General features: G+C 40.4%; 64 protein-coding genes and 2 pseudogenes (1 of these 66 only partly in view). 24 read left to right on the top strand and 42 right to left on the bottom strand.

What is annotated here, in order from left to right:
- The 3 genes in view from ACIRUQ_RS05420 to ACIRUQ_RS05410 are tightly spaced (at most 19 nt apart) and all read right to left on the bottom strand, a layout consistent with a single transcriptional unit that may run on beyond the window.
- Positions 1-75, bottom strand: partial view of a DUF6120 family protein gene (locus ACIRUQ_RS05420; protein WP_055290114.1) — the 5' end (the start) only. It extends 321 nt beyond the left edge of the window; only the first 75 of its 396 coding nucleotides appear in the window; it begins with the start codon at positions 73-75; the stop codon falls past the left edge of the window.
- Entirely contained in the window at positions 56-478 is a 423-nt protein-coding gene (locus tag ACIRUQ_RS05415) for a DUF6120 family protein (protein WP_055290115.1), read from the bottom strand. Before ACIRUQ_RS05415 ends, ACIRUQ_RS05420 begins: the two co-directional genes overlap by 20 nt.
- A gap of 19 nt (positions 479-497) precedes the next feature.
- A complete protein-coding gene (locus ACIRUQ_RS05410) occupies positions 498-830 on the bottom strand; it encodes a PadR family transcriptional regulator (RefSeq protein ID WP_055290116.1) in 333 nt (110 codons plus the stop codon).
- Between the two features lie 447 nt (positions 831-1,277).
- Between ACIRUQ_RS05410 and ACIRUQ_RS05405 the strand changes: the two genes are divergently transcribed.
- The 6 genes from ACIRUQ_RS05405 to thrS all read left to right on the top strand — a co-directional run bounded on the left by ACIRUQ_RS05405 (position 1,278) and on the right by thrS (position 7,667).
- Complete coding sequence (locus ACIRUQ_RS05405; protein WP_055290117.1) at positions 1,278-2,375, top strand: hypothetical protein; 1,098 nt, start codon at positions 1,278-1,280, stop codon at positions 2,373-2,375.
- Between the two features lie 593 nt (positions 2,376-2,968).
- The gene (locus ACIRUQ_RS05400; protein WP_055290119.1) at positions 2,969-3,184 is read left to right on the top strand and encodes a hypothetical protein; all 216 of its coding nucleotides are present in this window, start codon (positions 2,969-2,971) and stop codon (positions 3,182-3,184) included.
- A gap of 38 nt (positions 3,185-3,222) precedes the next feature.
- Positions 3,223-3,414: a hypothetical protein gene (locus tag ACIRUQ_RS05395; RefSeq protein WP_082432771.1), complete on the top strand. Its 192-nt coding sequence runs from the start codon at positions 3,223-3,225 to the stop codon at positions 3,412-3,414.
- Positions 3,415-3,609: 195 nt separating this feature from the next.
- A complete protein-coding gene (locus ACIRUQ_RS05390) occupies positions 3,610-4,335 on the top strand; it encodes an ATP-binding protein (RefSeq protein WP_055290120.1) in 726 nt (241 codons plus the stop codon).
- Between the two features lie 65 nt (positions 4,336-4,400).
- Positions 4,401-5,492: a tyrosine-type recombinase/integrase gene (locus ACIRUQ_RS05385; RefSeq protein ID WP_022034988.1), complete on the top strand. Its 1,092-nt coding sequence runs from the start codon at positions 4,401-4,403 to the stop codon at positions 5,490-5,492.
- 417 nt (positions 5,493-5,909) lie between these two features.
- Positions 5,910-7,667, top strand: a complete 1,758-nt coding sequence (gene thrS / locus ACIRUQ_RS05380) for a threonine--tRNA ligase (protein ID WP_055290121.1) — start codon at positions 5,910-5,912, stop codon at positions 7,665-7,667.
- A gap of 227 nt (positions 7,668-7,894) precedes the next feature.
- Here the strand turns inward: thrS and ACIRUQ_RS05375 are convergent, their stop codons facing one another.
- Entirely contained in the window at positions 7,895-8,128 is a 234-nt protein-coding gene (locus ACIRUQ_RS05375) for a LysR substrate-binding domain-containing protein (RefSeq protein ID WP_055290122.1), read from the bottom strand.
- A 33-nt stretch (positions 8,129-8,161) separates the two neighbouring features.
- Here ACIRUQ_RS05375 and ACIRUQ_RS05370 point away from each other — a divergent pair, with 33 nt between their 5' ends.
- From ACIRUQ_RS05370 to ACIRUQ_RS05360, 3 genes are all read left to right on the top strand, one after another.
- Positions 8,162-8,362 carry a hypothetical protein gene (locus ACIRUQ_RS05370; protein WP_055290123.1) on the top strand — a complete coding sequence of 67 codons (201 nt, stop codon included), beginning with the start codon at positions 8,162-8,164 and terminating at the stop codon, positions 8,360-8,362.
- Between the two features lie 270 nt (positions 8,363-8,632).
- Positions 8,633-10,228: a hydroxylamine reductase gene (gene hcp, locus ACIRUQ_RS05365; protein ID WP_172679882.1), complete on the top strand. Its 1,596-nt coding sequence runs from the start codon at positions 8,633-8,635 to the stop codon at positions 10,226-10,228.
- 278 nt (positions 10,229-10,506) lie between these two features.
- On the top strand, positions 10,507-11,418 hold the full coding sequence (locus ACIRUQ_RS05360; protein ID WP_055290124.1) for a tyrosine-type recombinase/integrase: 912 nt from the start codon (positions 10,507-10,509) through the stop codon (positions 11,416-11,418).
- A 142-nt stretch (positions 11,419-11,560) separates the two neighbouring features.
- Here ACIRUQ_RS05360 and ACIRUQ_RS05355 read toward each other — a convergent pair whose 3' ends face one another.
- The 5 genes from ACIRUQ_RS05355 to ACIRUQ_RS05335 all read right to left on the bottom strand — a co-directional run bounded on the left by ACIRUQ_RS05355 (position 11,561) and on the right by ACIRUQ_RS05335 (position 15,757).
- Positions 11,561-12,205: a nitroreductase family protein gene (locus ACIRUQ_RS05355; protein WP_055290125.1), complete on the bottom strand. Its 645-nt coding sequence runs from the start codon at positions 12,203-12,205 to the stop codon at positions 11,561-11,563.
- 93 nt (positions 12,206-12,298) lie between these two features.
- Positions 12,299-13,207: a DUF4300 family protein gene (locus tag ACIRUQ_RS05350; RefSeq protein ID WP_082432767.1), complete on the bottom strand. Its 909-nt coding sequence runs from the start codon at positions 13,205-13,207 to the stop codon at positions 12,299-12,301.
- 318 nt (positions 13,208-13,525) lie between these two features.
- Positions 13,526-14,722, bottom strand: a complete 1,197-nt coding sequence (locus ACIRUQ_RS05345) for a hypothetical protein (protein WP_055290126.1) — start codon at positions 14,720-14,722, stop codon at positions 13,526-13,528.
- The gene (locus ACIRUQ_RS05340) at positions 14,706-15,200 is read right to left on the bottom strand and encodes an RNA polymerase sigma factor (RefSeq protein ID WP_055290127.1); all 495 of its coding nucleotides are present in this window, start codon (positions 15,198-15,200) and stop codon (positions 14,706-14,708) included. Before ACIRUQ_RS05340 ends, ACIRUQ_RS05345 begins: the two co-directional genes overlap by 17 nt.
- A gap of 185 nt (positions 15,201-15,385) precedes the next feature.
- A complete protein-coding gene (locus tag ACIRUQ_RS05335) occupies positions 15,386-15,757 on the bottom strand; it encodes an ATP-binding cassette domain-containing protein (protein WP_055290128.1) in 372 nt (123 codons plus the stop codon).
- Between the two features lie 130 nt (positions 15,758-15,887).
- Here ACIRUQ_RS05335 and ACIRUQ_RS05330 point away from each other — a divergent pair.
- Positions 15,888-16,034: pseudogene (locus tag ACIRUQ_RS05330) on the top strand (type II toxin-antitoxin system YafQ family toxin); the annotation flags it as partial.
- A 61-nt stretch (positions 16,035-16,095) separates the two neighbouring features.
- Here ACIRUQ_RS05330 and ACIRUQ_RS05325 read toward each other — a convergent pair.
- The 5 genes from ACIRUQ_RS05325 to ACIRUQ_RS05305 form a co-directional block, all read right to left on the bottom strand.
- Positions 16,096-16,251, bottom strand: coding sequence for a hypothetical protein (locus tag ACIRUQ_RS05325; RefSeq protein WP_156330965.1), 156 nt, complete (start codon positions 16,249-16,251; stop codon positions 16,096-16,098).
- Entirely contained in the window at positions 16,241-17,638 is a 1,398-nt protein-coding gene (locus ACIRUQ_RS05320) for an ATP-binding protein (protein WP_242853595.1), read from the bottom strand. The genes ACIRUQ_RS05325 and ACIRUQ_RS05320 overlap by 11 nt, the downstream gene beginning before the upstream one ends.
- Before the next feature lie 251 nt (positions 17,639-17,889).
- Entirely contained in the window at positions 17,890-18,162 is a 273-nt protein-coding gene (locus ACIRUQ_RS05315) for a nuclease-related domain-containing protein (protein ID WP_055290130.1), read from the bottom strand.
- 87 nt (positions 18,163-18,249) lie between these two features.
- On the bottom strand, positions 18,250-18,840 hold the full coding sequence (locus ACIRUQ_RS05310; RefSeq protein ID WP_082432769.1) for a DUF1294 domain-containing protein: 591 nt from the start codon (positions 18,838-18,840) through the stop codon (positions 18,250-18,252).
- 73 nt (positions 18,841-18,913) lie between these two features.
- Positions 18,914-19,195 (bottom strand): hypothetical protein, encoded by a 282-nt coding sequence (locus ACIRUQ_RS05305; RefSeq protein WP_055290131.1) that lies wholly within the window; start codon positions 19,193-19,195, stop codon positions 18,914-18,916.
- A gap of 258 nt (positions 19,196-19,453) precedes the next feature.
- Between ACIRUQ_RS05305 and ACIRUQ_RS05300 the strand changes: the two genes are divergently transcribed.
- Both ACIRUQ_RS05300 and ACIRUQ_RS05295 read left to right on the top strand, forming a co-directional pair.
- A complete protein-coding gene (locus ACIRUQ_RS05300) occupies positions 19,454-19,579 on the top strand; it encodes a hypothetical protein (protein WP_278286220.1) in 126 nt (41 codons plus the stop codon).
- Between the two features lie 339 nt (positions 19,580-19,918).
- Positions 19,919-20,455: an RNA 2'-phosphotransferase gene (locus ACIRUQ_RS05295; RefSeq protein ID WP_055290132.1), complete on the top strand. Its 537-nt coding sequence runs from the start codon at positions 19,919-19,921 to the stop codon at positions 20,453-20,455.
- 73 nt (positions 20,456-20,528) lie between these two features.
- On the opposite strand, the gene ACIRUQ_RS05290 is transcribed toward ACIRUQ_RS05295, so the two are convergent.
- The gene (locus tag ACIRUQ_RS05290) at positions 20,529-20,894 is read right to left on the bottom strand and encodes a hypothetical protein (protein WP_055290133.1); all 366 of its coding nucleotides are present in this window, start codon (positions 20,892-20,894) and stop codon (positions 20,529-20,531) included.
- A 151-nt stretch (positions 20,895-21,045) separates the two neighbouring features.
- Between ACIRUQ_RS05290 and ACIRUQ_RS05285 the strand changes: the two genes are divergently transcribed.
- Entirely contained in the window at positions 21,046-21,294 is a 249-nt protein-coding gene (locus ACIRUQ_RS05285) for a hypothetical protein (RefSeq protein WP_341437712.1), read from the top strand.
- A 117-nt stretch (positions 21,295-21,411) separates the two neighbouring features.
- Here the strand turns inward: ACIRUQ_RS05285 and ACIRUQ_RS05280 are convergent, their stop codons facing one another.
- The 3 genes from ACIRUQ_RS05280 to ACIRUQ_RS05270 form a co-directional block, all read right to left on the bottom strand.
- Positions 21,412-22,674: a hypothetical protein gene (locus tag ACIRUQ_RS05280; protein WP_055290134.1), complete on the bottom strand. Its 1,263-nt coding sequence runs from the start codon at positions 22,672-22,674 to the stop codon at positions 21,412-21,414.
- A gap of 59 nt (positions 22,675-22,733) precedes the next feature.
- Positions 22,734-25,016 carry a hypothetical protein gene (locus ACIRUQ_RS05275; protein WP_044963181.1) on the bottom strand — a complete coding sequence of 761 codons (2,283 nt, stop codon included), beginning with the start codon at positions 25,014-25,016 and terminating at the stop codon, positions 22,734-22,736.
- Positions 25,017-25,094: 78 nt separating this feature from the next.
- Positions 25,095-25,463, bottom strand: a complete 369-nt coding sequence (locus ACIRUQ_RS05270; RefSeq protein ID WP_156330966.1) for a hypothetical protein — start codon at positions 25,461-25,463, stop codon at positions 25,095-25,097.
- A gap of 298 nt (positions 25,464-25,761) precedes the next feature.
- On the opposite strand from ACIRUQ_RS05270, the gene ACIRUQ_RS05265 reads away from it, so the two are divergent.
- Both ACIRUQ_RS05265 and ACIRUQ_RS05260 read left to right on the top strand, forming a co-directional pair.
- Positions 25,762-26,025 carry a type II toxin-antitoxin system prevent-host-death family antitoxin gene (locus ACIRUQ_RS05265; RefSeq protein WP_022036628.1) on the top strand — a complete coding sequence of 88 codons (264 nt, stop codon included), beginning with the start codon at positions 25,762-25,764 and terminating at the stop codon, positions 26,023-26,025.
- Complete coding sequence (locus ACIRUQ_RS05260; RefSeq protein ID WP_021738820.1) at positions 26,022-26,354, top strand: type II toxin-antitoxin system RelE/ParE family toxin; 333 nt, start codon at positions 26,022-26,024, stop codon at positions 26,352-26,354. The genes ACIRUQ_RS05265 and ACIRUQ_RS05260 overlap by 4 nt, the downstream gene beginning before the upstream one ends.
- 170 nt (positions 26,355-26,524) lie before the next feature.
- Here the strand turns inward: ACIRUQ_RS05260 and ACIRUQ_RS05255 are convergent, their stop codons facing one another.
- The 20 genes from ACIRUQ_RS05255 to ACIRUQ_RS05160 all read right to left on the bottom strand — a co-directional run bounded on the left by ACIRUQ_RS05255 (position 26,525) and on the right by ACIRUQ_RS05160 (position 46,846).
- Positions 26,525-26,665, bottom strand: a complete 141-nt coding sequence (locus tag ACIRUQ_RS05255) for a hypothetical protein (protein ID WP_021738819.1) — start codon at positions 26,663-26,665, stop codon at positions 26,525-26,527.
- A gap of 46 nt (positions 26,666-26,711) precedes the next feature.
- A complete protein-coding gene (locus ACIRUQ_RS05250; RefSeq protein WP_021738818.1) occupies positions 26,712-27,173 on the bottom strand; it encodes a YaiI/YqxD family protein in 462 nt (153 codons plus the stop codon).
- 65 nt (positions 27,174-27,238) lie between these two features.
- Positions 27,239-27,865, bottom strand: coding sequence for a DUF6088 family protein (locus ACIRUQ_RS05245; RefSeq protein ID WP_021738817.1), 627 nt, complete (start codon positions 27,863-27,865; stop codon positions 27,239-27,241).
- A gap of 214 nt (positions 27,866-28,079) precedes the next feature.
- Complete coding sequence (locus ACIRUQ_RS05240; protein ID WP_070103958.1) at positions 28,080-29,375, bottom strand: AAA family ATPase; 1,296 nt, start codon at positions 29,373-29,375, stop codon at positions 28,080-28,082.
- A gap of 109 nt (positions 29,376-29,484) precedes the next feature.
- Positions 29,485-29,829, bottom strand: coding sequence for a hypothetical protein (locus tag ACIRUQ_RS05235; protein WP_021738299.1), 345 nt, complete (start codon positions 29,827-29,829; stop codon positions 29,485-29,487).
- 73 nt (positions 29,830-29,902) lie between these two features.
- Positions 29,903-31,966 carry a PcfJ domain-containing protein gene (locus ACIRUQ_RS05230; RefSeq protein ID WP_044962834.1) on the bottom strand — a complete coding sequence of 688 codons (2,064 nt, stop codon included), beginning with the start codon at positions 31,964-31,966 and terminating at the stop codon, positions 29,903-29,905.
- A 16-nt stretch (positions 31,967-31,982) separates the two neighbouring features.
- A complete protein-coding gene (locus tag ACIRUQ_RS05225) occupies positions 31,983-32,666 on the bottom strand; it encodes a hypothetical protein (protein WP_341437717.1) in 684 nt (227 codons plus the stop codon).
- 15 nt (positions 32,667-32,681) lie between these two features.
- Complete coding sequence (locus tag ACIRUQ_RS05220; protein ID WP_022036681.1) at positions 32,682-33,221, bottom strand: Cas9 inhibitor AcrIIA9 family protein; 540 nt, start codon at positions 33,219-33,221, stop codon at positions 32,682-32,684.
- Between the two features lie 34 nt (positions 33,222-33,255).
- Positions 33,256-34,821 (bottom strand): helicase-related protein, encoded by a 1,566-nt coding sequence (locus ACIRUQ_RS05215; RefSeq protein ID WP_055290136.1) that lies wholly within the window; start codon positions 34,819-34,821, stop codon positions 33,256-33,258.
- A gap of 42 nt (positions 34,822-34,863) precedes the next feature.
- Positions 34,864-38,061, bottom strand: coding sequence for a DEAD/DEAH box helicase family protein (locus ACIRUQ_RS05210; protein WP_055290137.1), 3,198 nt, complete (start codon positions 38,059-38,061; stop codon positions 34,864-34,866).
- 256 nt (positions 38,062-38,317) lie between these two features.
- Positions 38,318-39,172 (bottom strand): hypothetical protein, encoded by an 855-nt coding sequence (locus ACIRUQ_RS05205; protein WP_055290138.1) that lies wholly within the window; start codon positions 39,170-39,172, stop codon positions 38,318-38,320.
- Between the two features lie 331 nt (positions 39,173-39,503).
- Positions 39,504-39,767 (bottom strand): hypothetical protein, encoded by a 264-nt coding sequence (locus ACIRUQ_RS05200; RefSeq protein ID WP_021738305.1) that lies wholly within the window; start codon positions 39,765-39,767, stop codon positions 39,504-39,506.
- A gap of 95 nt (positions 39,768-39,862) precedes the next feature.
- Positions 39,863-40,672: a PD-(D/E)XK nuclease family transposase gene (locus ACIRUQ_RS05195; RefSeq protein ID WP_021738306.1), complete on the bottom strand. Its 810-nt coding sequence runs from the start codon at positions 40,670-40,672 to the stop codon at positions 39,863-39,865.
- Positions 40,673-40,952: 280 nt separating this feature from the next.
- Positions 40,953-41,192 (bottom strand): hypothetical protein, encoded by a 240-nt coding sequence (locus ACIRUQ_RS05190; RefSeq protein WP_021738307.1) that lies wholly within the window; start codon positions 41,190-41,192, stop codon positions 40,953-40,955.
- Positions 41,193-41,213: 21 nt separating this feature from the next.
- Complete coding sequence (dnaN, locus tag ACIRUQ_RS05185; RefSeq protein ID WP_021738308.1) at positions 41,214-42,326, bottom strand: DNA polymerase III subunit beta; 1,113 nt, start codon at positions 42,324-42,326, stop codon at positions 41,214-41,216.
- Positions 42,327-42,691: 365 nt separating this feature from the next.
- Positions 42,692-43,336, bottom strand: a complete 645-nt coding sequence (locus ACIRUQ_RS05180) for an ATP-binding cassette domain-containing protein (protein WP_242853596.1) — start codon at positions 43,334-43,336, stop codon at positions 42,692-42,694.
- Positions 43,333-44,127, bottom strand: a complete 795-nt coding sequence (locus ACIRUQ_RS05175; RefSeq protein WP_154315124.1) for a hypothetical protein — start codon at positions 44,125-44,127, stop codon at positions 43,333-43,335. Before ACIRUQ_RS05175 ends, ACIRUQ_RS05180 begins: the two co-directional genes overlap by 4 nt.
- Positions 44,128-44,188: 61 nt before the next feature.
- Positions 44,189-44,947, bottom strand: coding sequence for a hypothetical protein (locus ACIRUQ_RS05170; RefSeq protein ID WP_147597862.1), 759 nt, complete (start codon positions 44,945-44,947; stop codon positions 44,189-44,191).
- Positions 44,948-45,099: 152 nt separating this feature from the next.
- Positions 45,100-46,431 (bottom strand): hypothetical protein, encoded by a 1,332-nt coding sequence (locus tag ACIRUQ_RS05165; RefSeq protein ID WP_021738313.1) that lies wholly within the window; start codon positions 46,429-46,431, stop codon positions 45,100-45,102.
- On the bottom strand, positions 46,424-46,846 hold the full coding sequence (locus ACIRUQ_RS05160) for a hypothetical protein (protein WP_021738314.1): 423 nt from the start codon (positions 46,844-46,846) through the stop codon (positions 46,424-46,426). Before ACIRUQ_RS05160 ends, ACIRUQ_RS05165 begins: the two co-directional genes overlap by 8 nt.
- Before the next feature lie 303 nt (positions 46,847-47,149).
- Between ACIRUQ_RS05160 and ACIRUQ_RS05155 the strand changes: the two genes are divergently transcribed.
- From ACIRUQ_RS05155 to ACIRUQ_RS05140, 4 genes are all read left to right on the top strand, one after another.
- On the top strand, positions 47,150-47,878 hold the full coding sequence (locus ACIRUQ_RS05155) for a transposase (RefSeq protein WP_021738315.1): 729 nt from the start codon (positions 47,150-47,152) through the stop codon (positions 47,876-47,878).
- A gap of 226 nt (positions 47,879-48,104) precedes the next feature.
- Complete coding sequence (locus ACIRUQ_RS05150) at positions 48,105-48,467, top strand: PadR family transcriptional regulator (RefSeq protein WP_021738316.1); 363 nt, start codon at positions 48,105-48,107, stop codon at positions 48,465-48,467.
- The gene (locus tag ACIRUQ_RS05145) at positions 48,464-48,865 is read left to right on the top strand and encodes a DUF6120 family protein (RefSeq protein ID WP_021738317.1); all 402 of its coding nucleotides are present in this window, start codon (positions 48,464-48,466) and stop codon (positions 48,863-48,865) included. The genes ACIRUQ_RS05150 and ACIRUQ_RS05145 overlap by 4 nt, the downstream gene beginning before the upstream one ends.
- A 27-nt stretch (positions 48,866-48,892) precedes the next feature.
- Positions 48,893-49,363: a hypothetical protein gene (locus ACIRUQ_RS05140; RefSeq protein WP_022036685.1), complete on the top strand. Its 471-nt coding sequence runs from the start codon at positions 48,893-48,895 to the stop codon at positions 49,361-49,363.
- 159 nt (positions 49,364-49,522) lie between these two features.
- On the opposite strand, the gene ACIRUQ_RS05135 is transcribed toward ACIRUQ_RS05140, so the two are convergent.
- On the bottom strand, positions 49,523-49,726 hold the full coding sequence (locus ACIRUQ_RS05135) for a hypothetical protein (RefSeq protein WP_021738319.1): 204 nt from the start codon (positions 49,724-49,726) through the stop codon (positions 49,523-49,525).
- 717 nt (positions 49,727-50,443) lie between these two features.
- Between ACIRUQ_RS05135 and ACIRUQ_RS05130 the strand changes: the two genes are divergently transcribed.
- Positions 50,444-51,601: a DNA/RNA non-specific endonuclease gene (locus tag ACIRUQ_RS05130; protein ID WP_055290139.1), complete on the top strand. Its 1,158-nt coding sequence runs from the start codon at positions 50,444-50,446 to the stop codon at positions 51,599-51,601.
- A 112-nt stretch (positions 51,602-51,713) separates the two neighbouring features.
- Positions 51,714-52,789: pseudogene (locus ACIRUQ_RS05125) on the top strand (IS256 family transposase); the annotation flags it as partial.
- A gap of 107 nt (positions 52,790-52,896) precedes the next feature.
- On the opposite strand, the gene ACIRUQ_RS05120 reads toward ACIRUQ_RS05125, so the two are convergent.
- The 3 genes from ACIRUQ_RS05120 to ACIRUQ_RS05110 form a co-directional block, all read right to left on the bottom strand.
- Positions 52,897-53,928, bottom strand: a complete 1,032-nt coding sequence (locus tag ACIRUQ_RS05120; protein WP_021738323.1) for a tyrosine-type recombinase/integrase — start codon at positions 53,926-53,928, stop codon at positions 52,897-52,899.
- Between the two features lie 256 nt (positions 53,929-54,184).
- Positions 54,185-54,355, bottom strand: coding sequence for a helix-turn-helix domain-containing protein (locus ACIRUQ_RS05115; RefSeq protein WP_044962841.1), 171 nt, complete (start codon positions 54,353-54,355; stop codon positions 54,185-54,187).
- A 13-nt stretch (positions 54,356-54,368) separates the two neighbouring features.
- Positions 54,369-54,746, bottom strand: coding sequence for a helix-turn-helix domain-containing protein (locus tag ACIRUQ_RS05110; protein ID WP_021738326.1), 378 nt, complete (start codon positions 54,744-54,746; stop codon positions 54,369-54,371).
- A 368-nt stretch (positions 54,747-55,114) separates the two neighbouring features.
- Between ACIRUQ_RS05110 and ACIRUQ_RS05105 the strand changes: the two genes are divergently transcribed.
- Genes ACIRUQ_RS05105 through ACIRUQ_RS05095 form a run of 3 tightly spaced genes read left to right on the top strand, consistent with a single transcriptional unit; the run spans position 55,115 to position 56,607 of the window.
- Positions 55,115-55,441: a hypothetical protein gene (locus ACIRUQ_RS05105; protein WP_021738327.1), complete on the top strand. Its 327-nt coding sequence runs from the start codon at positions 55,115-55,117 to the stop codon at positions 55,439-55,441.
- A complete protein-coding gene (locus ACIRUQ_RS05100) occupies positions 55,428-56,207 on the top strand; it encodes an FAD-dependent thymidylate synthase (RefSeq protein ID WP_021738328.1) in 780 nt (259 codons plus the stop codon). Before ACIRUQ_RS05105 ends, ACIRUQ_RS05100 begins: the two co-directional genes overlap by 14 nt.
- Positions 56,197-56,607 (top strand): dUTP diphosphatase, encoded by a 411-nt coding sequence (locus ACIRUQ_RS05095; RefSeq protein WP_021738329.1) that lies wholly within the window; start codon positions 56,197-56,199, stop codon positions 56,605-56,607. The genes ACIRUQ_RS05100 and ACIRUQ_RS05095 overlap by 11 nt, the downstream gene beginning before the upstream one ends.
- Positions 56,608-56,889 lie beyond the last annotated feature (282 nt).

Raw genomic sequence — 56,889 nt, 5'->3', positions numbered from 1 at the left:
TATGACAGGAAAAAAAGATTTTACTTGGTTAAGATACTTTGTGCAAATTTTGTAATTATTTTGTCTGATTTCCATTAAGTTCATCTCCTATAGAATATATGGTATTTGGATCAGTGTTCATTTCAATGTTTGAATAAACTTGTTTTTGAAGATTATTCCATAAATAAAGCCTTACAGAAAATGTGATTATAAGTATTGCTGGAACAGTAACACAACATATAAATAAAATTTTTTTTATATGTTTTCTTTTTAAGCAATTTTTTAAATCAGCTTCATTTAAGGATGATAAATATTCCTGAACAATCTGAGCAGGAGGACCGTATTCATGAAATAATTCTTGTAGGTTAGATATTTTATTAATGTCACAGTACTCTATCAAATCATTATATAAAGACTTTAAATAAATTCTTTCTTTTTTCCTTATTATGGGAAATAACATTTGAGTTTGCTTGATATATTCTCGACAAATAGTATCCATTATTAACCTCCAGAAAATACTATTGATTCAATGATTCTAAAATTAGGGATACCCCTTTGCTTATTTGATTATAATTTTGGGATAGCTGCTCCAAATATTCCAAACCACATTGTTCTAGGTGGTAATATACTCGTACTCTTTTTTTCCCAACCGTTCTACTGTATTCAGAAATATAATTTTCTTTTTCCAGTTTATAGATTGCAGTATAAATTGTTGCATGAGAAATCGATATTAACTCTAGGGATTCTTGTTGAATTATTTTAGTGATTTCATATGCGTAACTATCTTGATGTTTTAAGATGGTCAAAATTAACAATTCTGTTATTCCTGTCAGAAAATAGTTTCGGCTCATGGATGCCTCCATTCTTTTAATATTTAATATATACGATAAAACAGTAAATTAAGTCATAAACAAGATCGAGGCAGTTATTTTATAGAATTTATAATGGCACTCCAATCTATATATATAATAGTATACCTCAAAAATAATTTTGTCAATTTATTATTTTAAAATAATTATTGTAAATATAGTTATTGTGAAAAAGTATTATTGTGACAAAAATATACTTGCAAAATAATATAAAGAATGATAATATTAAGTACATAGAAAATGAGTGTGCGAGTTAGAATGGGGAAAGGGGGATTCCGTTGCACTAGATAGGATGTTATGAAAAACATTGGTAAATAGAAACAAGTATGGGGTGAGTCTCGGTATGTAGAAGAAAGTAATATTTTGGAAATTATGATTTAAAGATGCATACGGGAAAAATAATTATTACTAGCAAAGGAGAAGAAATTTATGAAAAAAAGATTGGTTGCATTGATTATGGTTTTGGCAAGTACAGTCTCATTAACAACATCGGGTTTTGCAGCAAATGTAAATTGCAAGAGTGATCAGTTTACTTCTGCTACAGAGTATGCGTATAATACTGATACAGAAACAAATGTGAATTCTGCAAGAGTAAAATTTCCATGGAAGGCAGCTTTCAAAGTAATAAAATGGGTATTGGTAAAAGTTAGCAATGAGTCATTTACAAGAATTCCTACTATTATTGATGAGGGAGGAAATTGGGTTGCAAGTAGTTCTGGAGATGTAAAATTTGGAAACGGCAAAGATGATGTGAGGCGTATGAAATTTACAACAAAAATTGATTATTCTAATAATAAATTAGATGTTTTTGCCCAAACAGATATGACAGGATGGTTATCCAAGATAACTATTTTTATTGAAGATAGTAGTGGAGAAGAAGAAGTTGGAGGACAGGTAACCCACAATCAGCATATATATACAAGTAGCAATCTACCAACGGATACATATAATACATATTACGTATATTCAGGAAGTAACAAGTGGGATTGTTGGATCTATAGATATGATTTTAGAACCAGGGCAAGTGGTACAGGATCTGATATGATTGGAGATATGGTGTATAATCCTAAAAACCAAAAGAGTTATGTGATTCCATCTGATAATTTCGGGGCATCTGAGTTGAAAAAAACGACAAGAACATCGTCGACATTAACAGCACAGGATTTGTTTGATGAATTTTGGGATGAAGAATTGAAGTGTAGTGTTAATCAGTTGAAACACTATAATATTGGAGATGATGTTGTTGTAAAGGATGTTGTTTATGAAGTCGCATATGATTCTGATAAAGATGTAACTACATTGCAGTTTGGAAATACTTCAGAGGGAAGCTGCGAGTGGCCGTTTGCGGGGGACTTACGTGAGCGTATTAAAGTTGGGGATGAGCTTACTTTCAAATTTAAGATAGTAGAAGAGTATGCAACTGAGGATTACACCTTCGAAACATTGAATTATTTCCTGGATAGTTATGATTTATTAGACAATGATTCCGCAGCAGATATTGATAATTATTTATTGGTAAGTGAATAATGCGCAAACTTTTTCAGATTTTTTTGACAATTGTTTATTTTGTTATTTTTGTTTTTGTCATAAATAAATTAATTAATCATTTTCTGCCTATAAATCTTTTGACGGATATAATTACTCTTGTGTGTTGGGTAATTGCCTTGATTGCAAGTGTTGCTTTAGCAGAATATACAATGAAAAAGTTATAATATAATTTGATTTTAAGGGAAATTGTAAAAGTGGCAGAAGTCTAAAGGCTTCTGTCACTTTTTTTGTAAAAATCACTGATTACATTGCAATTAATTTATATTCTTTGGTAATTATCAGACGTAATATTTTATAAACTTTGTTGTAACAAAAGCCGGAAGTTCAGCGTTCAAATTTCACAGATCTTAATTTTGATGTTCGAATAAAAGAGGGAACAATTGAATTTTCCTGTTGGAAAAGAGGATGCAAAAAATAACGAATGAGACATCAAATTAAAAAGAAAACGCATCCGTTGTCCATATTGTCGCAATCAGAGAAGTTTATGGTTGTCTGCTATCGGGATCTGGATTCTGGCGAAAAATTCAATGCCGTGGGAGAAAAACTCTGTATAAACTGTGATTGCTATTTGTATGGAAACATTGTTTCCAATCAAAAGTATGGGGAACAGTTCCAGACAGCGTATTATGAAAGGAGCAAAATGGGAAAAAGTCAAAAAGGGAAAGAATTGGGAATCGGGATTTCACAAAGAAAGGATGGTTTATACACAGGACGAGTTACAGATCCACGAACAGGAAAACGAATACAGAAGTATTTCCATAAACTTCAAGAGTGTCGGAAATGGGTAGCCGATACTCAGTATGAATTGCACATGGGAATGTAGTTTATTCGGAAAATCCTACATTTAAGGTTTGGTTTTTTACTGGTTGGAATCTATAAAAGGTTAAGTATCAAAGAGAATACATTTAGCAGCTATAAAAGCTTTGCAATACATCATATTTTACCAACTTTAGGACATATTACAATTCAAGAAATACAACAACAATGGATTTATATGTTGATCTATTTGATGATGTAAAATCTTTGGAAATTGCCAAAATACAGGGATATCTTAACGTTGGATCATTGGTGTAGAATTAGTAATAATTGAATCACATAAAGTCAGAAGAACTGATATGTAGTCATTTACCAAAATGCCAGAATATGCTATCATATTAGCAAAATATGTTATCATTTTAATAAAAAATCAACACTGAAACGAGGAACTGATATTATGAAATTGCAGCAGCTGCTAAGCCTTACCAGAAAAGCAGTCGATACTTATCACTTAATTGACGAAGGAGATCATATCGCCATCGGTGTGTCCGGAGGAAAAGATTCTCTCGCATTACTCTATGCCTTGCATGGCCTGCAGCGTTTTTACCCAAAGAAGTTCTCACTGACAGCCGTCAGTGTAGATCTTGGCATGGAAGGTTTTGATCTGACTCCTGTAACAAAACTGTGTAAGGAACTTGGAATTTCCCATCATATTATAAAAACGCAGATTCGTCAGATTGTTTTTGAAGAACGAAAAGAGAAAAATCCATGTTCTCTCTGTGCAAAAATGCGGAAAGGTGCTTTATATAATGCTGTCAAAGAACTGGGGTGTAACAAAGTAGCTTACGCCCACCACAAAGATGATTTTATTGAGACAATGATGATGTCCATGATCTATGAGGGACATTTTTACTGTTTCCCACCAAAAACATATTTAGACCGCATGGATCTGACAATCATCCGTCCGTTTCTGTATGTTGAAGAAGCAGATGTGATCGGTTTTAAAAATAAATACCATCTTCCGGTAGTGAAAAATCCATGTCCAGCGGATGGTGCCACAAAACGCGAATATATCAAACAGCTTATCCGAACTATCAACCATGAAAATCCGGGAACAAAGACACGCCTGTTTACCGCACTGATCAATGGACATATTCCGGACTGGGAAGATCAAAATGAGTAACATTTTTTTGCTGATAAACGAAAAAGCAGTATCCGAACACAATTTTTTAGAAAGAATGATTTGATATGAAAGAACGAAAATACAGTGAGCAAATCAATATTGAAAACGAACAGAAACTGCGCGCACTTGTAGCTGAATTGCCACAGTTTTGCAGAGAATATTTTATTGGTATTGAGCCGTCAACATCGTCCCGGACAAGAATCGCCTATGCTTATGATCTTGGTGTATTTTTTCATTATCTGCATGAGAATAATTCCACACTATCGAAAATCGAAATCACGGATTTTCCCATTGATATTCTGGAACAGATCACACCGATGGATATTGAAGAATATCTGCAGTATCTGAAATTTTATACGCATAACGGGAAAGAATATACCAATGATGAGCGTGGTCAGATGCGAAAACTCGCTTGTCTGCGCAGTTTCTATAATTATTTTTTCCGCAAGGAAATCATTGAAAAAAATCCTGCTGCACTTGTACAGATGCCAAAGCAGCATGAAAAAAATATCGTTCGACTGGATGTGGATGAGATTGCCATTTTATTAGATGAAGCAGAATCCGGTGAAAAACTGACAGAACGCCAGAAAATCTACCATAACAAGACAAAAAAACGGGATATGGCCATTCTTACGCTTTTACTTGGTACCGGTATCCGTGTATCTGAATGTGTCGGTCTGGATCTGAATGATATCGATCCGAAAAACAACGGCATTAAAGTGCACCGGAAAGGTGGTTCCGAAGTCATGGTTTATTTTGGAGATGAAGTAGCGGAAGCACTGGATGCCTATCTGGATGAACGGCTGGAAATGGAACCACAGGAAGGCAGTACGGAAGCAGTGTTTCTTTCCATGCAAAACCGCCGGATCAATGTGCGGAGTGTGGAAAATCTTGTGAAAAAATATTCCCGACTAGTAACTACAGTCAAAAACATCACACCGCATAAACTGCGCAGTACCTATGGCACAACATTGTATCAGGAAACAGGTGATATTTATCTGGTAGCTGACGTATTGGGACACAAGGATGTCAATACGACAAAGAAACATTATGCTGCACAGGCAGACAGCCGCCGCCGAATGGCTGCAAGAGCTGTACAGCTGCGGGAAAAGCCGGTAAACACAGAGGAAGAAGGAACTCCACAAACAGAATCCTGATAGACTGCAGAATTTCATTGTGATTTTTCAAAAATCCACCCGAATTATGAATCTTTCCTCTTGTGCATTATTTATGACTGTGCTATAATTTTATCCGATATTGAAAAAAGCGATGAAAGAACAAGTACTGTATGCAGAAACATTCCAGAGAGAGTAGCATTGGTGAAAGCTGCTTATGCGAATCATGCAGGAAGACCAGTCTTGAGCTGTGCGTGAAAAATCATATCCGTTGCAGATTGTACCGGATTTATTTAAGCGTTACCGTATGGCCGCGTTACAGGCTAAATCAAGTAAAACATTAAGGTGGAACCGTGTATCATATGCACCCTTAAGTATATCTGGCAGCAGGTATTCTTAAAGGTGCTTTTTTAGTTTATAGTAGCAGATTAATAAACAAGGTTCTGGAAAGGAAAAACAATGGTTAATTTTAAAGAAGATGAACAATTAAACATGCTCAATCATTCCTGTGCCCATCTGATGGCTCAGGCAGTCAAACACCTGTATCCACAGGCAAAATTCTGGGTTGGACCAGTTGTTGCAGAAGGATTCTACTATGACATTGATCTCGGCGACGACGTTATCCGTGATGAGGATATCTCAGCCATTGAAAAAGAAATGAAAAAAGTTGCAAAATCCGGTAAAAAGATTATCCGTCATGAAATTACCAAAGAGGAAGCTCTGGAAATGTTCAAAGATGACAGCTATAAACTGGATCTGATCTCCAATCTGGAGGATGGCAATATTTCCTGTTATACACAGGGTGATTTTACTGATCTTTGTCGTGGACCTCACGTAGACAATGTAAAATTATGCCGTCACTTTAAACTGATCAGACATTCCGGTGCATACTGGAAAGGGGACAGCAAGAACAAAATGCTGCAGCGTATCTACGGTGTATGTTTCCCAACCGCTGAAGAACTGGAAGCTCACCTGCAGTTATTAGAGGAAGCAAAAGAACGTGACCACAGAAAAATCGGTAAAGACATGGGACTGTTCATGGTAGACGATCTGGTTGGACGTGGGCTCCCGATGTTCCTTCCAAAAGGATATGTAATCTGGCAGGAGTTGGAAAACTATATCAAAAACAAAGAGCGTAAACTTGGTTATCTGCATGTCATGACACCATGTGTTGGTACCGTAGATCTGTATAAGACATCCGGACACTGGGATCACTACAAAGACAACATGTTCCCGGCTATGGAAGTTGAGGGTGAGTCTTTCGTTTTAAGACCGATGAACTGCCCGCATCACATGATGATTTATGCAAACAGGATTCATTCTTACAAAGATCTTCCGATCCGTATCGGTGAGATTGCACATGACTTCCGTTTTGAAGCAAGTGGTACGTTAAAAGGTATTGAGCGTGGACGTCATTTCTGCCAGAATGATGCACATCTGTTTGTAACTCCGGAGCAGATCAAAGATGAATTCTCCAAAGTCGTAGATTTAATTTTCTCTACTTACAAAGATTTCGGTATCACAGATTACAGATGCGTGCTGTCTCTGCGTGATCCGGAAGACAAAGAGAAATATCATGATGATGATGAGATGTGGAACAAAGCAGAAAATGCACTTCGCGAAGTTATGGATTCTCTCGGAATCGAATATACTGAGGAAATCGGCGAAGCTGCTTTCTACGGACCGAAACTTGATGTAAATGTAAAACCAGCAGTAGGTAATGAGTATACACTTTCTACTTGTCAGCTGGACTTCTGTCTGCCGGCTAAATTTGAATTAACTTATGTAGACCGTGACGGTGAGAAAAAGACACCGGTTGTACTTCATCGTGCAATTCTTGGTTCTCTGGATCGTTTCATGGCTTATATCCTTGAAGAGACAAAAGGAAATCTGCCAACATGGTTAGCACCGGTTCAGGCACGTATTATGCCGGTTAAAACAGATGATCCGGAATTGAATGCTTATGCCCAGAAGATTTACGATGCACTGGATGCAGCAGATGTCCGTGTTGAGTTAGACGACAGAGCTGAGAAACTTGGTTACCGTATGAGAGAAGGACAGGTTCAGAAAGTTCCTTATCTTCTTGTTATTGGTATGAAAGAGAAAGAGGACGGAACTGTTGCATACCGTCTCCATGGTCAGAAAGAGACAACTGTTCTTCCATTAGACGAGTTTGTTGCAAAACTGACAACTGAAATTGAAACAAAAGCAAGATAGGATTCTGCTGAAAAGAATCTAAATGTGACAAGGTTAAAGGCTTTCTTAGCTGCTATTGCATAAAAGTAATAACTGGCAAAAAAATTCCTTACCGTAGATAATAAAAAATGAGTTCTGCTTTCTGTATAGAATGTACAGATAAGTGGAACTCATTTTTATGTATCTCTTTTAATTAGGAATTTTCGCTACTATTCTATATACAATAAATAATTTTTATTCCGGAATCCCTATTTTTTCATTTCTTCTAAAAACAATGGAATCAGTGGATTTTCATTTTTCCTTGAATAAATCACATATAAAATCTCCTGGATACCATCCGTTTCCAATGGTATATAAGAAAGATTTAACGGCATAGGTGCCTTTTCTACTTCCAGTTCCGTCAAAATCCCGATTCCCATACCTGCAGCAACCATAGTCTGTATCGTAGCTGCATCATCATTTGTCCGGGAAATATTCTGCATCAGATCATTCCGCGTGGTATCCGCGGTAAATTAGTGACAGAGGATGGCAAGGTTCGCTTTACCTTTGATGAATCACAGATTGAGTATGCACATGATACTTTAAGCGGTCAGTTCATTCATGCGGATGATATTCAGAATAATGAGAAAAATGCAGGTGCTGCTGCAAGAAGTGATGAGTATAAAGCAAAAGTACAGCGTTATGCTGAGGCTATCACAGCAGTAAAACCGGAATAATAAATTAAAAATATGTAAAAAATATAACAGGAAAAGTCCGATATGTTGTTTTAACAACATACAGGGCTTTTCTTTTTGGTTATAATGTGATCAGTATTTCGATAACAGAGTTTTTTACAAAATAATTTAGATATATAAAATGTAGTGATTTTGAATAAAATATGTTGGTTTATGCCAACCAAAGTCACATACATTCATGTTAAATTATTAATCACTGATTTTATCAAAAATATACCCAAAACATATTTACAGCAAAGGAGAATTTTTATTATGGAACAGAAAATGTTTTGCTACCAGTGTGAACAGACTGCCGGATGCAACGCTTGTACAGGAGCCGCAGGTGTCTGTGGAAAAGATGCAGCTGTTGCCGCTTTACAGGATGAACTGACCGGCGCCTTGATCGGTCTGGCAAAAGCCTGTGGAAATAACCCGAAAACAGAAAATACCGACCGCATCATCATTGAAGGATTATTTACAACCGTCACGAATGTAAATTTTAACGCAGAAACACTAACTGCTATGATCCAGGCAGTAAATGAAGAAAAAACAAAAGTTGTACCAAACTGCAGCAGCTGTATGTCACCATGTGGAAATACGTCCAACTATGATATGAAAAATCTGTGGAACGAGCCAGACGAAGACATCCGCTCCCTGAAATCCCTGATTTTATTTGGTATTCGTGGTATGGCAGCTTACGCTTATCACGCAATGGTTCTTGGCTATACAGATGAAACCGTCAACAGCTTCTTTTACAAGGCGCTATCTTTTATCAGCTATGATCTGGAAATGGAGCATCTGCTTCCGGTCGTTCTGGAAGTGGGAGAGGTAAACTTAAAATGCATGGCATTGCTGGATCAAGCGAACACCACTACTTACGGTACACCGGTGCCAACCAAAGTGCCGCTTACCATTGAAAAAGGTCCATTTATCGTTGTCACAGGACATGATCTCAAAGATCTGGAGCTTCTTCTGGAACAGACGAAAGATAAAGGCATCAACATTTATACACATGGAGAAATGCTGCCAGCCCACGCTTATCCGGAATTAAAGAAATATCCGCATCTGAAAGGAAATTTTGGTACTGCATGGCAGAATCAGCAAAAAGAGTTTGACCATATTCCGGGGGCAGTTTTATTTACAACCAACTGTCTGATGCCGGTAAAACCAAGCTATGCCGATCGTGTGTTTACCACAGAGGTCGTATCTTATCCGGAAATGGTTCATATCGATGAAAAGAAAGATTTTACACCGGTAATTGAAAAAGCTCTGGAACTGGGCGGATATGACACGGATCAGGACAAAACAGGCATCAACGGCGGTCATTTTGTTATGACCGGATTCGGACATGGAACCGTATTAAGTGTTGCCGATACTGTCATTGATGCCGTAAAATCCGGTGCAATCAGTCACTTTTTCTTAGTTGGCGGATGCGATGGAGCAAGAACTGGAAGAAATTATTATACAGAGTTTGTAAAACAGACACCGACAGATTCCATCATTTTGACTCTGGCTTGTGGAAAATATCGCTTTAACGATCTTAATCTTGGTGAAATCGGCGGATTGCCACGAATTATGGATATGGGACAGTGTAATGATGCGTACAGTGCCATTCAGGTTGCGGTTGCACTGGCAGAAGCGTTCCAGTGTAATGTAAATGAACTTCCATTGTCTATGGTGCTTTCCTGGTATGAGCAGAAAGCGGTATGTATTTTACTTACTTTATTACATCTTGGAATTAAAAACATTTATCTTGGACCAACACTTCCGGCATTTATTTCACCGAATGTGCTGAATTATCTGGTAGAAAATTATAATATTGCGCCGATCAGCACACCGGAAGATGATTTGAAAAAGATTTTAGGATAAAATATTTTAATCTATATAGCAAGTAGTCGGATAAATTAAATTATTCGACCACTTGTTAGTGGATTACCATGGAATTTTAGATATTTATGAGACGGGAGTGAAGCTCCTTATAGAACGAGATATAGAAATAACGAAAACAAAAGATAATGTTTTTATATTTTCATGGCTTCATAATTATGATATAATTTTTGTAATCTAATATAGTCGGATAATTAAATTTATCCGACTATATCAAGAAGTCTATTATTAAAAATAAAATATTATAAAGGAATCGAAACATGCCAAAATATAAAGAGGAGCAGGAGAGCAGATATATTTCACGAACGGTGGCTATTTTATCAGAGTTACCGGAATTTTGTACTGTATTTTATGATAAAAATCAAACTACATTTTTACCCAAAACACAATATGATTATATGAGAGCCATGCGGAGCTTTTTGACTTACCAGCAACAATCACATCCATATTTTAATGATCGTGAACTTGCAGACTATACGCTGGATGATCTGGAGCATCTGACCGTCAAAGATGCTAATAATTTTATCGAATGGCTACAGCAAACAATGTCTGTTTCATCTGTAAAAACCCGCATTTCCTGTATTTCATCCATTTTTACCTTTTTTGCGCGAAATGGGCAATTAACAGGAAATCCGTTTCTTTTTGCAAATCGACCAGATCAAGGCACCGATGTTAATAATGCGATGAAGAATACAAATAAAGAATATTTGGCAGGTATAACTGAAAAAGTTGAAAAACATAAATCTACAGACAAGAAAATTGATACAAATATAGATACAGATCTAAATGCAGACACAAATAGAAATCAAACATTGTCAGCAAAGAAAAAGCAATTTGATGATCAATATGGATTACGTGACGAAATCATTTCCCAAATTGTAAAAGAAACTGGAATTCGAATCTCTGAACTGGCTGAATTAAATATTCAGGATTTTGATTTAAGGAATCAAAGATTTTATGTTTACAGAACCAAACAGCGATCTACATGGATTACAATGTCTGAGGAATTAACAGATTTGATTAAAAGATATCTGGAAGAGCGATCGGCATATCTATTTGAAAAAGATGCTGAAGCAATGTTTTTGGTGACAATTGGTCGTTATAAAGGCGCAAGGCTCGGTGTTCGGTCGATAGAGCGCATCGTTTCAACTATTCGCAAAAGACAGCTTTAACGAATAGTTATGGCAATTTCAACGAGAAGAATCAAACAAAGTGTGTATGTTTTGAAAATTACTTTTCTTAACTTACACACTTTATTTTTCGCCTTCACGAATTGTGATTGTCTATATATTATATTATAACTCTGTCATCTGGTTACAACCAATGAATCTGTGTCGTTGCCCTTGGATGCTGCGGTGCATTATTATCTTTTGCATATCCAAGCACACATGCAAGAAATCCATACCTTCCAACCGGAAGTCCAAGCATATCGCAGAAATCCTGATTATTTACCATATTTTCTGTAACAGAAATAATCTGAAAATCCAGATTTAATGCAGTAGCTTTAATCCACATATTCTGCATCATATGTGCAAGACTCTGATGTTCTGCCCTTCTGGCACCACGCCACTCGGCCGCAATGATCAGACAGGGTGGATTTGGGAAGGTACTTTCCCCGCATTCCGCAACATGTTTCCACAATTTTTTGACCCCTTCTCCATTTTCTTTCAAAAAAGGATCTGTCTCTTCTTCTTTGATTCTTGCATCTAAATCTACCTGGCTCTGCTGCCTGATAAACGCATCTATTTGTTCCATTTTCGGATCATCCTTTTTAATTACAAAAAAATGGCGGAACGGTGTAACTGCTTTTGCATCAATGGACGCATATGGTGCGATACATCCAGCCTGGATTACTTCTTTGATTTCATCATCAGTCGGCACGTTCTCCGTAAATGCCCGACAAGTTTTTCTGGCATTTAATATACGATCTAATACCTGATTATCTTCTTTTGTAAACATATTTTATCCCTCGCGTTCAATTTTTATTTATTCATTATATCAAAAATATCCAATGTCTGTCTATAACGAGAGGTTACCGATTTTTATCCTCTGTTAATTATTTTTATTCGTTAATGTTCCCACATATTCTCCATTATTATATACAAATGGACCGGCTTCTCCCTCTTCTCCGAAATACTCCGGTCTCAGTGAAAGAATATTAAGCAATTCATCCATATTATGCACCTTTGTTGCCTGATACGGTTGTTCAAATGCAATTTTTTCTACAAATAAATAATATTCACTACATTTTATTAATAAACCAGTATGTCCTACGAAAATAACATCAGAATCCGGATCATATATTGCAATACTAAGCAGCGAGATCCTGTCACTATCTATTTGAAATCCATAATGCTTCCAGTTATCAGAAAATGTTGTTTCCGGATGTTTCTCATCAATAACATGCTTTTCCCCATATAGTGTAGTAAACATGTTTATCTTCTGTTTTATTATTTTATATCTGTCTACATTATCTATTGCTTCCGTATCGAACATCAAATACGTACCGTTATAGTCAGCTTCTGTTGATTCCGCGTGAAGCAGCCCATCCAGCAGAAGAAAGGCTGTCATTCTGCAATCGGTGTCTGAATAGTCATGATTTTTTTCCCAACCATCCATACATTTACCGGTATCAGTATGCATTTTTTCAGGGTCTGACCAGCTATCTTTTAACTTTGCATTCTTTCCGGCAGAATCTGCGAAATCAGTCACCCATTCTTGAAATGTATCTACATGTGAAGCTCCCGCAGAACTGAGTTCTTTGCAAATCTCTGTAATAGTATTGTTTCCTCCCATATAAGTTGCTGTTGGCAGTTTCTCTTTTTTTACGCCTTCCTGCTTAGATTCTTCAGTAACACTTGTTGCGACATTATCGTGATTTATCTCTTTACTTGCACAGCCTCCAATCCATCCGATACAAAACACCATGCCAATTATGATCGTAATTAGTTTCTTCTTCATTACAATACCTCATCTTCTTATTATTAGTACTCGCATGTACTTTTTCAGAGTATATTACTCTTTATACCATGTAAATAGAATATCAAAAAAATTAAAAAAATATTTATTTTTTGTTGTAAATACTATGCCTATATGCTTTTGTGATACCAGGACGGATAAATCGCTAACAATAGCATGCAAAAGTCTCCGTATGAGAAAAACACACAAAAGATACGGAACATCAGTTCTCTTTTTGACTATAATACAGCTAATAAAAGTGACAGAAGTTTTTTATCTCCTGCCACTTTTATTAGCTGTATTTTCATATGATACTTTTCACTACTTTACGTCTGCTATTATCTGTTCCAGGCTTCTCAATGCCCCCTGCTCTTTTTCATCTGACAAGTAGCTGTCTAACTCGTCCTTTGAAAATTGCCGAATCTGATAGAAATACTGCTGTGTGCAGCTATAACTTATAACACAGGCATCTGCATCTGTCACAAAGATATAATTTACAATTCCTGTTCCAAGCATCTGCTTTTCATTTCGCATATATTCGATCTGTTTTGCAGTCCACACAGCATTTTCTCCCATATATGCATGCGCAATCTTCTCTGCATCCAAAAAAAGTCCCTGGTACTGTGCTGCATTTTCCGCTATTTCTTTGGAATAATTTGAACCAGTGTCTTTTTCCGCTGAAACAGTCTTTATTTCTCCATTCTGCAGATTTACGGATACCATATAGGAAATACCTGCCGCTTCATCCCGATAAGTAATATGATCTGTTGTAAATGTCTCTCCATTTTCGTCTAATGCCTGATAATGTTCTGTTTCGACTGCAAGCGTATCCGTATCAATCCCATATAATTGATTCAACAAAGTAGATGCTTTTTCTAACGCTTCCTCTTGGGAAATTTCTGTCACATCATCTACTGAAGCATTGGTTATATCTGCATCTTTTTGTCCCTGTGCTGTCACACTGTAATCTCGCTTTGCATAAAAATCGATCAGTTCCAACATCTGCTCATCATTCAATGCTTTCTCTGGCAGATAAAAGATACTATCCTGAGCCCAAAAACAGATCTGATCTGACACAATTTCAGATTTATCCGAAATCTGCAAAATGCTTCCATCTGGGAATAAGCCTTCTGTCTGATATTTTTCTGCCAGTTCATTCAGCCGCTTTTGCTCCTTTTGTGATAATTCTCTGGAAAATGTATCTGCATCCGCTTTGGCAGCATCCGTCCATAAAATTTCCTGCTCCTTTTCAGAGGTCTCCTCCGCACGCTGTTTTGCATAATTCATTCCAGCGCGCACCCCACCAGTGCCACAAACTCCAACGCATAATATAACGCAAGCTGCTGCAATCATTTTCCTTTTTCTCTGTTTTTTCTTATTCATATGCAACTCCCCTTCACAACATTTTTTGATTTGCTCCTGTACCATTGTCTGGTAATCTTCCGGCAAAATCACCGGATGCTCCTTTACATGCTCCCGAATCTTTCGATCCATTTTTTCATCAGATAACACGTCCATGCTCCTTTCCGTCCTCTATCCATTTTTCCAGCTGTTTTCTCCCGGATGAGAGCCTTGTTTTTGTCGTTCCTTCCGGAATATCTAACAGTGTACTGATCTCCCTTACCGAAAATCCCTCATAATAATAGAGAACCATGACAACGCGCACATTTTCCGGCAGTTCCAGAATTACTGACCATAAATGGTCTTCCGCTGTTTCTGGTTCCTGCTCGTATTGTTCCGGATCAGCAAAAAGTACAACTTTCTGTCGTTTCGTGATCGCCGAACGGGATACATTGATCAGAATTTTCATCAGCCAGGATCTTGCACTTGTACGTTTCCTGAGACTTGTCCGGTTTTCAAATGCACGCACGATACATTCACTCACTGCATCCTGAGCATCTGCCTGATTTTTCAGTATGGAATAAGCCAGCACATACATTTCCTTTTGATTTTCCAAGATCAGCTTCGATAATTCTTCCTTATTCATTACACTCATATAAGTTTGTCCACCAATTCTCTATCATTTTCCGTTACATATATAAGACAGTTGAAACCTGCAAATGGTTTTCTAAAATTCATATCAAGTCGAATATGCATGTTATCTGCATCTTTTTATGCAGAAAATTACAGAGAGCAAAACCCTCTGCAATAATCAATCTCATTATTTTCATCCTCTCCTTGCTAAATCTGCTGTTTTATACTATTTACATCCAATTTTCCATTTTCCATCTCATACACTTCATCACACAAAACTTGAATATCCTCTGCATTATGACTTGCGATCACAATCGTTTTATGATCATTCTTCATGGATAGTAATAATTGTCGAATTTCTTCTACACCATTTATAATCACACCTGCATCTGGAAGATAATCCACATCTTTTCCGATCACTTTTTCATCAGCTAACACGATTCCTGATGTTGGGTGAATAAATCCACAGACACATTTCATCAACATTGTCTTTCCACTTCCATTGTTTCCCACCAGACCATAGATTTTCCCTTCCTGCAGTTTCAAGGAAACATGATCCAAAATCTGTCGTTTATTCAAATTTAATGAAACATTTTTTATTTCTGGGTAGATAAGAAAGGAAACTGTGTCGATGTCAAAGAAAAATAGGATAAAATATGACTTTTTCGAGAGAAAAGCTGGCGGAAGGCACGCTCGTGGATGAAATTTCAAAGACCATTCCCTTTCTGGCAATTGGGCAGGACATAGAGAATGTCACTTACAGCCGGATTGGCTGCTTATCTATCGTTATGAAGATGATGTTCTTGTGCTTACAATTTCCCGAACCGGAACTCATAGCGACCTATTTAATATGTAATGTGCAAATTAATACAGACATAGCAAAAGCTCCGCTGCCCACTACGGCAACGGAGCTTCTTCTATACATCTGGGATGGAATCCGGTGTGTCGCCCACCGGCAAGTATTCTACAGTATTATTATTCCCCTGTGCACGGGAAAAGAGGCCATCCGTTCCCTCTCCGAAGGCAGTCAGTCCCTGCTGCTCCTGTCCGATACATGGAAACCTAATGCACATCTATCACATTATCTTCGTTTACAAGCACCAGATTCGATGTCTCCCTTGCGGCATCCAGCATTCGTTGTGTAAATCCACTTTTACTAAATACCCCATAGATAACGTCATAAACCGGATATGATTTTCGGATTTCTCCCGCATCCAGGACTTTCTCTTTCAGTGCATAATATACCGGAGCATCTACCGGGTTTCTATGATCTTTGCACTCTCCTGCAAAGATTCGTTTATTCTGATTATCCACTGCCATGACATCTATTTCCGTATCACCAGTATAATCATTTAACCAATAGGCTCCGATCCGGGACGGGACAAAATCTACAACACCTCGTTTACACAGATTAGCAAAAATATCTTTACAGATATCTTCGTACGCAAATGCAACGAACTTCGTCTCAAAATCCTTCTTCATCTCTTCCAGCACAATCTGCATATTGTCCAGTTCCAGCTCGCCCTTGTATGGATACACGTATTTAAACCAAAAACGGATAAAATTATCAGCAATGAAGTATAAACCTTTTCTGGATTTTTCCGGATTTTTTTCTGTAACTGGCGTTCTTTTCTCTACAAAGCCCAAATCAGAAAGCGTAGAAAGATATGGTGTCAGCTTTGAAGATTCTATTCCAAGCACTCCTGCTATCTTTCCAATCTTATGATTGCCATCTGCAATTGCCTTAATGATAGAAAAATAATTAACTGCTGTCATTGACTCGCTTTTTAGCAAAAAGAACGGTTCTTCATACAAGAAACCATTTTTGGAAAGAACTGCATCTTTTATTTGTTCTGTCAGTTCTCTTCCATCCTCGAAAAATTCCAGATATTTTGGTACACCACCAGTTACGGCGTATTGTTCCACCGATTCGGTAAATGATAAACTCTGAACTGCATAAATATCCGTAAATAGTAACGGAGCTAATCGCATTTGCGAAGTTCTACGACCATATAATGGGCTGTCATAGGATAATGCATGCTTTTGCATCATTCCAATGAGCGAACCGGATAAAATCAGCATCACATTCTTATCCTTAAGCACTTCATCCCATGCGTTCTGCAGGATGGATGGGAAGGCAGAGTTGGTTTTCACCAAATATGGAAACTCATCAATTACAAAGACCTTCTTTTTTTCTGGTTCGTAATCTGCAATCACCTGAAATAAATCCAGCCAATCCGTAAAGGTCGCATTCTGCAATAAACGATTCTTTGTTGTTCGCGCGACAACTCCAGCCAAACGCTTCATGCTCTGGGATTCAATTTCTTCCGTGGCCAGAAAGTAAAAAGCTGTCTTATCTTTCAAGAATTCTTTAATCAGTGTGGTCTTTCCTACTCGGCGGCGACCATAAATAACGACAAAACTACTATCGCGACTATATTCTGATTCTAACTTTTCCATTTCACGTTTTCTACCGATGAATTTCATTTGTCAGGCTCCTTTTTATAAATAATATTATTATAAGTTTATTTATTATAAGTTATTTTATATAATACCGCATTGCATCGAAATGGTCAATATTACGGTTCTTGAAAAGAAAAAAAGCGGGCTTGGTGCAAGCACCAGTCCCGCAAAAAATGTATCGTTTTTGTTCTCTGCTATTATTATGCCCTATTTGCAGCAAAACTACAATTAGAAAATGTGTTCATTTTTTATTCAAAAGAATTTGATTCTTTGCTTTCAATTACAAAAATTCCCTTCTGAGTAATAAACAAAACATCTATTTCCGATGTCTCGTTATTATCTTTTGGAATATATACATTTCGTAATACCTTTCCCTTTCTGCCTAATAGATTCAACAATTTCAACTCACGCGCTGTATATGCCTCTCCTACTTTTCCATTTACAGCATCCTTACCTCCCATGGCATCTATTGTCTTATCTACTACTTTGTCTAATATGCAATCCAATAAACTCTTTCCCACTTATTTATCCTCTTTTCATTCCACTCTCTGACATGGATTTAGTCAATAAAACATGTTCTCGAAAATAACCTATAATGACCACTACGTCTACCATCCCGTATTCATTGCATAGAATAAAACAACAATTTGCGTTACAATTATCAGCGGCATTCCAACTGTGAAGTAATCCTTTTGTGTCTTGTGTCGGAACAGATACATAGAAATGAGTCCGCCCACAGATCCGCCGGCAAATGATAATCCCAACAGTGTTACAATTCTGATTCTGGAACGATTTGCTCTGGCATTGGCCTTATCAATCGCAAATACAATGAATGTCACAAGATTTATCACTCCAAGATATATCAGCAATATCCGGTGTTCTGCAAAGAACTTCCAAAATGCAAACGTAAAATGCTCTGCATGATGCCCTTTGAAAATCAACAGCACAATCACTTGGATGACGAAAATACATATAATAAACACCCGCGACATCATATTTTCCTTTTCCGCTTTCCTGTCAAAAAGTAAAATCATAAGCAACATGCCAGCCGAACCGCCAAGTAAAGATACAATCGTCACTACCACATCTATCTGTCCTCTTGCAGTATGTCTGTACAAAAGCATATTAATCAGATAAACCAATGCACCAATGACATTGATTGCCAGTAAATAATATTCTAATTTTCCTAATTCTGCCATTTTCTTCTGTTACCTTCCTGGAAAAGCGTGATACTGAATATTAATTTCTCTATCGTATTCAAGCATCAATATCTCACAGTATCTCCATATTCATCCTCAAAGTATCCGCTTCCATCACTGTTACGGTGCCCCGTACTACCATCCGCTCCGCGAAAGCGTCCAGTTCCATCTGAGTATATATGTCCTTCGCTTCCATCAGCTCCATAATAATATCCGCTTCCATCAGAATATATCTGAGCTTCACTACCATCAGCTCCATGAAAATAACCGCTACCGTCAGAATATATCTGAGCTTCGCTTCCGTCAGAACCATGGTAATATCCACTACCATCGGAATATATTTGATAATCCCCATCTTCATCCTCATTATCTATAAAACCATAGTATTTTGAAAACAAAAATGCGCGACCTCTATCTTTTTCTTCCATATGCTCACACTCCACAGTCTTTTCACTTATTGTACTAAACAGATAAAATAATCGCAAGTAAATAGCTCAACCACCGGTTCAATGCATTCGCCCCACCGCCATGTTATTATAAATAGAGGAAATAATGGAGGTAACATATGAGTAAAGAAATTGTACTGAACTGATGTGTAGAAATCCCGGATGATATGTCGGAAGAAGCTTTCTGCGATGCTTTCATTGACTTTGTAGAGAGCCATGGTTGGTATTACGGTGGTGGAATCTATGAATATGATGAGAAAAGAGACGGTAATGTGGATTCCAACGAAGAATAATAACCACTGCTGCCGGATCTGATGCATCGCACATTGAACCAACGGTTCATTTGACAAACAATTTATATGTGATATGATAGCAGTAATTGCGGTATATATTTGCGGATATATGCTTAAAGGAGCTAGAGAAATCTGGCTCTTTTGTTGAAAACACAGGATACATAATCAGTAATGCTTGCGCTGGTTACTGTATCTTTTTCTTTACTCTTTTTTTAAATGTCGGTTTCGAAAATTGAAAAATTTTAAAGTTTTGAAAGCGGCAAACTGCAAAAGTGGTTGATACACACGATATTGCGGACTGGCTACTGAACAAATAGCTACAAAACAGGAGGTGTTACCATGAACCTAACAAATCTGAGCCGATACCTAAGCCTCATTCTACGGCACAAACCGGAGGCTATCGACATTACCTTAGATGAACATGGATGGGCGAACGTCCATGACCTGATTGATGGTATTGCGAAAAATAATCCAGGATTCGACATGGATGTACTGGAAGAAATTGTGCGTACAGACAATAAACAGCGTTACTCTTTCAATCCCGGCAAGACATTAATCCGTGCCAACCAAGGACATTCCATTCCGGTTGACGTGGAATTACCTGAAATGGAGCCGCCAGAACTGCTCTTCCACGGAACCGGTGAAAAATATGTAAGTTCCATTCTGCAGCAGGGACTAATTCCGAAGAGCCGATTGTATGTCCATCTCTCCAAAGATATTGATACAGCAGTAAAAGTTGGAAAAAGACATGGAAAAGAGGTCATTTTTCAGGTAGCGACCGGACAGATGTATCGTGATGGCTATAAATTTTACCTATCAGTCAACGGTGTCTGGTTAACAAAAGAAGTACCGGTAAAATATTTACAAAGGCTGTAACGGATCTGGCAGCTACATGTAACAGATAGGCTTTATCGATAACACCTGCTGCCTGCAGTCGGTCATCAACATATTACTGTAGAATGTTTTTCTTATATCTTTCATCACCTATTGCATACAGGATTCTCCGGCGTTCTTCCATTTTGCTGCTAATCTCATCAATATTCTGCTCTACTGCTGCTTTCATGTCCTCCAGATTTTCACAATGGTTAAGATGCGCAATATTGTCATACAGATGCTTCACAGAATCAATACTGTTCATCCACTTGTCATCGTTGGAATAGCAGCATAGGATATTTTCCACCATTCGTTTATCTTTTCTGTCATGTTTGTACACCCAGCAAAGTACAGAGCATCGCATTTTCTTGCTCTTACTGATAGAAAATTGTACATCCACGCTGTGACCGTGCAGATCCGCTGCCTTCAGTTTTTCTTCCATAAACTTTTTCAGCTCTTGTTCCAATCATTATTTCTATTCTGAGTGATACATGCAGGTCACCGATAATAGTAGGTTTAGATTTTTCTGAAATAAAAGGAATTTATTTGGAAGTCTAGCGGATCGAATGGGGCGAAACATATGGGAGACACGATTGGGTCGATATGAAAAATATCCAGTAAAAGATGCCGCGCTACTGATGACATCTGCAGATGATTTCTTTTGTACTTATGAACAGGCGGTATCATATTACAAATTCACTGTAATTAATTATATCGGTTTTCACGATAAGGGAATGCTTTTAGCTGGTGGCTGTGGTGATACAAATGGAAAGCCACAGATTGATAAAACCAATCATCTGAAAGATGCGTATGCGTTTGGCTTGAATATTTATAAAAATTGAGATATAATAGCAAATCGGTATTGACCGAGCTCTTTGAGCGAGGGATACTTCTTGTCCGAAGGGCAAGAAGGTGGAACTGAGAAAAATTAAAACAATCGGAATTTGCAGATTGGAGAATTATGAGAGCAGAAGAATTGTGGAAAACATATTGTGAGAAAGAGAAGAGATCTTATTGATGCTCTGTAAATCCTCTTTGGTCATCTGCTTGTGGATCTTTGCCGGGCTCCACTGGAGCAGGAAGTCCTTGGCGATGCTAAAGAAGCCAAATACACCCTGATCCTCCGGTGCCGGATCACCCACAAGGAATCTCAACAGCCGGATTGCAAGGTTTAAGCTGTTTTCATCTGTAACAAAAGCATACTCCCTGGACTGTGTCTGTACCATGGATGCCACCGGTTCCTGCAGGGATATGGTATACTGGCAGGTGATGTAACGGATGACTTTCTCTGTTGTTACGCTCTCACTTTCAAGCTGCCACCATTCCCCATCGGAAAGCATACCATCCCCGTTTTCCATATGTTTTTGAAATAAAGCTTCCCAATGCTCTTTTGTTTTTCCACCGATCCCCGCAAGCTGGTCCATTTCATCCAGATAATAGCGTTTCCCTGTATCCAGGTACTGAAATGTTTTCACTTCCGGTCCGCAATAACGGTAATAGGCGCGTGTAGTCACTTCCTGTGTCGTCTCTTCCCGCACAAGGTCTTCCCCTCTCGCCCAACTCCCCCATGGGATGCTCTCGATCAGAACGGGTAAGTCTGCTTCCAACACGCTCCCGTCCCCATTTTCCATTTTTGTAATATCCTCTGTCGTACAGGAATTTTGGATCAGTGGCAGAAAATACTTCTGATAGGTCCCATTGCTCCAGAAGGTATCATAATCAGACACCAGCGTATAGCCTTCGTATACGACTTTTGTCCCGTCTGCATCCACCATCGGCTTCCGTCCTTCCCCGGTTACTTGCGTATGTGCTTCATACACCCCATTATAATCTGCATCTACCGCATCATAGAGGGATTTTAATGTGCCTGCCGAGGGCAGCATATGGAAAGTATCATACGTTCCATACCGGCTCCCGTCAAAATCTGCCAGCAGGGCAGAAATGGAAGCTACATGCCCGGCATCTGAAAAATAGGTATCCATGACAGCCGTCAGGTTTTCCGTTTCAATCTGAAACATCTCACTGGTATAATCAGCAGAATTTGAAAATCCTAATTGTGAAAAGATCACCCCAAACAGGCTCCCAACCACAAATAGAAAGCCGATCAGCACTGCAAGAATCGTTACCAACACTTTTACGATAAACAGTTTCGGATTTGTCGCTGCACTCACTGCCTGTCCTGCAAACCAGGCAGCCCGCTGTGCTCCTTTGTTCTGTTCCATAAAACTCCTTTCTTGCACAGACAGCCCCATTCCATACCGGAATGAGGCTTGTCCGTTTATCAGGTTCCATCCCCCACACTGCCATCATTGTTCAGGTGGGTTTTGGTATCATATTTATTCTGAAAAGTTCCATTTTTAAATGTAGTCGCATTCGCATACGCATTGACCGCGCGGTTTGAACTTCCTTCATGGATCTTCAAATACGTGGTATCATCCAGCCGCACACAAGATTCCGGATTCTGCTGTGCGTAAGTTTGCGTCACCCTGGTTCCGCTAAAAGAATGTACCGCGCCCTTTTGATCCGCATAGATGCCATGCATTTCCCCGTTTCCGACGGTATGCACCTGGAAGCCCTGGTTTTTCGGCATTGCCGCCACGCCAAAGGAGCGTAACCCTGCCTCATCTGCCAATGCCTGGTTTGCTCCACCGCCTTTAAGCTGTGCCGCCGGGAGTGGTTTTGGAGCTCCTGCATAGATATCTGCCCGGTCAGCTCCGACTGCAGTTGCGGCGTCTTGTATCGAAGCGTATGCCTGACCGCCAACCGTTGCTTCCCATCCACTTTCTGTTTTGGAAAATTCTGCCGGATGAATGGCTCCGTCTGCTCCATGGAGTGCTCCATAAGCCTTTGCATTTTCTCCTGCCGGACCGGATACGGCATGTTCTGACAATCCTGCTTCAAACGCTGCCTGATCTGCCAGGTTTACATCGGATGCCGCGATCTTTGCCATGTCAAACCCTTTCATGTCGGACCTTCCATCGTACACTGCCATGCTGTCTGCCCCCAGGGCAGCCGCTGCCTGCTGTGGAGTTTCATAGGATGTGCCGCCTACCAGCGTATTCCATCCACCGGCATCGTTCTTCTGGAATTTCGCGGCAAACTGGGTATCCTCCCTCTGGAATGCCCCGTAAGCCCGCTCTTTTCCGGGCTTTCCTGCCGCATGTTGCTCCAGTGCGTCACCGGTCTGCTGCAGATCATACGGATTGATCCCCTGCACACCAGTCAGTCCATGCACCGCATCCGCACCTGACAACCGGTTTCCGGTGGAGAGTTCCCGCCAGCCATCTCCATTTGCTTCTTTCGTTATATTTCTTGCGCTGATGCTTCCATCCGGGGCAGTACGCATAACTGCCATGGAACTGTTCTCTTTTGTTGGCACTTCCCCCTGTTGTGTCTGATACTGCTTTCCACCAAGTGACTCAGAAAATGCCTGGGTATTTGCCTTTACATCGTTGGAAATTTCGCTCTCATTTAACAGTTCTGCTGCAGGAGCAGCCGTTTTCCCTTCCGCCAAGGTTTCGCCGCCTGGTGCAGAAGTTCCTTTTGTTTCTCCACCGATAGGTGTCCCTTTTGCCATCTTTAATGTCTGGAACGCTGTTTTTGCCGAGTTTACAACCATCTGCTGTCCCTTAGACGACAATCCGGCAGATATTCCGCCAATTCCGATCGGCAGGCGGATCGGTTGCATCCCGGTACTGAGCAGACCGATCTTCTCCAATAACTGATCGAGATACTGGAAAAAATCATAAATACCAAGGGTAATGCAAAACAATAAGATGTTGTCCGCAATCAGATCCGATTCCCATAGCAACGTCTGCATCATCGACCAACAATAGATATACGTCATCATGCCGGAAAAGAGCATGGACAGCGTCGAGGAAATATACAGTTTCAGATAATTCTGTGCCATCTGGCGGGTACTGTTAGAACCAATCGTGCAGATACCAACTGGTGCCAGCACACGCAGTAACTGATAACGCACATAGCGTTTCACGTACTGTACCATCAGTTTGAGATACCGCCACCCAAGGACTGCTGCCAGTACAATGCCGATCAGCATCTGCAATCCGCTCAGACCGATGCCTGAGGAAAAATTTAAGGAACTGGTTACCCCGTCATCGCCAAACTTCTGGTCTGATAAAAGTGCATCCAGGGAAAAATTAGTGGAAAACTCATGTGTCACACCATCCATCCAGCCCCATGCCTTTGCAATGAGGTCTGAAAACAGGTTTAATACCGGTTTTACATTAAATACAAGGAAAAATGCCACTACCGACCAGAGGATCAGGGGCAATGGTTCATCTACTGCCCCCTGTACCTTCTTTGCAAACATGGAACGGTACAACTGATATGCCATGATACCGATCACACCCGCAACCGCCAGCGGTCCGATCACATCATCCACCAAAAGGTCTAACAGGTTCATTTCCCCTTTGTTAAAGATATCGTGAAATTCCCCGGTTGAAAGCGTCAACGTCCCGGTAAACCACTTCGTGATCAACACAAATGCGCCATAGACCAGGTCCTTAATGACTTCCAACAGGGCATTTACAAGCCATGCCATACTATTCCTCCTTCCAAAAAATCTCCCATGCATGAAATGCACAGGAGATCTCTCTATCAGGGAACTGGTTCCTACCCCTTAATATAACGATGCGTTGTCCCCAATTCCAAGGTTTGTAGTAACAAAATAGATGATGGATGCCATCAGCATGATCGCGATCCAGCAGACAGCGATCCGCTTTAACCAGGCGATAGATTCTTCCACCGTATTTCTGTTTTTCGAGAAAAACATTAAATACAGACAAATGCCCGCCACACAGCCCGCCGTTACAGATGAAATCCCTGCAATGGATTTATACAGGGTATTCATCATCCCTTTGGCTTTTGTGAAGATATCGCTTCCTTCTGTCGCATGCATCTGTACTACCGCCATGCTCCCAAGCAGCATGACTCCTTCCAGGCGGATCGCAGCCGCCTTTATCCTTTTCTTCCATACGTTCTGATCCATGTTTTGATGTTCAGATATTCTTCGTGTAAGTGCGTACATTTTTGTTTTTTTCCTCCTATGATGTCAATTTGCCGGAACCTGTCCGGCTATATGTTTGATATACGTCACTTTTGAAAATGTGGAAACTAGCAAGGGATTTTTGAAAGCCCGCCGGGAGCATTCCCAAAGAGACTTGTTCCCCTCTTTACGTCGGATACCTATGAATCGTTGTGTTTCTCCTGCTAATACGAATGGGATATCCGTTGACTATATAGCAAAATTTGTGTATAATTTTGTTATCAAACAAGGAGGTGCTTTTATGCCAACCATCAGATCAAGTGCTGATTTAAGGAATAATTACAATGAAATTTCCACATTTTGCCATAATTATCCTGAACCAGTTTTCATTACGAAGAACGGAAAAGGCGATCTTGCTGTCATGAGCATTGAAGCCTACGAAGAACTGACCAGCCGCTTTGAACTATATAGCCAAATCAAGGAAGGAATGGACGATATTGCCACAGGCAACACCAGACCATTTTCTGAAGCTATGGCGGATATCAGGAGCCGTCGCCGTCGATGAGCTATCAGATTCATATCACGTCCACCGCAGAACACGATATTATGCAGGCAGCGGATTACATCGAATTTACCCTCAAAAATCCGGATGCCGCGGAGCATCTGTTAGATGCTGTGGCTAAGCAGATAGGCTCATTAGCCGACCTGCCACAGAAGTTCCGTCTGGTAGATGAGCCGGTACTTGCAAGTTGGGGCATTCGTTTTGTGATCATCAATCATTACCTTGCCTTTTATACGATTGATGAAGAAAAGCAGACAGTAATCATCGTCCGTTTTCTTTATCAGAAAAGTAACTGGTCTTCCATTCTTCGACAGGGATTTTCCCTCATGTAAGGAATCTGTTTGTATGCAGGTTCCTTTTTTCATGCAATCTTTTCTATCTAATCAGCCATAACCTGTTGTATATGTCACGTCTAATAATACGGAAACAAAAAGAGACAGCCGAAGCCGTCCCGTTTGTTATACTACATGATTCAATTTTTCCTATCCAGGATTTTCAGAAATTATAATGATCCCTGTTGTCCCATAAGCAGTTTCAGTTCATTCAGATTCAGCCAGCCTTTGCCGTCCTTTACTGCATCTTCCGTTTCCTGTAATTTTAGCAAAAGTTCTTTTTCCGCACATTCACGCTCATAATTTTCCATGCGCCATCCTCTCCTTTCTGAAATCAATCACCATCTGCCTTTCCGTTTAGATCATATCCACAGCCTGTTGAGCCATCTGTACCATTTTTTCAAATGCCTGTGCAAAATGTTCATCATCCTCACCTGTCCGCTTTTTCGGACCTTTGATGTGATTTTTGCTGGAGCTTCGTCTGGCTTTTTTATTTATATGCCGTTCCATCAGCATCTCATCGATATTTTCATCCGTATACCACTTCCCGGACTGGTGGATCGCATATGCTCCTTTTCCAAGAGCCATTGCTGCCACACCATAATCCTGTGATACTACAATATCCTCTCTATGGCACAGACTGATCAGTTTATAGTCTACTGCATCTGCTCCCGCGCCAACCACGATCACTTCACTATATTCAGATGCAAGCACATGGTTCGTATCACAAAGCAAAGTAACTGGCACATCATATTTTTCAGCTATTTTCTCAACGATTCCTACAACCGGGCAGGCATCGGCATCTACAAATATATTCATATTTTCCACACTTTCTTTATTTACTGTAACACCATAACACAATCATTTTTGCTAGTCCTTTATCACTATACAAAAAACTCATATAAACCCATTTCATAAATTGAACGGTATGTCCTGTCTGGATATTGCCTGATATAAAGGTCCACATCCATTTTACAAATTTGCTCATCCACAATATACCGTTTTATACGATCAATATACACTTCATTATTTTTATCCATATACAACTCTACGTCTTTGAGAAAATCTAAGAACTGTAATATTTTATAATTTTCCTTAGTAACAGGGATTTTTGCTTTACGAAGAATCACTTTTCTTCCCTGCAAGTTCACCTCTTGCACTTTCGCACTTGCATTATTTGATACGATTTCTAATGTATACGGCACCTGTGTAATAACTCCAAGCTGATTTGCGAACGTATAACCAGAATAATAACCATCAATCCTTCCGTTTCTGGAAACGTATTTATATCTTGCGACGGTATCAGCCCCAAGCGGGACACCTCCCGTCAGCCGACTTTCTTTCGGGAGATAATAAATACCAGTATCAAATCTCTTAATCTTTCCCGAATCACATAGTAAATTAAACATCTGCCGGAGATTGGCATCTGATATCGAAATCTGAAGATCAGAAACAAAGATAGGTTCATTCGGTTTATAATTGGAAATCAAATATTTATATAACTTTGTCATAAGCCTATCCTAACAACTTTTTCTTATATTCAACATAACATATTTTGATCCCTTCTGCCAAATTACATTATACTCATTTTACATATTCAAATAAACAAAAACAGGCTCTGATTCAGAATCTCTCTAAATCAAAGCCTGCCTGATACGTTTGCTACCTAATTATGTTTTTCCAACCAATTATCTGGATATTTCAAAACACTTTTCTATACAATGTTTACATCTGCTCTAAATCCAGTTGTATATGCATCGCTGTAAGATCAGGATCATCCCCAAGGATTTCATCCAGGTTTCCAAGGATCTCATTTGCCAGTGTATACTCTTGTGCATCGATTGCATGATAGAACTGCTCAAATTTCTCCATAATGTCATCCGGACGCTCTTTTACACGCATAATCGCACGCAAAATACTATTCGCATCTTTTCCATAGGTCTCTGCAGGTGCCGGTAATGCCTGATAGTTTTCCAGGACAACCACCTGCTCCCTTGCTACTGAATTGATCACTTCCGGAGCATTTGTACTGACAACAAACTGAACATTTGGGAAAATTTCCGTCAGGTCATGTAAGAGCTGTTTCTGCCATGCCGGATGAAGATGAAGATCCACCTCATCAATCAAAATGATTCCATCCGTTTTTTTGCAGACTTCGCCCAGGCACTGAGGGTTCAATACTGCCATACGATATGCAATATCTGCTACCAGACTGATCGTGCTTTTATAGCCATCACTCAACTGGTTTAGTGGGATACACATGCGCATTCCCTGTGCATCCGTATAAGCAACATCAATTTCCTTGGTTTCTATATTGTACTGAATCTTTGCATCGTTAGAACCGGTGATCCGATTGCAGCATTGCTCCATCGCGGAAAAAACTGCTTCCAACTCCGGTACTGGTCCATACCCATTTTCCTGGTTCTGGTATTTTTGCACTGTCATTTTCAAAAACCAGTTCATCATCAATTTGATATTTGCCGTTCCGCTCATACAATCAATGTAACCGTTCGTTCTTGTATTTTTTTCAGAAATGTCCGCCTGCTTTTCACGATGATAATCCCATTGTCTGCCTGTACCATAGTAAGCAATGATCGGCAACAGTAATGAGGTATCCCCTTCCTGGAGCCGTTTCTGGTAATCTGATGCAACTTCCAGGATCTGTTTGGCATCTTTTATCGTGGTTTTCCCTTTTGCAGTATTTAGCGTTCTCTCCCAGTAAATCTCCGGTCTTTCATCCAACTGTGCCCATGCACCTATCCGAACCGGATACTGTGGCTGCACGTTATCGGTACTTCCGATCTTATATGCCTTCAGATGAGCACTTTCCTTCGTGATGTTCATAGCTTTTGCTCCATCAAAAGCCGTAAACATGGTACTCATTGCAATGGCAATGCTTTCCAACAGAGATGTTTTTCCGGCACCATTCGCACCAACAACCAATGTCAGTTTCTTTTGTAAGTCAGCCTCGACTTTTTCAAAACATCTAAAATTCTCTAAAGAAATCTTTTTCAGATACACTTTCTCTGTCTCCTGCACACATCCTTTTGCAGATGCGCTTCCATCTCCTTTTACCTATCTACTAGCATATACTATTGTTTCAAATCAATCAATTTATTTTGAAAACTTTCTATGCTTCCATCAGGTCAGCTCCTAAAAATAGGTCGGGTTGGTCCTCAATGACATATTTTTCATTGATTTCTCCAAAAGTTTCCTCTAGCCAATCACTTGATGTGCCGTAAGCAGTTACATGGGTGCATGAATCAATAGATGTAAATTCATACCCCTTCTCTTTTAAAACATCTGCCCATATAGGAACGTCCTCATAATTAGCTCCGTTGATAAAAATCTCGCAGGATATTTTCTCCAACTCTGACAACACTTCTGCCGGAGCATCTGTTCTAAATACTAATAATTCTCCACCCATGCCAGTTCCATCTGATAAGGTTATTAATCTTTTTTCTGTTTTTTTCATCTATGTTTCCTCATATTTTTCTCATATTTTTCTTGGTGATATGTATATTAACGAAATATGCCTTTGTAAATCTTTATGCTTCCATCAGGTCGGCTTCTAAAATATCCGCCAGCAGTTCCCCTGCATGGCTTCCGCCATGGACGGTGACTTTGTCGTTACGCAGGGACTCCAGTTCATACATCCTCAACTGACGACTGATCTCCTGTCGCTCAAAATCTTCCTGTGAAAGCCTTGGTCTGATCGCCGCCTGCCACTTTTTCAAAAACTTCTCTGCCCGGTGATAATCATTATTCTGATTATCTCCCACCGTCCGCTTCTGGCGTGTCGTTCCATCCGGTTCGATCTCCAGCGTATAATAGGGTTGCTCCATTGCTTTTGTCCGACGCAGGAACACAATATAGGACTCCTGGTTTGCAATCCTCTCAAAATAGCGGTCTGAACGGTCAAGACAATGTTTCAATGCCTGTCCTTCCTCTATGATCTGCTCAATCTTTTCCGGAACCACAATCGAAAATGTCTTTCCAACATACTCATATTTTTCTTTGATGGATGCCAGTACCGTTTCCACACGTGGAAATTTATTAGCGATCTCTACAACCCGGAGCCCTTTCTCCTTTCCTCCACACTGGGAGAGCACTTCGCGGTGCGCCAAAAGCAGGTCGCGGGGACGTAAGACCATATCCTGATCCATCGGCATCTTCAGATATGCCGCCATGGAAAGGTAATCTTCCCAAGTGCCAAGCAGTTCCCGCATGTGCCGTCTGCCCTTGCATCCAGTCGCCTGCCGTTTCAGGTAATTATAGATGACCGTCGGAGATAACGGCACACCGGAAATATTTGCAGGCTCAATGCCTTCTTTTGCCATTCCACAGATAACCGCATTGGGAAGTGTAAGATGCTGTTGCTCCATATACTGAAACCACAGTATCTCCTCTTTTCCCCCATTGATCTGACGTAATCTGTGAAAGGCATCCTTCGTAAGTCCAAATAACTCCCATGGTTTTTTTGCTTTCAGATTCAGCTTTGACAGATCCATCTGTAACGCAAGTTTCCTAAGTCCGGATTTGACCATCTGCTCCAATACCGGATATTTTTCATAGCGCTGCAGATATTCGATCGGGGAAAATCCCGGTTCTTTCTGTAACTGTTCCAGTGCCGAGTATTGGTATTTTGTACCTTTGGTAAGGCTTTTGCGAAACGTGTAGGGATAGATGGGACCATTTTCGATCCGTATCATCCCACCTGGGTCAAAATAACCAAAATTGGCATCGTCCCAGAATACCTCTCTGGTGAGATAACTATATTTCGCATAGAAAGTCCTCTCCTTCCCATGCCGGAGAAAGATTCTTGCACTTTCCTCACATCCATACTTTTCCTTGGCAACCGCCAGTTTCATCCAGCTTATGAAATGCCGTTCCACATAACCGCCTTCCACACGCTGGAACAGGATCACTTCCCGTTCTTTATACTGAACCGGACGCGGATTTTTATGTTTATAATCCATGCGGCGTGTCCTGGTCTTTGCGTTACACTTTGGGCAGATATACGTCTGGTTTTGCTGTATGTTTTCCACTACGGACTCCTGCCCGCAGTTGGAGCAGATCCCAGTCGTCTGTTTTCGCCGTCGGAACGGCTCATAAGTAAACAGATGTTCCTCACACTGTTTTCTCGCCCATTTACTAAATCCTGATGGGATCTCTGGCACCAGTGCCTGAAACTCCTGAATCCGGTCTCTTCGGATCTCGTGTTTGCGTTCCATCAGCTTCTTTTGGCAATCGTGTTCTTTTAACCCGATCCATCCGCACAGATTTTCCTTTTCTACCCCGGTTCCGCCATCATCATAGGAAACTGCCTGCTTTACCAGTAAGTCTGACTCGATCACTTTTGCGATCTGCTTTTGGTCCCAACTGTCCGGCAAAACCACGTATGTCTCATGTTTCTTCCCCTGAACGGTAACCGAAGTTCCTTCCGGATAATAATTGGCATATTCCTTCTTACCGATGCAGACCCGAAGCTGTGGTTTGTCAGATACAAAATCGACGATGAGATACATCCCATCGTCGATCACTGCTTTCCTTATTGCGATACTATGTTTTTCTTCCGGCCATGGATAGCCTTTTATCACTTGTCGTTTCATATTTTCCTTTTCCTCCTTATATAAGCACTTCATTTCCGTTCACGTCATAATAGACATCCGGAAGATATCGTTTCCCGTCTACCACACACACCGCGATCTCTGTGATCCCACATCCATCCGGTGCTTCCCTGGCAAGCCCTAATACTGCACCCAGACCACCCTTGGCTGTCGGATTTTTTCCCCGGCTGACTGCCATCTGGTTGCGGTCTGCAACTGCACGTTCTCTCTTTACATTGGCATTCCAGTTACGTGTAGGATGCTGTACCATATAGACCAGTGCCACATAGATGTACGCCTCTTTTGTCATCTTTTTTAGCAACCGGAGCCTTGTGCATGCAATCTTGGAATCACAGGCATCCTCGTCAATGTCTCCATCTGCCGCCACCATGTAATATACCGCCTGTTCCCATACCGGGTAGTAGCTTAAGCAGTCCAGCGGATCTTCCGCGCAGTGAAAACCTGTCTCCCTGCATTTTGCCTCCTTGATCTCATTCCACTTCTGTAACTGGTATTGGTATGTACTGCCGCCTGCCTGACAGGACAGGTCCGGTCGGAATGCCTTATATGCGATCTTCATATATCCCCTTTCCCAGACAGCCTTCTTGCTGCCTGTCTCCATTTTCTTTTTTGTAACAGCAGACAGGGAAAAGATCCCCGTCCAGGGCATCTCTGCCTTGCCATACAAAACAGGTGCTGCCACATTTCTCATTTTTTCTTATATCTGAAACAACGATAACTGACCGTCCAGCTCCTTGCGTCTGCTCTTTTTTACTTTGGATGGCTTCAGGTCTGGCGCATCGCCGCCTTCTTTTCCAAGCAGACCATCCAGCAATGGTTTTGCCGGCTTTTTGACCGTCCGTTTCTTCTTTTTAGAAGTCTGTGCCGCTTCCTGCTTCTGCATTTCTTTCTCATACGCTTCCTTATCGTCAAGCTCATAATACTCATCGATCCACTCGAACAACACATCGGAAGAAACCGGTGTCACGATCGGGGCTTCCTGCTTCCGGGCAAGCTCCTTTTCCTTCTCCGTCGGCGTGCGGATCTCCATGATCTTTTTCATGGCATACTTCATGCAACGCGCAAAGCTCTTATGGGACAGTAACACCCGCGCTGCATATTCCGGACTTTTCTCGCACCGTTCCTCCAGCTCCTCAAAGATGCAGTCAAACTGTGCCCTCATCATGTCCCGATACGAATTGTTAACGCTTTCCAACAATTTCTCCTCTTCCTGTTTCAGTTTTTCTTTTACTGTCATGTTTTTTCTATCTCCTTTATTTCCTTCTGCCGCTTTATGTGACTGCTTCCCCGCTGTCATCCTTCCGGTCAAGTTCCAGGGACGCATTGATCTGTGAGAGTCGCTGGCTCTTTTCGATCAGTTCCGCTTCCCGTTCAAACGGCTTTTCATATTCTGCCTTTGCCGCTTTCAGCGCATTTCGGTATTCCTCTATCTTTGCTTTGATCTTCTGCTCCATCTTATCCCATGACGTGAAGAAATTATCCAGGCGCCGGATACAGCCGCTTCCGGACAGGGACGCATCAATCCAGTATGTATTACGACCACAGATACCTAAGTTCCGACCAAAGATGTCCTGCTGATATAAGATATTAAACCCTCTGTACCGTCCCAGTTCCACTTTCACACCCTTTGGCGCACGTAAGAGCAGGTCTTCCACCGCCTGTGCAGCTTCCGCACGTTCCAGATAGGCGATACCTTCCACTTCCATACAGAATATATCTTTTGTTTCCTTAGCAATGGTTTTTTGATCCTCCTGCAGCCGGGAGAGTTTTTCCGTCTCTTTTCGGATGCGTGCCGGATATTCTTCCAGATAGGCATCCTGCAGGGCGTACTTTTGGGAGTCATAGTGTGCCTTTAGCAGTTGGAGCTTTTGCACCTCACTGTCTAACGCCATCTTCTCCTTGATCAATGGGTTACCTGTGGCGATCGCTTTCAGCTCCGCAAAATTTAGCACCATCTCATCTATGTCATCGCAGGTACGTGCTGTCGTTCCGGCATGCATCACCTGGGAGATGAAACGCTGCTTATTTTCCAGCACAGACCATAAAAACGCATCAAAGGTATCCTGTGTCACATATCGGTAAATGCGGACGCTGGTATTTTCGTTACCCTGCCGTATCCCGCGCCCTTCCCGCTGTTCGATGTGGGCCGGGACCCATGGGCAGTCGATATGGTGCAGGGCAATGACATGGTCCTGTACATTGACTCCGGTGCCGCATTTTTCGGTAGATCCTATCAGTACCCGGATTTCACCTTCCCGCACCAGATCAAGCAGTCGCTGCCGTTTTTCCTCTGTTTTTGCATCATGGATAAACGCGATCTGCTCTTTTGGGATTCCATTCTGTATCAGTCCTTCTTTGATATAGGAATAAACGCTGAACCGGCTCCCATCATTCGGGGTTCCGATATCCGAAAAGACAAGCTGAGTCCCGATCTTTCCTTCTGCCAAAGCTGCATTATACTCCTGTTTGACACATACGATGCACTGCTCCAGCTTTCCATCCGGATTTTTTGGTGCTTCCGGATCCAGAAGTCTGGCATCTGTGCCAAGCAGCCTTGCATCTGTTGTCAGTTTCAAAAAATTATCCACTGAGGCATCCACGCCCCCGTTATGGATCTGCTCTGCCCGCGTCACGAAACTGTCCATGATCTTTCTTCCATAAGTATCCAGTTTTGCCACCTGCACCCGGTATTCTGCCTCCGGCACGTCAAGGTCTAACTGATCCCTGGTCTGCACGTCGGCAATCTCCCGGAACATCGTCAGCAGCTCCGGCAGGTTCCTAAAACGGTTAAACCTGGTCTTAAACCGGTAGCCATTGCCTTCCACTGCCAGCTCCAATGCCGTCGTTGTCTCCCCATAGGTCGCTGCCCAACTGTCAAACTACTGTAATCCCATCTTTGAAAGTTTGTCGCTTTGCAGGTAACGCTGCATCACATACATTTCACAGATCGAATTTGACACCGGTGTCCCCGTCGCCAGGATCACACCGCGCCCCGGCGTGCATTCATTCAGGTACTGACACTTGGCAAGCATATCGGATGCCCGCTTAGATGCAGCACTTGTAATGCCGGGGATGTTTCCCATCTTGGAAAAGATCTTGCAGTTTTTGTAGATATGTGCCTCATCGATAAAGATGCAGTCGATCCCAAGTTCTTCAAAACAGATGACATCATCTTTTGATGCATCCTGCAGTCTCTTCAGTTCTGTCTCGATCGACTTTCGCTCCCGCTCCATCTGTTTGACCGTCCAGTGTTCCCCCGTTCTGGCTTTCAGTTCTTCAATCCCCATAAGGATCTCATCCAACTGTCTCTGTAAGATCATCTTCTGCCGCTCCGGGGAAATCGGAATGCGTTCAAACTGACTGTGGGACATGATCACACAGTCATACTCCATGGTCGCAAGGCGTGAGATGAATTCTTTCCGGCGGTTTTTCGTAAAATCCCGCTCGGAAGTCACAAGGATATGTGCCCCGGGATACAGGCGCAAAAATTCGGAAGCCATCTGGCGGACCAGTGTTTTTGGTACACTGATCAGCGGCTTTTGTGCCAGTCCAAGGCGCTTGAGTTCCATGCACGCACTAACCATCTCAAAACTCTTTCCAGCCCCGACACAATGTGCCAGCAGGGTATTTCCGGATAAAAGTATCCGGGCCACCGCATTCTTCTGGTAAGGCTTGAGTTCGAATGCCGGGTTCATTCCCGGAAACGTAAGGAAACTGCCATCGTATTCCCGCAGTCTTGTATGGTTGAATGTTTCGTTATAATATCGGACGTACTTTTTCCTTCGTCCCGGTTCCTCAAACAGCCAGCTTTTAAACTTCATCTGAAGGAGCTCCTGCTTTTCGGAAGCCAGCATGGTCTCTTTCTGGTTCACCACATAAGTCACACTGCCATCGGAATGATCGATCCGGTCTTTGACTACTACTTTCCGCATGTTCAGTGATGTCTGAAAGATCGTATAGGCATCCATCCGCGCGGTTCCATAGGTCTCACTCGCTTGCAAAACAGATGCCTGTGATGCCTTATTGGTGATAAAGTAAGCCCCTGTGACGGGATTTTGTTTTACCGCAATGTCAGTATCGGAAAGGTGTTTCGGATCACGCCGGTAATATCCCGGTGTCCCAAGCGTTTCATATAAAAATGCTTCATAATCCTCTGCTTCGATCCATGGGATTCCGATCTGGATGGAGATGTCCCCTGCCGGGATATCCTCCGGCTGCACCTGCTCCAATGCCCTGACATTTTCTGCAAACAGCTTCGGGTTGGCCCGGAAAGCGCCTTGCGCAAAACGCAGCTTCTTTCTGACATTGCCGGACAGATATTCCCCGGCAGTCACCCATCCCTCGTAAGGCGTCTGTTCCCGGTAACATGCCGGATCTGGATAGATCAGTCCCTGCAATTCCTGAGTCAGACGTTTCATGGCATCTTCCATTGTCTCATCCTCTTTTTGCACCAGTCCTCCCATATACGGCAGATTGATCTTTCCATACTGGTTTAAGCTCAAACTGATGGAATCCACTGACGAATCCACCTTTGTGACCACTTCCTGTCTACGCATGGTGCAGTGATAGAAAATATCCGCTTTCCGGACATGATCCTTTTCCACGATCTCCAAGGCGCACAGCAGCGGATAATCTGCATCCTCCCGAAAAACCTTGTTTCCCATGTTGGTCAGATGCCCATACCGTTTCACATACGCATCATAGGTCTGGTTTAGCTTGTGGCGCACACGCGTAAGCTCCTCTTCTGTTCCCGTCTTTTGCTGTAACTTTAACAGGCGGTGTACCAGATGCCGGATCTCATCCATCCCGGCGATCCTCTGGCGTGCCATTCTTCCGACAGAAACCGCTTCCATCACAGAATTCCGTTTGAAATATAATGCCCCGCGTTTATCGAAAAAGTAGGTGTAATTCTTCACATCCGCCGGTGCCGGCGCGTACACTACTTCCTCTGTGTGTACGCTTTCCGGCAGTGTCCCCTTGATCCGGTCCAGTGCTGCTTTTACATCATCCGCACAAAAATCCTGTTTCGTGACACAAAACGCATGTGGGAATCTGGTATCTGCCTGCAGGTCACCCAGGACCTGCTCCGGATGCTCCATAAAATAAGAATTGACTCGGAAGCCATCCGGTGTCTGTAGCGTATCCACCCATGTGACAGTATCCGAAAGCGCATGCTCTTTCTTTTGCAGCACCAGGATGTCACTGGTGACTTTCGTCCCTGCCATTCCCTGAAATGCTTCTACGGGAAGCCGCACTGCTCCAAGCAGTACCGCTTTTTTTGCCAGCAGTTTCCGGAATGATGTATTTTTCCCATCCAGTGTCCCTTTTGCAGTGATCAGGATTGCAATCCCGCCAGCCCGCATCAGGTCCACGCTCCTGATCAGAAAATATTCATGGATTTTCAGATGAAAGTGATCATAACGCGCATCTGCCACCTGGTAATCACCAAACGGGACATTTCCAATGGCACAGTCGAAAAAGTTATTCTCATACCTGGTATTTTCCAGTCCGGCCTGTGTGATCTCAGCCTTTTGGTAGAGTTGTTTTGCGATATGCGCACTCACAGGATCGATCTCTACCCCATAGCGGTGGATCATCGGATCTGCATCCATGACACTGAAAAAATTTCCGATCCCAAGCGACGGCTCCAGCAAGTTTCCCTGTTGAAAGCCAAACCGTCTCAAGGTTTCCCACATGGATTTAGCGATTCCCTGATCCGTATAAAAAGCATCCGTAACCGTTGCCCTGGCAGCCTGATATTCTTCTTTCGTAAATAATTCCTGCAGGACTTTGTGCTCGGATGCCCACGCTGCATCATCCTCTGAAAACGCCTGGGAGAGACCGCCCCATCCGACATATTTTGCCAATACTTCCTGCTCTGTCTCTGTTGCCAGACGGTTTTCCCTCTCCAGATGTTTTAACAGCCTGACTGCTTCCACGTTCCGCTTAAAACGTGCTTTCGCTCCCAGATGCATGACATCGCCATGAAACCGGAAATCCCTTCTTTGTTGTTTCTTCTTTTTCTGCCGAAACCCAAACCAGTCATACGACAAGAAAAAGGTAAAAAATTGCCTCATTTCTTTTTTCTTTCCTCCTTTTTTGCATACAAAAAATCCGCACCAGTGTGCGGATTCCTTCTTTCTATCTATGTATAAACGGGGTTCCCCCGATTGTATTTTGATTTCTCGCAGGCGATCTCCTGCCCATTCGACGATGCTTCTGCATCTGTTCTGATCGTGGGGATATGCTCCCACCTTATGATTTGCTGTCCCAATGGGACATATGATTTCTTCAGGTCTGATCCTGATCTATGACTGATATTGTTTATATACGTCAGTTTTTTACATATGGAAACTTCATAAAGAATGGCAAGTCCAAAATGCGTATAATCTGAGGGGTTTGGATCTCACCAAACGTTTCTTTCAGAACTGTATGCAGTTCTTCCGGAAATACATTTGAGTGAAATGGGGACTCAAACAGTTCCTCTACGTTCATGGATGCCTTCGCTTCATGCGCCACTACAAAGGGAATCTGAAGCTCCTGTCCAGATGCTTTCCGAACCTCTCTCTTTTGGTCCACGCGGTATTTTCCCTTCCGGACGCTGGCACCTGTGGCAAAGTAAATTTCTGCCATCTCCTGGAAGTCCCGATAAAGTTCTGATGGTGTAAAGTCCAATCCATGAAAATCCTTGGAAAAGCAGATGCCCGGTAGATATAACAGCTTCCCATCCACCCGAAGTTTCAGGCAGTCTGTAAGCAGCTCTTTTGGATCCGTTGGCAGTTCACACAAATTTGGTAACATATTTTCTGTCCGGAATCGGTAAACATACATCCGATGATCCTGATCCATATGGTTCTTTTCCAAAAGGCGTTGCATATCCGGCTCCGTCAACTGATGAAAATACTTCTGCATGTCTTTCGCCTTTTTTCCAAGTGACAATTGCCCCCACTCATGGATCGTCATACCAATCCACTGAAAAAATTCCTGGTCGATTACCACAAACTGCACTTTCCCCAGTTTTTTAGGATAATGCGCACTCTGCCTTGCCATTTGCATTTGTATGATTGCGGCATCTGCACTGGAATGTACATTGTTCATCCAGCTCCATTCATCCTTGGAAGCCTCCGGATATAAAATATCCCAGATCTCATTCGTGTAACGCATAATTGGTAATGTATACTGTTCCATTTTCGCACCTATTTGCAGGATATTCCTGCATCCTTTCTCATCTGTCTACTTATTTCAAGAACGCCCTCGGCATTCTTGCTGCGAGATGCACGTCATGCAATGCATGACATATTCTTCTGTGCATCTCTGCAATCCTGCCGGAGGCTATATCAGATGGGAGATTGAATCCCACCACTGATATAATCTTGTTGCTCACCACCTGCAGAGGTGGGAGTCATCTCACATCTGATATACGGATTTCGAGCACCTTTCATAACAAAAAAATGCGAAAAAAAATCCTGACCTCAATAAATGAAGCCAGGATTTCACTGTTTTTATCTTTTCTTCCTACCTACTGTTCTTTCGGCAACTGTGGCTCAGCAAGCCATTCCTGCACCATGGAAACATCTGCATTTAACGCTTGGGCAATCTGCTCCACTGGCAGGCCAAAGTCATTTAATCGATTCGCCATTTCCTTTTTTTCTTCTAGTGCATAGCCTTCTGTATATCCTTCTACATAACCTTCCGCATATTCCTCTGCATATTCCTTGGCATATCCCTTTGCACGTCCCTTTGCATAGCCTTCTGCACGTATCTCTTCTATCTCTCGGCTCATTTTCTATTACTCCTCCTTTAACATGATAGGCTCTGATCGTTATATTATCAGAGCCTATATCTTGTTATTTCTGGCTATTCATCCATTTACTAGAATTATTTCACTGGGGAAGTTTCTCCAGAAAGCCATTCCTGGATCATTTGAACACTTACCTGCACTGCCTGAGCAATCTGCTCCAATGGCATCCCCATCTTATATAAATTGTTTGCTGTTTCCATTTTGTCTTCCATTCGTCCCTCTTCACGAATTTCTTCCAACACTTTACACATATGCGTGACTCCTTCCTCTGACTCTTTTAACTCGTATATCCTTTTTGCTAATACACCGTCCTGCATATCAGATGCCGCCTTACAGTGAAAATCATGCATCAGCCGTCCAAGCTCTGTATCCTCATGCTTGCTTGAATCCACATAAATAATGTGGGCTTCATCTCCAAATTCTGCCCCATTTTCTTTTATGATCCGATCCACGTGAGCAATCGGTAATCTGTAACCAAGCGTATCATCCTGTGTGACAAATATAATATATGTTTCGGGAAGTTTATCAAAAAACTCTCCCGGATTCAATACATTCATATCCATTAATCCTAAATGATATCTGGCACGTTTCGGGATTGCTCCCTCATCTTCCTGCTGGATTTCTACATTAAACAGGCGACCATCCCCCGACTTTGCTACACAGTCAAGAACAGCACTCCTGCCATGTAAGTTTTTGTAATCCACCTGAACCTGGTTATCAAGAACGGTCAACATGCTGTCATTCATAATGATACGCAATATGTATTCACAGCATTCCTTATCTTTGAGCACATTCCTTGCCAGAATGTCGCTCATCATGGTGAGATTTTTAATCTTCTCAATGTAGCGCACTTTGCGTTCTTCAAATGTTTCCATCTTATAGCTCATCGGTGTACTTCACCTCCCAACTATTCCCATGAAATCCATTTGTCTTTGAGACTATTTTACACATAATCACTTCTTCTTTCAAGTTCTCTACCTCCTGTTTTCATTTGAATTGTAAGTATTTGTTCCAGCCCTCCTTTCCATGCCTCTATACTTATATACGGATTTAGATGGCATGTAATAACAAATATTTACAATTTTCCCCAAAATAGTTTCTGCAAATCACATTCCGGTTCCAAGATCAACCTATTTTGACATGATCCGTACCTGCAATTACTTCTTGTTACGTTTTTTTTGTTTCCTCAATTTCAGCTTTATGCCGTTTGAGCCACGCATCCGCTTCCTCTTTCGTATATGGTTCGATACTTTCATCTACGACGTTCTTTTCATAAAGGAAATATTCCCCTGTTTTTTTTGGGAATAAGATTTTAACACTGTGGTAAAAAATACATCCATTCTCAATACGCGCAACTTCCTTTGCAGTCTCAGTGCAATATACTTTTCCTTTTAATACTTTCTTCATCAAAAATTTCCTTTCGCACCTTTAAAGTGCTGCTTCTGTTTTGCCTAATGAAACGGGTAATAATACATACAGATAATCCATCCCTTTGATCAGACAAGGATCTTTTGCACCACCCAAACTCAAGTCGATGGTTTCATCCTCTATGGCCTGTAGTATCTCCATCAGATAGCGGGGATTATATCCAATTCTTAGTGGTTCGCTTTCCCCTTCCGTTACGGCATTGATCGACTCTGACATTTCCCCTGCTGTGGTCGCAGCTTCCAGTGTCACTTTATTCTCCGCAACCTGTACGACCAATGGCTTCTGCACTTTATCTGCTAATAGCAGTAATGCCCTGGAAACGCTGTCTTTTAACTGTGTCTTGTCGATTCTGATATTCCTGTTTGTCTTATCCTGCAGGAAAGCGGAAATATCAAAATATTTTCCGTCAACCAGCCGCATAGATGCCCAGACATCCGGCATCAGAAAGCAAGCCAGATGCTCCGTTACACACAGATCTACTTTCTGTTCCTCATTATTTAACAGCTTGGCGATCTCTTTTAATGGGATTCCCGGAAGATTTAATTCCATTTCCTCCGTCTGTACCTCTAGCGCCCGGATTGCGATCCGATGACCATCCAGTCCGGTCAGACGCATCTGCCCTTCCTCGCACTTAACATGTACCACCGACAGCATTTGATTTACTTCTGTAACTGCAATCGAAAATAGTACACCATTTAAGGCATCTTTCAACGCTCCCTGTAAAACGCTGCAACTCACTTCCATTTCTGTCAGATCCGGAAGTCCTGGAAAGCTCTCGACATCGCTGACTGGCAGTTTGATCTTCACCTTTTTCCCGGATATCACAGCCGTTTTTTCATCCGATTGAATTACCACATCACCGTCAGGCATTTTTCTGGAAATGTCTGCCAGTGATTTTCCATCAATCGCACAGCATCCTTCCTCCTCTACCGTTCCGTCTACCTTCACCCGTAATCCAATCTCCAGGTTGGTAGCTTCCAACAGGATTTCATCCTCTTTTGCTTTGATGATGATGCATTTTAAAATTGCCTGAGCCAATGATCTTCCATTGATGCCTTTCAATGCAATTGCTACTTTCTTTTCTAATTCATCATTGTCAATAGAAACTTGCATTTTTCTTTTCCTCCTTCTTTCTGGGTATGCAAAAAGACAGAGCATCATGCCCTGTCTTTTTACATATCTGCGTATTCATATTTATTTTTTGATAAACAGGACTATTCCTGTCATATCCAAGCTGGATATTTATGTAAGAAATCCTTACAAAAATAAGAGTATCTGACACTCTTAAACTGAACCATTCCATTGGAATGTGTTGACCTTTGTTAAATATATACGTTGATTTTAGATGGAAGGAAACTTACTTTGATACAGTATATCAAAATCAATCTATTGAATTACAATCATTTTCCTAAATGATAGCTCTATTTTTATAATTTTTAAATATATTCTTTTTTAACTATAAACGAATTTATCATTATTTAGAGAATCTGTTTCATATACCCTTTGTTCATCTGGTAGACGCTGTTACATAATATTTTAATATCCTCTGCATTATGCGAAGATAATACGATTGTCCCCCCTGTCTGCTTCATTTTGAGCAGTATATTTCTGACCTCTTTTACACCGTCTTCATCCAGTCCATTAAATGGTTCATCCAGAACTAATAACTTCGGTTTTTCCATAATCGCCTGTGCAATTCCAAGGCGCTGTTTCATTCCAAGACTGTATTTACTGACAGGGAGTCTGCTTTCAGGATCCAGATTTACTAATTCCATAATTTTTTTCACTTGTTCTTTCGATACACACTTTTTATATCCTGCCAAAATCTCCAGATTTCTTAACCCAGACATATGTGAAATAAAAGATGGGTTCTCAATTATCACCCCCATATTTTCGGGAAAATCAATGTCTTTTCCGATTACTTTACTATTTACTCTGACTGTTCCGTGTGTCGGATGCACAAATCCACAGATGCATTTCATCAACATTGTTTTTCCTGATCCGTTACGTCCTACCAGACCATATATTTTTCCACACTCAAATTGTACATTTATCTCATGTAAAATTTCTCTTCCCCGAATTGTAAGTCCAACATCCGTAATATCTATCATATATTGATTCATCCATTGTCTCCTATTCTGCATTTTTTTACCTGAAAAACATTTTCTGCAAACAATAGTATGTTTAAAACAAGAAAATACAGCAACGACCACCCAATTTTACATTTAGGCTGTGCATAAAATTTGTCAAAATGGACACCAAAAATTGCATGTGTCATAGGAAACAACCAGGATATTTTTTCAAAAAAGGACACTGAAATTGCTCCAATCACAGTCACTGACATTGCAACAAACATACCCATTTTTTTATGACCGATCAAATGGAAAAAACATAAGATTTGAAGTAAAACCATAAAATAGCACAGCATCAGACCAATGCATATCATTGCGACACTGATTGGAGTACCATGACTCATTGTTCCAGATTCCAAAAATAACCTGTCATTTTTCGCATATATCTCCGGAAATCCCGCATACATATCTGTCATAAAACTACTCCAATGGTTAGAAACTACTCCATTCCTTCCAACCCAGAGCAGACTTGTTACTACAAAAAACAATATACATAAAGTTCCAGTCAACATACCAAATAATATTTGTCCGCAAAGCCACATCACACGATTTGACCTGGAAAAAGCAAAAATATTATTTGCACTGTTATCCGGGAATCCGGATAATAATACACAAAACACCAGTGGTATGACTAAAATGTAAAATTGGAAGGACATAACCAGGTCAAATGGTTCCAACATATTAATTTGTAAATGTGTAAGCTGTGCCACTGAAATCATATCCCGATATACATATTCCCCCAGGAATATTGCAGCAAATAGTAAAATCAAAAAATTTTTCAAACTGATCCACTTCCGGAATTCCATTCCTGCGACACAAAAAATCCACCTGATTTTCTGTTTTTTATTCATTTCGTCTCCTTATTTGCAGATAAAATATCCCACAAATTGCAATAATCAATAGAATCAGAAAGATCAAATACCATCCGTATTTTATTCCAAAATCACTATAAAATGACCGATCATAAAACAGATGATTCGATGGGAATAAAAATCTTATTGCATTGTATCTTGCCGGAATTTTTTCTCCATTATCGTAATATTGATATAATAAAAATCCTTCATATGCCGAGGACAATTTTTTACTAAAATATTCTGCCAGAACAAGCCCACTGACGGCATAAAAACATTCTTTACAAATTATTGTTATCACAATTGACAGCATAGCAAATACTGAGGCCAGCATTCCCGTATGAATAACTGAAACACCGAGATGAAATCCCCTTGCAGCAATCGTGGTTCCATACACATTCGCGATCACACTACTCTCTGCTGCATCACCTGAAAGCAGATAGACCGGGAACTTTATATAAACCAGAATAAAATATAAGATAATTCCAGATACAACACCGACAAATGTCTCTGCAGCAGCCTTTGTCATCCATTTCATTGTATATTTGATTCTTGTCGTTCTGGAAATTGACATATAGTAATGTCCGCTGAACCATTCTTCAGCAAATTCAGAAACAACCGGAAGTACTGACATCACTGGCAGTAACACAATAAACCATTCCATATCGCGAAAACTTACAGCTACACTGTAAGAACTTGCCATTTCACCCATCTGTAATAATTGTGACTTACCATAAGTTACAAATGCCATAAGCGTCATCTCATGTAGATCAACATCACTTCCCGGAAAACGACTTGTAAAACACAATAACATAATCCCAACAATACAGATCAGGTATTTCCCTGAAACTATTTCCTTTTTCATTAATCTTTCGCACAAGAATTACCGTCACCTGCCTAATCCTAATATACCATGGTAGTAATATCACCTGTAATCGCATCCACATCAAAATACATCTTTCTGTATTCAGATAGACCTGTGTTCTCAATAGAAAAATGGTATACAGGCCGACAATGAATCGACTGAATATACCCCCACTCTCTTTTTTCCTCATTTTCATACTCAAATTCTGTCTGATATAGCAACTCGATCGAGCTGATCTGAAACTGCTTGTCTTTCGATATATAATTACTTAACGTCTCGCACACCACATCAAGCGGCAATACTTTGTCATAAGTATTCAGAGTCTGAACAGATTCAAAATTCTGGCAACAACTCCAGATAAAGCCCAATTTATCTTTTTCAAACATTGTAACCAGATGGTTCGTACCAAATGGTTCAGCGGTCAGATTATCTTTTCCAGAATCTTCATTCATACTATCCAGTGAGGTTGCATCATCATGGTTTAATGCAACACCATCATAAGCGGTTCCCACATCAAACTCATAATAATATATCTCATCAGTTAATTTTCTTACATCTATCCCGAATACGGAATAATCAAGATATTCCGATCCTACATAATAATAATCTTCTTTCATATGCTTTTCAACATAGTCCACTGCTTCTGTCAACAACAGGTCGCCATCTGATAAATGGTAAGAAATATTTGAAATATCATCTTTATCCAGATCATAAGTTGCTACCGATGTCCCCAGATTTGTAGAACGATATCCATAAGCATCCTTTGAGTGATCATCCTGGTCGCCTACCAATGTTGTCGTTGTAGCATAATCCCCCATTTCCAACATAAAATTTGAAAAGACAAGCAGTTCAGAACATATTCCATCATTATAACCAATATATTGTACCTGCTCTTTTTGCTCCTTTGTTGCTTCATCCAGTGGAATTACTAACCTATCATTTTTTTCATTATCCCAATACATAATATTCATATAAGGTACCAAATCAGTATCCTCTTCCAGTCCTTCATACTTTCGAATATTATATTCAAACTTTTCCAACTGTCTTTCAAATGTATCTGTGGAAACCGGGAAATTCAATTCATAAACCTCATCTACATCTGGAATTGTAATCTTTGTATTCGATATATCAAGATTTTTATAGTTTTCAGTAATGGTATCTGTTTCAACTTTTGAGATGGGGATAAAATTTTTCTCTTTTTGAGGAATTTCTGATTTATTGGCAGAACAACCCGTCAAAAAAGTGATTAATCCAATCAATATAAATAGGGAGAATTTTTTTATATATATCATGCTAATTACCTCTACAACAAAAGGAGCCAAAATAAATCTGACTCCTTTCGCTAATTTCTTCTCAAGGTTACTATCCATTAGTCCTTATTGTTCCTGACATAGACGCTTTCGAGCCATTTCCATAAGTAAGTGAAGCTTTCATATAAACAGTATCAACCGACGGCATTGATTTATGTTTAAATGTTATACTTTTATTTACATCTGTAAAAGTTACTGTTTTATTTAGTGCCACTGCATTAGTGCATGCACTATTCGAATATTCCCGAATTGTCGTTGATTTTGATGCCACATCACCACTCATAGCTGTACAAGATGCTACATAACCATTTCCAAAATTAACAATAGACACGACTTGAGTTGTTTGATATGACCCCGGCTGAGCATGCACACTCCATGATCTTGAAGTTGCTGCATAAGCTCCAGTTGTACTCATTAAACACAATGCTGCTGCACAACAACCTGCAACAATACTTCTAACCTTATTTTTCAACATATTTTTTCTCCTCCTAATATAATTTGTCAATCACATCTCCTTCAGTCACCATTGGACTCCCCTCCTCCTTTATTTGACGAATTAATAATATCATTGTTTATTATGTATGTCAACATATATTTAGTTTATATAGGTATTGATTATTTTCTATATTTTGGTTACTATATAATCATAAAAAATAGAAAGCTTCCTGTATACTTTAAATAAGCCAAGAGATTGACATAAAAAAATACCTCAAGTAAATTTAGATTATTACTAACCTGCCAGTTGGTAAAAATCTAAAAAATACAAGAGGTATCTAACATGAATCTTAAAAGCACAAAGAAGAAAAATCAATTAATTACAGCAAATATTTTTGAACAACAGGAACTTTTGAAAAAAGCGAAGGTGATCAGGGAAAATCTTAAAGCGTCAACCTGGCATGAGTTAGAAATCAATGGTAAGTTTGATAAAAATGAAAAACTCTCATTTATCAGTGATGACATGCTTATTTTAGGATGCGATGTCGGCAGTGAAACGCACTATGTGAGAGCAATCGACACCCGCGGCAGAGAGCTCAGTAAGTCCGCCTTTTCGTTTAATAATGATTCAGAGGGATTCCAGAGTGCAAAGGAATGGGCGGTAAAGATAGCTGCTGAACATAATAAGAATCAGATCGTGCTTGGATTAGAGCCGACAGGTCATTACTGGTTTTGCCTTGCGACGTGGATGATTTCCAATGGAATCAGCGTTGTTCAGGTAAATTCTTATGCTGTGAAGCAGACGAAGGAGATTGAAGACAACAGCCAGCTGAAAGACGACACGAAGGATCCGAAACTGATTGCAAATCTTGTCAAGGATGGCAACTTCGCTATGCCATATCTTCCAGAAAAACTTTATGGGGAACTTCGCAGGTTATCGATGTTCAAAGATCAGCTGAATGAGGACAGGATCCGTTCCATAAACCGGATGCACAGGGAGATGAAGATCTATTACCCAGAGTATAAGGATGCGTTGGGAAAGTCGATGGTGCATTCAGCCTGGAACTGCTGAAACAGGCACCATTTCCGGATGATTTAAAAGCACTTGACGAAGACGGAATAAGACAGATCTGGCACGAAGCTAAGCTTAGAGGACGCGGCTATAGCAGGTCAGGAGAAATCTTAGGGTATGCGAGATCAAGTGTTGGTATCAAGGATGGACTATGACCTAATAGTTGTAAAGACCTTGGAGAGGGTCTATAAAAACTACTACTATACAATACGAGGATTTAACATATATGAAATCAAGGAACACATTTAAAAAAGGTTCCTGTGAAATGTTAGTTCTTCACATACTGAGTAAAAAAGGCGATTGTTACGGATATGAAATTGGACAGATAATTCGTGATATTACAAATGAATATCTTTCTTTTCCAGAAGGTTCGATGTACCCTGTTTTATATAAGTTAATCGATAGTGGATATATCACTGATTACAAAAAACAGGTTGGCAGACGAATGATTCGCGTCTATTATCACATTGAGTCATCCGGTCAAAATCGACTTGAAGAATTGACACAGGAATATTTAAAAACTACGCAGAGTATCCACGATATCTTAAATTTTGATTTTCAAACTCTGCAAGCGGAGGATACGCCATGAAATACAAAACTTTAACAAAAGGCGGTTCAACTTATTACCGGAAATTAAAAACATTAATTCCAATCAAAGGAAAATATGAAAAAGATTTTCTAAATACGATATTGCAAAATCTTGAGAGCATTTGCAGTGAGCAACCAGCAATTACATACCATGAATTATGCAATCGTATCGGTACGCCAAAAGATATTATTATTGAATATTATGAAAATGCGGATACAGAATATGTCATTCAGAAATTACGTATATCTTCTATTATACGTCATATAGTTATTTCGATTCTTCTCATTGCTGTAGTTGTTGCTTGCATAGAACTATATTCATTTCATAAATTATACACACAAGTAGACCATTCTATCGATGGCTACAGTATTGAAACACCTCCTACAGAGGTACCTTAATCTAATCGAAAACGGGGGCTTTTACTGATGAAAAAAGATAAAAAACGATTTCTATGCATTTTTACTGCATGCTTGTTAATAGTTACTGCCTGTATACCAGCATTTGCTCAAGATTCGAAGCAACATATACAATACTATGAAGATGGGAGCTACACTATAGAGACACTTACCATTGACAATCCAACTATCAGCTTCTATTCTTCAACCAAGCGTGGAACAAGATCAAGAATCTATTACTCTTCTGATAATGTTGAACAATGGTCTGTAACGGTAACCGGAAGTTTCTCATACGGAAACGGTTCGTCAACTTGCACAGCCGCATCTGCTACTGCAAAAGCAACTGCTTCAACTTGGACTATTAGTAGCAAGTCATCTTCCAAAAGCGGAAACAGCGCTACAGCAACCGCCACAGCTATCCAATATTTAAGGGGACATGAGGTTCAGAGAAAAACTCTTTCTACAACATTGTCTTGCAGTTCCAATGGAACACTATATTAAATAATCATCTACAGCATTTTATACATTTATTTTTAACTAAAAATGACATATAGTTCTATATTGAGAAGAAAATAAAGAGGTCCACAAAACGGACCTCTTTGTTGTTTCTACTCACATGTTATTTGATAATGTTTTTCCAATCACACTTCTATGTCAAGTCTAATTACCTGCTCTTTCGATCAATTCTTTCTTATATTTATAATAGGTATTCCTTGAAATCTGTAAAATATCAATGCATTCCTTATCTGACATATTCCCATCAAAACACTTCGACATTTTTAAGTTCCTGCTTTTCATTTCTTTTGACTTTTTGGTTATAACCTGACTTCCGGCACGTCTGCCAATCTGCTTTTGTTCTTCCACCGGTAGAAGCAGATTCTTTCTTTTGTAATCTGGATTCCCTGTGAAATTCGCTTATGCAGATCAGTGACTTCTTTTTCCGCCTGTTCAAATGCTACCTTGTTATGAAGTGACTTTTATCAAGAGTTAATTTTGAGAAATTTTTCTTAACTCCAGTCACATTTGTTTTTCTGACAGCATTAGAAAAGAGCCCTAGTTTAACAGTCCCCGGCAGTTGGCCACTCTGTTATACGTGGATTGGTTACCTACAGGCTAATGGTCCGCCGTTGGGTTCTACGATCTAAAAGCGTGGATCACAGTGTTTCATGTGCGTACATAGGGTAGACGCAGATAACCCAGACCTTACAGTGACCACAGCTCTTTTCTAATACTGTCAGATTATTTACTTGTTGTATTAAAATATACTCTATGACAAAAAGTATCAAAAAACACTCCATTTCTCCTGTTATCTGCTTCGAATTTCAGTCTTTCAATAAAACATAGTCTATTTTGATATCAAAATGCATTCTTTCCTTTGTAATCGGGAAGTGCTATGAAACACTCCCAATACTATATACGGAAAATGACTGCTGCCAATAACAACAAATTTATATTTTTTTCAAAATTTTCTTTCAGATCGGAAATTACTCCCTGTGATTTTTAAATTATAATTTTAAATGCATGCTACTTCTGGTATAATGATCAGAGAGAATTTATTTACAGAGAGAGAGGAAATGGAACATGAACTTTAAGAAACGGAACCGCTGGTATGGCTTGCTGCTATCCTTTGTCCTTCTGTTTTCACTGGGCGGATGCGGCGATGTGCAAACAGAAAACCCGCAGCCTTCCATTGAAACATCAGTTACTGACACCACACAGGAAGCTTCCGATGCGGAAGCGATCACCGATGAACTGGACCAGTCGGAGCTTCAGGATCAGGATGACACAGCACAATCTTCTGATGCCACACAGGTTTCAGATGCAGAGCAGGTCTCATCCACAAGCGCATCCCTTGATGCCATCCCTGCCTATGAAGGCTATGCATTTGTAGAAATCAATAACAATCAGCCATTTTTTACAGATGCAGACAAACAGAGAACAGATGCGTTTGAAGATTACAGCGAATTAGACAGTCTTGGAAGATGTGGCGTTGCCTATGCAAACATCTGTAAAGAACTGCAGCCTACGGAACCACGCGGAAAGATCGGTATGGTAAAACCGTCCGGTTGGCACACCGTAAAATACAATGACATCATCGATGGCAATTATCTTTACAACAGGTGCCACCTGATCGGATTTCAGTTGGCGGGAGAAAACGCGAACCCAAAGAACCTGATCACCGGAACCCGCTACTTAAATGTTGTCGGAATGCTGCCGTTTGAAAATGCAGTCGATGACTATGTCGACACAACCGGAAACCATGTGCTGTATCGTGTAACCCCGATGTTTTCCGGGGATGAGTTGGTTGCCAGAGGTGTCTTAATGGAAGCCTACTCTGTGGAAGATCTGGGTGCAGGCATTCAATTTTGTTATTATGTATACAATATCCAGCCTGGCATCGGCATTGATTACCAGACGGGTGACTCCTGGGAAGATGCAAGTGTTGTCGCAAAAGATAACACGACCTACCGGGTAACAGGCACCGCTAACGTTCAGGCACAGGAAGAACAGACAGAAGCAACAGAAACAGTCATACCTCAGCCTGCACAGCAGGAAGTAGAATCCGCTCCTCCTGCACAATCAGAGCTGGGTTTGGAAGCCACCGTCTGGATATCCGAAACCGGTTCCAAATACCACAGCAAAAATAATTGCGGCAGGATGAATCCAGATAAAGCCACTCAGGTAACAGAGCAGGAAGCAATCAGCATGGGACTTGAAAAATGCTCCAAATGCTGGTAACGCAAAACATGTACTGAATATATGAGAGAGAGCCTGTGAAAAAATTTCTGTAAATTAGACAATATAAAGGTCTTCTATGATAAAATATAAAAATCATAGGAGGCCTTTTATTATGGCAAACAGAAAAAGAGAAGTTTACAAACCAAAACCAATAACTGAAGGAAAGAGAAATTTGATTCAGGGCTTGCTCCAAGAGTATAATATCCAGTCCGCTGATGACATCCAGGAGGCCTTAAAGGATCTTCTGTCTGGCACAATTCAAGATATGCTTGAAACAGAAATGGATAATCATCTTGGTTATGACCGCTATGAAAGATCCGGTGAGCCTAACTATCGCAATGGAACAAAGCCTAAGACGGTTCGAAGCAAATAAAATATGGTGAATTTGAGGTTAATGTTCCTCAGGATCGACAGAGTTCCTTTGAGCCGCAGGTACTTCCAAAACGCCAGAAAGACATCTCTTCGATCTATGACAAGATTATTTCCATGTATGCAAAAGGAATGACCACTCGACAGATTTCAGAAGCGATAGAAGATATTTATGGATTTGAAGTAAGTGAAGGAATGGTATCCGATATCACAGATAAGCTTCTTCCCAGAATAGAAGAATGGCAAAATCGCCCATTGTCATCGGTATATCCAATCGTTTTTATTGATGCTGTACATTTTTCTGTGCGTGACGATGGCGTGATCAGAAAGCTTGCAGCATATGTCGTCCTTGGAATTAACGAAGACGGAATGAAAGAAGTATTAAGCATTGTTGTAGGAGAAAATGAAAGCAGCAAGTATTGGCTGTCAGTGCTGAACAGTCTGAAAAACCGTGGTGTTCAAGACATTCTTATTCTCTGCTCTGATGGCCTGACAGAAATCAAGGATGCAATCTCTGCCGCATTTCCTGAAACGGAACAACAGCGCTGCATCGTACATATGGTGAGAAATACGCTCAAATACGTTGCAAACAAGGATATGAAGTCTTTTGCGAAAGACTTAAAGACAATCTATACAGCTGCTGATGAAGAAGCTGCCAGAAAACAGTTAAAGACTGTTACCGAAAAATGGTCAGGACAATATCCGAGCGCCATGAACCGCTGGCATGATAACTGGGATGCAATCTCCCCGATTTTTAAATTTTCCAAAGAGGTTCGTACTGCGTTTTATACTACAAATGCCATTGAATCGTTAAACTCCTGTTTGTAAGCTTCCATTCTGCTGTTTCCTCCTTATTTTAAGCCATTTCTGGGATTTTCCAATTCATATTTTAGGGGCTACTGTGCCACTACTGTGCCATTTTTCATTTACCCTACATGCCGTTTACGTTCAAACTGTTCCAAACTGTCGAACAACATATCTGTCGTAACATGCATGTATAAATCTGTTGTAAGCTGTAACTGAGAATGTCCCAGTATCTGAGATACTGTTTTAAGCGGTATATTTGCTTCCAAACACCTTGTTGCAAATGTATGCCTGAAACAATGTGGTGTAACTCTCTCAAAAATCAAATCCGGATTATGTTTATGTATTTTACGCATTATGCCTTCTATACATTCACCTACAAGAAATTGTGTTGTTGGTTTATTGTTTTTAGTAACAAACACAAGATCCTCATAACCTTCTAACGGTTCTTTGCCCTGATTCACAATTCGTTTCTTTTTAAAAAACTGTTGGTGTAATGCGTCAATCGCAATAGCTGTCAATGGTATATCCCTTAATCCTTTATTTGTCTTCGTTGGATGCATCTGAAATACATATTTTCCATTTTTAGAAAAATATGTCAGAGAATGTCTTACATGAATTACTTTTTTCTTGAAGTCAATATCTTTCCACTGTAATCCAGCAAGTTCGCCAAGTCGCATCCCCGTTTCCAGAGCAACTATAAACAGATAATAATATATTGTATTTTCAGCCTCTTTTAAGAAAATCTCCTGTTCCTCAACAGTCAAAACACGCCTCATTTTCTTCTCTTCTCTGGTAATATCAGTATTTATCTGCTTTGCAATATTTTTGACGATCAAATCTGATGCATATGCCTTTTCAAGCATATCAACCAAAACTTTTTTACTATTTTTTCTTTGGTTATCTGTTTCCAAATTATTAATAGCATCCTGCATTACCATCAAATTCAGCTTATTCAATTTCCGCCACCCCAATGCATCTTTCACACGCTTATAATGTCTGGTATAAGTATCTTTTGTATTATCTCTACAATTTTTTTTACAAATTGAAATCCACTTATCAAACCATTCATCCAAAGTCATATTACTATGAACAACATTTATTGCAGCATCATCTTCCTGCCGTGCAATTCGCAATTTTTTTTTGGATTCCATTATAAGTAGGATCTGAAATTGATTGTCTTTTACCGAACCTATTTGTAAATCTTGCTATATATAACCCGTCTTCTTTTCTTTGACTTATTCCCTTTCCCAGTTCTTTTCCATTTAACGATTTTCCCACACCTATCAAGTCCTTTCTGATTAATTAAGTAAACCAAAAAGTATTGCATAGATATAAAATAGTATACTATGCAATACCTCATTTTTCAACTAACAGCCATAAAATTCTATTTGTTTTTTCTTTTTATTTTTATGTAGCTTCTCTTTCAATCCATGCATCTAACTTTCGCTTATCTGCATACCATCGATTCCCTATTCTTATTCCAAATCCATTACATCCTCTAACAAGTTCCCTTGCTTTTGTCTCGCCTATGCCAAGGTATTCACAGATTTCCTTAATATTTAAAAGTTTTTTATCCATAATGCTATTGCTCCTAAACATTTCTAGTGTATTTATTATTAGATCTTGACATCTTACTTTTTTTACATTCAAAGCCTTCTACTAAAATCAGGCATATAGAAATCACATATTCCCGTTCAACAGGTTTCAGGTTTTTCAATTTCTGTTCCAAGATCTCTTCATCCGTACTTTTTCCTTGCAGTTGTATGCCTAACAGACTATTAGGATCCACACCATACTTTGAAACAATCTTCATCATAAGTTGCATACTCATACGATGCCTGCCCTGCTCAATCTGAGAATAATGCGTATAACTAATGCCTAGACTCTCTGCCATATTATTTTGTGTATATCCGTATTTTTTTCTGATATTCCGCAAAGAATCTCCCACTGCATAAATGTTATATATCATCTTCTACCTCTTCCATTCGATAAATTTGTAATATTCTAATTCTTATCTCCACCAATCCTTTCCAGCATTTTGCCATGTGTATACATCAGCAATGGCACCTGTCCCATCGTGTCAGTGTCCTCATGTATATGTGGTTATTACTTCTTTCACTTATCGTTTATCAGCTCAGTGCTATACAAAAGAATCTGGTAAATTTTTTAACTTTTTATTTCGCTAAATATTTGTATAAGCCCTTTCACCCACACAATTTATGAAGGAGCGTTTCTATAAAATGATCCTCAGCATCGCAACCATGCCAGAAGGGACAGCTGACAGATCGGTGCAGTTCATTTCATAGAATCCCTGATTACAGAAGGAGGATTTATCACATGACACAAGAAGAATTTAATGATGTATTTGAAACTCAAATGAAAAAGTGTTCGGATATTCTTGCACACAAACAGAAAGAATACACCGGTGATAACACAGACAGACTCAGTGCATTCAAGATGGCTGCCGCCTTACAGAATTGTAATCCAAAAGCGGCTCTGGCAGGTATGATGTCAAAACATGTCGTATCTATATATGATATGTGCTATTCCAATCTGCTTTATTTTGAATTAGAGCAATGGGACGAAAAAATCACTGACAGCATCAATTACCTGATCCTGCTGAAAGCACTTATAGAGGAGGAACATGCCTATGAATCACATTGAAACAGCTATCCTGAACTGTTACGGCATTCAGGAAGCAGAACAGAATATGGTTTTCGCGGCCAGGCTCACGCAACGCGGCCATACGATCCGCAACATGGAAGATCTGATGGATCTTTATCATCAGACCTATAGCAAAGAAACAGTAGAGCATATTGCCGGACTTCCACATCCAACTGTACAGAAATTTATGGTCATCACTGTTGCTGTGGTTGGAGCAAGCAGACGTTTTCTGACACAGATTACAAGACATCAGAATGAAGTAAAATATATGAGTGCTTCCCTGCAGTACAGCAATTATTCAGGACATGCAGCATTTGCAATTCCTTATGAAATTCTGAAAGCAGAAAACAGCATTCAGAAACTTTACACCAAAAGCTGCCAGTCTGATCTCAATAATTATGAAAAACTCTGCGCTGCCGGAATCAGTCATGATGCTGCTGAATATGCGACACCACAGGGATTGCGAAATGTCCTGATCATCAGTGCAACACCTTACCAGTGGAAACATATGATCGGTCAGAGAACCTGCAGAAGAAATACAGATGAGACACGTATCGTTATGCTCCAGATCTGGGAAAAATTATACCGGTTGAGTCCGATTCTCTTTGCCCCCGATCTGACCGGACCTTTCTGTCAAAGAAGCTCCTGCATGGAAAAGCAAATGTCCTGCAACAGATCTATTCCAAAAATCTGGACGCCTGATAAAATCCTGCAGTCGGATTATCCACTGCTTGTACAGAAAAAGGTGAATCATCATGAAAATTAAACTCATCGACTTTGGGCTGAAAGAAGATCATCATCCTTTCCGACCACACGAAAATGATGCCGGTGCAGATGTATTCATGCCTTATGACTGCACCTTAAAACCGGGGGAGATTGCAAGAATCCCTCTTGGATTTGGACTGATCATTCCAGACGGATATGCCGGATATATTTTCAGAAGTAGCATGGCAGTAAAAGGTCTTGTCTGCGAACTTCCACCGATTGATTCCGGATACCGGGGTGAAGTCCATGCGATCATCAGCAATGTAAGTACATCTACCCAGACTATTCCAAAAGACACACGCGTCGGTCAGCTAGTGATCACACCTGTGGTAATTGCCGATTTTGTATTAGAACTTAGCATTGAACGTGGGACAGGTGCATTTGGAAGCACCGGGCAATAAAATACCAGATTTTTCTGATCATATTAAAATAAGGCATCGGTTTCTTCCGGTGCCTTTCAATTTGTTCTTCTATATTTTTTCTATTTTTTATTCAATCTCTTTTGTATAATTCCCTGTACCTACACGTTTTATGAAAGGGTATATCTCTTCAAGAGCAAGATCCACTCATGTTAAACAAATTACCAAAATCCGGTATTTGTTCTCCTTCAGAGTCATATCTTGATGGGGATTTCGTTTCCCCATACCCTCGATAAAATCAGATGTTTTACATCTGTTGGCTTA

The organism is Eubacterium ramulus, assembly GCF_045002895.1.
Lineage (GTDB): Bacteria > Bacillota > Clostridia > Lachnospirales > Lachnospiraceae > Eubacterium_I > Eubacterium_I ramulus.
The sequence above is the reverse complement of the archived record's forward strand: the minus strand, read 5'-3'. Positions and strand labels throughout refer to the sequence as shown.

Bases quoted from the DNA above. Each gene is read 5' to 3' on its own strand.
- ACIRUQ_RS05230 (WP_044962834.1), bottom strand. From the start codon at position 31,966: ATGAAACGACAAGTGATAAAAGGCTATCCATGGCCGGAAGAAAAACAT.
- ACIRUQ_RS05250 (WP_021738818.1), bottom strand. From the start codon at position 27,173: ATGAATATATTTGTAGATGCCGATGCCTGCCCGGTTGTAGGAATCGTT.
- ACIRUQ_RS05220 (WP_022036681.1), bottom strand. From the start codon at position 33,221: ATGACAGTAAAAGAAAAACTGAAACAGGAAGAGGAGAAATTGTTGGAA.
- dnaN (WP_021738308.1), bottom strand. From the start codon at position 42,326: ATGCAAGTTTCTATTGACAATGATGAATTAGAAAAGAAAGTAGCAATT.
- ACIRUQ_RS05130 (WP_055290139.1), top strand. From the start codon at position 50,444: ATGAACTTTAAGAAACGGAACCGCTGGTATGGCTTGCTGCTATCCTTT.
- ACIRUQ_RS05120 (WP_021738323.1), bottom strand. From the start codon at position 53,928: ATGGAATCCAAAAAAAAATTGCGAATTGCACGGCAGGAAGATGATGCT.
- ACIRUQ_RS05295 (WP_055290132.1), top strand. From the start codon at position 19,919: ATGAACCTAACAAATCTGAGCCGATACCTAAGCCTCATTCTACGGCAC.
- ACIRUQ_RS05140 (WP_022036685.1), top strand. From the start codon at position 48,893: ATGAAAAAAGATAAAAAACGATTTCTATGCATTTTTACTGCATGCTTG.
- ACIRUQ_RS05405 (WP_055290117.1), top strand. From the start codon at position 1,278: ATGAAAAAAAGATTGGTTGCATTGATTATGGTTTTGGCAAGTACAGTC.
- ACIRUQ_RS05205 (WP_055290138.1), bottom strand. From the start codon at position 39,172: ATGGAACAGTATACATTACCAATTATGCGTTACACGAATGAGATCTGG.
- ACIRUQ_RS05265 (WP_022036628.1), top strand. From the start codon at position 25,762: ATGCCAACCATCAGATCAAGTGCTGATTTAAGGAATAATTACAATGAA.
- ACIRUQ_RS05290 (WP_055290133.1), bottom strand. From the start codon at position 20,894: ATGGAAGAAAAACTGAAGGCAGCGGATCTGCACGGTCACAGCGTGGAT.
- ACIRUQ_RS05105 (WP_021738327.1), top strand. From the start codon at position 55,115: ATGACACAAGAAGAATTTAATGATGTATTTGAAACTCAAATGAAAAAG.
- ACIRUQ_RS05170 (WP_147597862.1), bottom strand. From the start codon at position 44,947: ATGGCATTTGTAACTTATGGTAAGTCACAATTATTACAGATGGGTGAA.
- ACIRUQ_RS05095 (WP_021738329.1), top strand. From the start codon at position 56,197: ATGAAAATTAAACTCATCGACTTTGGGCTGAAAGAAGATCATCATCCT.
- ACIRUQ_RS05345 (WP_055290126.1), bottom strand. From the start codon at position 14,722: ATGGACGTGTTATCTGATGAAAAAATGGATCGAAAGATTCGGGAGCAT.
- ACIRUQ_RS05415 (WP_055290115.1), bottom strand. From the start codon at position 478: ATGGATACTATTTGTCGAGAATATATCAAGCAAACTCAAATGTTATTT.
- ACIRUQ_RS05110 (WP_021738326.1), bottom strand. From the start codon at position 54,746: ATGATATATAACATTTATGCAGTGGGAGATTCTTTGCGGAATATCAGA.
- hcp (WP_172679882.1), top strand. From the start codon at position 8,633: ATGGAACAGAAAATGTTTTGCTACCAGTGTGAACAGACTGCCGGATGC.
- ACIRUQ_RS05410 (WP_055290116.1), bottom strand. From the start codon at position 830: ATGAGCCGAAACTATTTTCTGACAGGAATAACAGAATTGTTAATTTTG.
- ACIRUQ_RS05255 (WP_021738819.1), bottom strand. From the start codon at position 26,665: ATGGAAAATTATGAGCGTGAATGTGCGGAAAAAGAACTTTTGCTAAAA.
- ACIRUQ_RS05200 (WP_021738305.1), bottom strand. From the start codon at position 39,767: ATGAGCCGAGAGATAGAAGAGATACGTGCAGAAGGCTATGCAAAGGGA.
- ACIRUQ_RS05245 (WP_021738817.1), bottom strand. From the start codon at position 27,865: ATGACAAAGTTATATAAATATTTGATTTCCAATTATAAACCGAATGAA.
- ACIRUQ_RS05160 (WP_021738314.1), bottom strand. From the start codon at position 46,846: ATGTTGAAAAATAAGGTTAGAAGTATTGTTGCAGGTTGTTGTGCAGCA.
- ACIRUQ_RS05360 (WP_055290124.1), top strand. From the start codon at position 10,507: ATGCCAAAATATAAAGAGGAGCAGGAGAGCAGATATATTTCACGAACG.
- ACIRUQ_RS05100 (WP_021738328.1), top strand. From the start codon at position 55,428: ATGAATCACATTGAAACAGCTATCCTGAACTGTTACGGCATTCAGGAA.
- ACIRUQ_RS05145 (WP_021738317.1), top strand. From the start codon at position 48,464: ATGAAATACAAAACTTTAACAAAAGGCGGTTCAACTTATTACCGGAAA.
- ACIRUQ_RS05190 (WP_021738307.1), bottom strand. From the start codon at position 41,192: ATGAAGAAAGTATTAAAAGGAAAAGTATATTGCACTGAGACTGCAAAG.
- ACIRUQ_RS05280 (WP_055290134.1), bottom strand. From the start codon at position 22,674: ATGGAACAGAACAAAGGAGCACAGCGGGCTGCCTGGTTTGCAGGACAG.
- ACIRUQ_RS05270 (WP_156330966.1), bottom strand. From the start codon at position 25,463: ATGGATCAGAACGTATGGAAGAAAAGGATAAAGGCGGCTGCGATCCGC.
- ACIRUQ_RS05165 (WP_021738313.1), bottom strand. From the start codon at position 46,431: ATGGATAGTAACCTTGAGAAGAAATTAGCGAAAGGAGTCAGATTTATT.
- ACIRUQ_RS05195 (WP_021738306.1), bottom strand. From the start codon at position 40,672: ATGAGCTATAAGATGGAAACATTTGAAGAACGCAAAGTGCGCTACATT.
- ACIRUQ_RS05180 (WP_242853596.1), bottom strand. From the start codon at position 43,336: ATGAATCAATATATGATAGATATTACGGATGTTGGACTTACAATTCGG.
- ACIRUQ_RS05275 (WP_044963181.1), bottom strand. From the start codon at position 25,016: ATGGCATGGCTTGTAAATGCCCTGTTGGAAGTCATTAAGGACCTGGTC.
- ACIRUQ_RS05320 (WP_242853595.1), bottom strand. From the start codon at position 17,638: ATGGAAAAGTTAGAATCAGAATATAGTCGCGATAGTAGTTTTGTCGTT.
- ACIRUQ_RS05385 (WP_022034988.1), top strand. From the start codon at position 4,401: ATGAAAGAACGAAAATACAGTGAGCAAATCAATATTGAAAACGAACAG.
- ACIRUQ_RS05340 (WP_055290127.1), bottom strand. From the start codon at position 15,200: ATGAGTGTAATGAATAAGGAAGAATTATCGAAGCTGATCTTGGAAAAT.
- ACIRUQ_RS05400 (WP_055290119.1), top strand. From the start codon at position 2,969: ATGGAAACATTGTTTCCAATCAAAAGTATGGGGAACAGTTCCAGACAG.
- ACIRUQ_RS05235 (WP_021738299.1), bottom strand. From the start codon at position 29,829: ATGAAAAAAACAGAAAAAAGATTAATAACCTTATCAGATGGAACTGGC.
- ACIRUQ_RS05310 (WP_082432769.1), bottom strand. From the start codon at position 18,840: ATGGCAGAATTAGGAAAATTAGAATATTATTTACTGGCAATCAATGTC.
- ACIRUQ_RS05375 (WP_055290122.1), bottom strand. From the start codon at position 8,128: ATGCAGAATATTTCCCGGACAAATGATGATGCAGCTACGATACAGACT.
- ACIRUQ_RS05260 (WP_021738820.1), top strand. From the start codon at position 26,022: ATGAGCTATCAGATTCATATCACGTCCACCGCAGAACACGATATTATG.
- ACIRUQ_RS05325 (WP_156330965.1), bottom strand. From the start codon at position 16,251: ATGTGCATTAGGTTTCCATGTATCGGACAGGAGCAGCAGGGACTGACT.
- ACIRUQ_RS05150 (WP_021738316.1), top strand. From the start codon at position 48,105: ATGAAATCAAGGAACACATTTAAAAAAGGTTCCTGTGAAATGTTAGTT.
- ACIRUQ_RS05350 (WP_082432767.1), bottom strand. From the start codon at position 13,207: ATGAAGAAGAAACTAATTACGATCATAATTGGCATGGTGTTTTGTATC.
- ACIRUQ_RS05305 (WP_055290131.1), bottom strand. From the start codon at position 19,195: ATGGGGATTATCAAATATATTCCGATGGTAGTGGATATTACCATGGTT.
- ACIRUQ_RS05355 (WP_055290125.1), bottom strand. From the start codon at position 12,205: ATGTTTACAAAAGAAGATAATCAGGTATTAGATCGTATATTAAATGCC.
- ACIRUQ_RS05155 (WP_021738315.1), top strand. From the start codon at position 47,150: ATGAATCTTAAAAGCACAAAGAAGAAAAATCAATTAATTACAGCAAAT.
- ACIRUQ_RS05115 (WP_044962841.1), bottom strand. From the start codon at position 54,355: ATGGATAAAAAACTTTTAAATATTAAGGAAATCTGTGAATACCTTGGC.
- thrS (WP_055290121.1), top strand. From the start codon at position 5,910: ATGGTTAATTTTAAAGAAGATGAACAATTAAACATGCTCAATCATTCC.
- ACIRUQ_RS05390 (WP_055290120.1), top strand. From the start codon at position 3,610: ATGAAATTGCAGCAGCTGCTAAGCCTTACCAGAAAAGCAGTCGATACT.
- ACIRUQ_RS05300 (WP_278286220.1), top strand. From the start codon at position 19,454: ATGTCGGAAGAAGCTTTCTGCGATGCTTTCATTGACTTTGTAGAGAGC.
- ACIRUQ_RS05210 (WP_055290137.1), bottom strand. From the start codon at position 38,061: ATGAGGCAATTTTTTACCTTTTTCTTGTCGTATGACTGGTTTGGGTTT.